Raw genomic sequence first — 57,671 nt, forward strand, 5'->3', positions numbered from 1 at the left:
ACCTATGTGACGACGAAAAATTTTCTCTCGCAGTTCGGGCTCGACACGCTGCGCCAACTGCCGGATTTCGAGGCGCTCGAGGACGCAGGGCTGCTGTCGAAGGAGAAACTCTTGGCCGGCGGTATTCCTGCCGACTTGCCTAGCGGCGAGGACGATGTCGTTGAGGACTAGGAGGTGTCATCAGCGGGGCTTGCCGCGCTGCGACCACAAAGACAGGCGATCACTCAGGGCCAGGACGACTGGTCGTGCGGTAGCCGGTGATCAGGATCGTGAACCGCGACACGATCGCCGTCGACAAGATTGGCCGGAAAGATCACCAGATTGGTACCGCCGGCGTGACACAGCGACGGGAACAAGATACCGCGCAGCCCGGCCGTGATGACCACGTCCGCGAGCTTCCACGATGGCGGGATTTTCTTGTCGATGCGCGCGATCTGGCGCCATGCACAATCCCATTCCTTCCACGCACTATCCCAGATGTCCGGGTCAAATCCTTGCGAAAGGTTGGCAGATAGCGATGGAAGATCTCGTCCGGCCCGACGCGGGTGACCTTCACCCGCGCGCCCCGTTCTCGAGATCCCGGATGAAGGCTAGGACTGCTTCAACTTGGCCGTCCGCGACGAGCTCGGCCGCCGTGCGATGGCCATAATCGGCAATCGGTTCGTTGCGATACCAGTAAATCGCTTTGTCGACGTCGCCGGTGAGTTCCGTCGCGGCCGAGATCACTTTCACCATCTCGCGCATCCGGCCCTGCAGGCGCTCCGATGCGGGATTGCGCAGCGTGTTGCGGTGGACACCAGTCAACTGGGCGAGGTTGGCCACCTTCACGCCGAGCGCCTGCGACAGGCGCTTCGGCGAGATATAAGGTGTGCGCGGCTCCTGCAGGCTGTCGACGAAGCCTGAGACCACTTTCGACGATGCCAGCTGTGCGTGAGTCATGACAAATCTCCGACCATACGCACAATATATGCACATTTGGGCGCATAGCAAGTGAACAGAGGCCTGACGCCTTCCAGCGCACTGCTTGTCCTTCCTCATCCGTAGCGGTTGTTAGCTGGCGGCGGCAATGCACCTTCGAGCCAGTCGTTCGACCTACATTACAAATGGCCCGATTGCGGACATCGGAAATTCACTTCACTGCACCGGCGCCGACCAGAACTGGCCGATCAGATCGGGTTGCAGGGATAGGCGTTTCTGATTTCAGCATTGAAGAATTGTCCGATAGAGGAGGCTTCCAACAGCCGATCGTACATGAACTGGGGGACATTGTAATATTCGTACAAGAGTTGGTGGTAGGCGATGTTCACCCTGGGGACATTCACCTCAGTCGTCCTGACGGCACAGTCGCCACTGCTAGACTGAGCGGCTTCTTAGACTGGGCGGCGCCTCTGGATGGGGCTGATCTTTTTCGAAAAGCGCGGCGGCGTGCAAAACCGCGACGTGATCGCAGCCATGATCGAAGCGTGGGGCATGCCGCAGTCGCTCTATTTCGACAACGGCAAAGAGTTCGGCTTCGCCGCCTGCGCGACCTGTATCTGGTGGCGTTCGATCTTCTGCACCTCAACGGGCACGATTTGCGCGACATGCCGGTGGAAGACCGCCGCGACATCCTCCAGGCACTGATCCCGACCGGTGGCCGCATCCAGTTCAGCGAAGCAATGCCGGGAACGGGCGATGCCGTCTATCATCTTGTCGACCAAGCCGGCTTGGAAGGCATGGTTTCAAAGCGCAAGGGCAGCAGCTATCGCAGTGGTCCGACGATGAACTGGCGAAAGATCAAGTGCTATACCGAAAAGGAAATGGACATCATCGGCGTGCAACGGGAGGCCGGTAAGCCTGCGATGGTGCTGATGGCCGACAACGGCCGTTATGCCGGCGGCGCGTTCGTGGCGTTCAAAGCAGACAAGCGGCAACGCCTCTGGGATCGGGTGCAAGGCAAGATTGGCGGCCCGACACCGACAGGTCTGAAAAAGGCCAAGGCTGAGTGGCTGAAGCCTGGGCTGGTCGGACGCGTTCGGTTCCTCAAGGGCGAGGAAAAGCTACGCACGCCACGCTGAAGGATTTCTGGGAGGGCTAGCCCTGATCTGATAGAGTTTCCCGGCGAGCGTGGACGGACGCCCCCACGTATTGCCCGGGCTGCATTGTCAAGTATTAGCGCAAGCTTAATTAGTCTCTTTCGACCGCGAACTTGAAAACTTCTCGCCGCCCCTCATCCGCCACCCGGAACCAATGAGCCTGCACAGTTCTGACGACGAACGGTCCGGTCGTAACTTTGCTTACAGCCTCCAAAGCTGTCGCGCCGTGGGCAATATGCAGGGCTACAACTTCGTCACCCTGCATTTCATCGATGTGGTACTTCGTCGTCATGGGCTCCTCGCGGATGAGCCGAAACGTCATTGGTCAGCGCAGGTTCCTCGTGGCTCAATCTGGCCTTCCGCATACGCGAGGGCAAAGGATTCCATATCGTAGGTAAGGGTCGGTTCCTTGTCGGCCTCGACCACGCGGACATGCCATTCGCCCCATGCTTCGACCACTTCAACGCAAGGGTGGACCTTGCCGTTTTCGTCTCGCTATGAAGGTCGCGACATCGCACACGTCAAGCAGTTAGGGCGTTGCTTGATGCTTGGCGAGTCCCTGCCAGACGGCGATCACCACCGCCTATCCTTTCGGGCGCGATGATGGGGTAACTTGGTGTTGCATGTGGCCTTGCAGTTTGACGTCGAGGCAGACATTCGCTCAACCGGTTCATGCCCGACACTGCAGGATTACCACCCGCCGGAAGGCCCGCTGTGGGCGCGTGCTGCGATTGCCGACTGGCTGAAATCCGTCGCCGGCGATGGCGAACCCGGCCGCGTTGTGCTGGCCGCCGGCGCGCAGCATGGCCTCGACTGCGTGCTCGGCGCAGTCGCCAGGCAAGGCGAGGTGGTGCTGGCCGACGAGGTGACCTATCAGGGCATTAATGCGCTGTGCCGCGTGCACGGGCTGGATCTGCGAGGCGTCGCCATGGACCGCGGCGGGATGCGGCCCGAGGCCTTCGACGCTGCCTGCGCGCAATTGCGTCCGCGCGCGGTCTTCCTCGTGCCGACGCTGCACAACCCGACGACCATTACGCTGAGCGATGAGCGCCGGCACGAGCTCGCCGCAGTCGCCCGCCGCCACAATGTGCTGATCATCGAGGACGACGTCTACCGGCAGCTGGCCGACGATCCTCCGCCATCTTTCGCCAGTCTCGAGCCGGAGCTGACGATCCATCTCGGCGCGCTGTCAAAATGCCTGGCGCCTGGCCTGCGTCTCGGCTTCGTCATCGCTCCGCGTCCCATTGCTGGCCAGGTCGCGGCGGCGCTGCGTATCAATTGCTGGAGCATCAGCCCGCTGACGGCGCTGATCGGCGCCAGATTGATCGAGGAAGGCGCGGCAGCGCGCATCATCGAAATCCAGAAGCAGGAATTGCGCCAGCGCCAGGCCGTCTTAAGCGAAATCCTCGGGGGCTTCGACATCCAGAGCCATCCGACCTCGACCCATGCCTGGCTGCGTCTGCCTGAGCCCTGGCGTGGGGCCGGTTTCGCCCGCACCTGTCTCGAGCGGGGCGTGGCCGTTCTACCCGGCGACGCCTTCGCGGTCGGGCGCGAACCGGTGCAGCACGGCGTGCGCATCAATGTCGGCGCGGCGCGATCGCAGGACGATTTGCGCACGGCGCTTACCACGATGGCCGAATTGCTGGCCGCTGGCCATCTGCAACTGCCCGGCTTCGTCTAGGAATATCAGGTGGCGACAACCAGCAGCGTTGAAATCGCCGTTGTCGGCGCCGGCGTCGTCGGCCTGGCGACGGCGTTGCGGCTCGCCGGCGAAGGCCGCGAAGTCGTGCTCATCGATCCCAACGAGCCAGGTTCCGGCGCTTCGTTCGGCAATGCCGGAACGATCGCCGAATATGCCTGCATGCCGGTCGGCAACCCGGGCGTGCTGCGCGCGCTGCCGAAGCTGCTTCTTGATCCCGACAGTCCATTCGCATTGCGCTGGGCAGCACTTTTCCAGCTTGCGCCTTGGCTGGTCCGTTTTGTCAGGCAGTCGTTCCCCGAGCCCACCCGCGCCAACGCGCTGGCGCTCGCCGGGCTGCTGGCAGAAGCCCTTGCCGGCTTGGGAGGAAATGGTGCAGGAGGCTGGCCTGCAGGACCTGATGCGCCGCAATGGCTGCCTGTACATCTATCGGCATGAGAGCGATTTTGCCGGCGCGGCCGCCGGTTGCGTGCGGAACTTGGCGTCCACCAGGAGGTCTTGACTGCCGAACAGGTGGCGGGCCTGGAGCCGCGGCTGGCGGACATCGAGGCCCGCGGTCTGTATTTCCCGGATTCGATCAATGTCAGCGATCCGAAAGCCATGCTGGCGCGGCTAGCCGCCGCCGCGACTGCCCGCGGCGTCCAATTGCTGCGAGCGAACGTGGCGAGCCTCTCGGCGGAGGCCAGCGGGGTTCGGCTGAGCGGCCCAGGGCTTGGCATCACCGCGCGGACGGTCGTGATCGCGGCTGGTGCCCGCTCGCGGGCACTTGCCACGCAGGCCGGCGATCGGATCCCGCTGGAAACCGAGCGCGGCTATCACCTGGAATTTCCCACCGACACGCCGCTCCTCAACCGACCCGTGTGTCCGATCGATCTGGGATTCTACATGACGCCGATGGACGGCAGGCTGCGCATTGCTGGTACGGTCGAGCTCGGGGGGCTAGTGGCGCCGCCAAATCCGCGCCGGCTGGCGCTGCTGGATCGCGGTGTGCGGCAATTCTTTCCCGAGCTTGGCCGGCCATCCTCCGAATGGCTGGGCTTCCGGCCGTCGCTGCCGGACTCGCGTCCGGTCATCGGCCGGTCCCGCCGTAGCCCAGGCGTCGTCCATGCGTTCGGCCACGGCCATCTAGGGCTGACGTTGGCGCCGATCACGGCGCGCCTTGTCGCCGACCTGATCGCCGGGCGAGGCGATCCCGTGTATTATCAAGCTTTTGCGCCAGACCGATTCAGCGTATGAAGTGAGGTTTACGCGCCCCCGTCTGCTCTTTGGCCTCGTAATCGCCCCGGCGCGGCACACTTAGGAAGCCGATCAACCCTATCGGGCTGATGCTTTTACTTGGGGTCAGTGGTTTTAGGAATCTTTTTCCAAAACCACTGCGCACTTTGAAGGATATGCATTAGGTCGCATGGCAGATGCCTGACAGGCTCGGGCCTGTCGCGGAACTGCGCGTTGCCACCAGCGAAGCATCCCCATCGCATACTTCCCAACGCGTGTGAGCGCCAGCGCGCCAAAACCGAAGGTGGAGAAGGTTCTTCCCCAGTCGCAGATCCCTTAAGGTCATCTCGGGCATCCAGTCGGGCAGTTTCGGGTCGATGTACAACCTCCCGTTCGCAGCGTCCGGTTGGATCCCGCCGATCGCCTGTAGAAAGGAGAAGCATGAGCCTGCAGCCCATGCCTGCGGAACGTTCGCCCTCTTGTACTGGACTGGAAACGTCGTAGGCGTCCGCGTCGCCCCGGCGTAAAGTTCGGGCATGCGATGCTGCATGAAGTAGCTCGCTGCACCGCTCACGTCTCCGGCGATACGAGCAGCTTCTTTGAAAAATCCATAGCGCCGAAAACCGAGCGCGATCAGCCCGTTGTCATGGGGCCAGACGGAGCCTCTTTGATAAGAATGCGGATTATAGGCTCGATGTTCGGCCGAAAGCGTCCGGATGCCCCAGCCGCTCCACATGTCGGGCATCATCAATCTCTGCACCACCCTGGCGGCCCGCTCGGGTGCGACAATACCGGACCAAAGACAATGACCGGGATTGGAGGTGACGCTCAGAACCGGTTTCTTCTTCCCATCCAACGCGAAGGCATAGAAACCCGACGCCTGATCCCAGAACACGTCGTTGAACCGTTCGAACAACGTTTTGGCCTTGGCCCTAAGCTGCCTGGCGCGATCATGGTCGCCTCTGGCATCGTAGATTTCAGCCATGCGCTGCCAGGCATCGTAGACATAGCCCTGCAACTCGCAAAGAGCCTTCGGTCCCTTGACCGGAGTGCCGTCGGGATAGACGACGGCATCGTCGGCGTCCTTCCAGCTTTGGTTCTCGTAGCCTGCGTTTGAGCGCGTTCCATATTCCTGGAACCCATCGCCGTCGCGATCGCCATAGCGATCGATCCAATCCAGGCACCTCTCGGCGGTTTCGATGTGCCGCTCTATCAAACTGTCATCCCCCGTACAGCGCCAAGCGTTGTGAAGCACAATCAGATAGAGGGGCGTTGCGTCGGCAGTGCCATAATAGGGTGTATGTGGAATGAGATTGAAATGTGCGAGTTCGCCGGTACGAAGCTCATGCATGATCTTGCCCGGCTCCGCATCCCGATAGTCGTCCAGTGAGGTGGCCTGGAAGCGAGCTAGAACATCCAGGGCACCTCGCGCGAAATCAGGATAAACAATGGCATTCTGAAGCGAGACGATCAGACTGTCGCGACCAAACAGCCCGATGAACCAAGGCAAACCGGCGGCCGGAACATACTCGAGCTGGTCCGTGCCTTCGATCGGCAGTCGAAGTGCCGCCATGTCTTCGATCGCCTGATTGTAGAGCTGCTGGAATTCGCCATTCGGGGTGCTCAGCTTGCATACCATGCTGCGCCAGGCGGAGACCCGTTTTGCGGCTTTCGAACCCAAGCAGTTGTCGACGCAAGCGCGTGGAGCACGAGACCTCTTCCTGCCTTGCCCAAAGTCGTAGAGCAGGCAAGCATGCCAGGTCGCGCCAGGGTCGAGCTTGACGTCGAAAGATACCCTCCCGTTGGCATAGACAGGCTTCGTTGGAGTTCTGTGTACCGTGATGGTGATAGCCCGTCTGAAATCCTGGTTGATGTAGGACGTGCGAAGGCGCGCGCTTCCGGGCGTCCATTTCGTGGCGATCCGACCACGGCGAACAACTGAGTCGGCCTCGACTTCGAAGAGATCGGCGAAGTCACAACGTATGCCGACCTCCAGATTGAATTGCACCGAATCTGTCCCGTGATTCACCAGGTCAAAGTCTTCATGCAACCCACCGTGACCCAGAGCCCGACCGAGGGTCAGCCCCAGATCACCGGCCTCTACTGGACCGGTTTCGGTCTTGAAGGGCCGATTTACGAGATAGATCTTGGCGGCGAAGTGGGTGATGTTCCCGGAGTTGAGCAGATCCCAAGGCTCTCCGTTGGCATAGAGCTGCCAACTGGAAACCAGGCGGGTATCCGAGGCATACAGACCTTGGTGTGTGGGCCAGGTGATCTGGCCATCCTGATCGGTGACCAAGAAGCCAAAGCCGTCGTTGAGTGCCAACCGCGGCGGTCCGATCGCAATTTCCAGGCTCATGTTCGAGGTGCCTCTTTCTCGGCCAGAACAGCGGTACTGGCAGGGTAGGTGGGCCAGGCAAAAAGCACTCCGCACTCAACGGTGAGGGTTGCTCACGGCCCTCCGCCCTCCAAGAAACCCACCCTTCCGGTGCGCCGGCTCCGAGGAACCGGCGCACCGGAAGGTCAAACTGTCTCCAAAACTGATCCCCAGTTGTGGAACCAGGGTCAGCCCTTGGCAACAGGCAGGGCGACAAAGCGGTTGCTATCGTTGCGGGTGATCTGCATCAGCACTGCCTTGCGCCCGGACTTCATCGCATCGGCCATCGCCTTGGTGACGTCGTCGGTGCTGTTCACCGCGGCCGAATTGATCGTGGTGATGACATCGCCGGGCTGGACGCCGCGGTCGGCAGCGGCCCCGTCGGGATCGACATCGGTGACCACCAAGCCCTTGCCATCATCCGACTTGGTGACGGTGAGGCCCAGATCGGTCAACGTCTCAGCCTTGGCGGCGGGGGCCACCTGCTTGCTGTTGTCGTCCGAGGCCTGCTTGTTGCTCGAAGGCAGCGTGCCGAGATCGACCTTGACCGTCTCGTTCTTGCCGTTGCGCCAGACGGTGACGTCGACCGACTTGCCGGGCGCATAGGCGCCGATCATGCGGGCGAGTTCCTTCGGCGACGCGACGTCCTTGCCGTCGACCTGGGTGATCACGTCGCCAGCCGTGATGCCGGCCTTCTTGCCAGGACCGGCGTCCTGGGCGCTGGATACCAGCGCACCCTTGCCAGATTTCAGACCGAGCGACTCGCCGATGTCCTTGGTGACCGGCTGGATCTCAACGCCGAGCCAGCCACGCTGGACGGAGCCGTTCTTCATCAGGTCCTGGACGACTTGCTTGGCGGTCGAGGCCGGGATGTCGAAGGCGATGCCGACACTGCCGCCCGAGGGCGAGAAGATGGCGGTGTTGATGCCGACCACCTGGCCGTTGAGGTCGAAGGTCGGGCCGCCCGAATTTCCGCGGTTGACCGGGGCGTCTATCTGGATGAAGTCGTCATAGGGACCGGCCCCAATGTCGCGGCCGCGAGCCGAGACGATGCCTGCGGTGACGGTGCCGCCTAGGCCGAACGGATTGCCTACGGCGACCACCCAGTCGCCGATGCGGATTTTGGAGTCGTCGGCGAAGTCGACATAGGTGAACTTGTTGCCGCCGCCGTCGACCTTCAGTACGGCCAGATCGGTGCGCGGGTCTGCGCCGATGAGCTTGGCGTCCAATTCTTTGCCATCGTCGGTGACTACGCTGAAGTCAGAGCCTTCCGACACGACGTGGTTGTTGGTGACCAGATAGCCATCCTCGGAGATGAAGAAGCCGGACCCCTGAGCGATCGGGCGCGGCTCGCCATGGTCGCGATGGTCGAAAGGCCGCATGCCGAATTGCTGGCCTCCCTGGCCGCCAAAGCCGCGGAACTCCTTGAAGAAGCGTCGCAGTTGCGGATTGTCGGGAAGATTGTCCATTCCCTCGGAACCCCAGTCGGAGCCATTGTCGGCCGTCGGCTGAATCTTGGCCTTGACCCTGACACTAACCACGGCAGGCGAAACGCGTTCCACGAGATCGGCGAAGCCGGGGACCTGCGCGGTCTGGACGTGTACGGCATCGGCCAGAACGGGTGCTGTACCCGTGGCAAGGGCGCCTAAGCCGATCGCCCCGGTAATAGCCAGGGAAGCAGCGGTAGCCATCAAGCGTTTGCGGGTGCTGGAAGATACACTGGAGAAGGTTTTCATGATTTCGCATCCTCTATCAATAACCTCGCCCTGAAAGGGCGTCGTGCTGAAAAGAATAGAGAGGCGCACATTACGACGTCATTGCCATTGCATGAATATTTCGTAACGTTGGCTGAATAATCTATCCAGGCGTTCCCTTGAGATGATCGCATGCTGACGACTGCCGCGACGGTCGGAATCTTCCATTGCTGAGTTGCTTCCCGTGCTCGAATGTGAATAGCAACAGAAGTGCTGCGATCATGCCGTGGCCGCGTTTGCCGCGTGGCTGCGTCGGACTCCAGCCCGGTGTGCTGTCGACGAGCGCTACATCCTGGCAGCGACCCTCCTGTTGAAACCAGCCAGGATCTGCTCGGCCAAACGGGCATAGTTGCCATCAAAGTGATAGTCGCCGCTTGTCTTGATCACCTCGACACCTCTCGAGGAGAGCGCGTCGCAGAATGATGCCAGCGGCCAAGCTCTCCTCTTCGAGAATATCGGCGACATCACCGACCCTGACCCCCGAGTTGGTGTGAGCCCTCGCCAGTTCCCGTGCCTTGGATCGCGTCTGCGATCTCGCCCGGGTGAGTGCCGGCAGAGAATTTCTCCCGAATACCGCAGCCTTTACCCCAAATTTGGCAGACATTCGGCCTACCTGTTATCTCGCAGCTTTGGCAGGTTCTAATTTGAAGCTCGCCCGTCATCAGCGCCAGCTGGTGAATCGTTTGCTGGCCGCTTCTGCTCAATCCAATCGCGCCAGTGGGTCGGGTGAATATCGACTGGAACCCCGATGATGGCATTCCTCCATCCCATTTCGGTTCGCTCACACGGAAACACAAGCGAGTGCGCGCCTTCTTCGTCCAGAACTGCCAGTTCCAGAATCCGTGAAAATGGTGCGGTGACGATTGGCTGCCACATGTTCGCAGAATGTGCCGAATTCTTGCGCCGGCTTTGATTCCGATCAATCGCGACAGACGTTCCGCGGGACATGGGCGATCTGCGGAACGCTTCCCTCACGGGTGAGTGCCGTCGTTGAGGCCTCGATTGGATGCCCTACCCGATGTCACCCTTAACGAGTCGGCCCAAGCCTTCCGGCAGTTGATCATTTCGGAAGACTACCGTCGAACCTTGCGCAAGCGGCTATCGGACCGTGGCCGATCCGTGGTCCGATTGGCGGTGTCGTCACACCGCATGCTTAAGCAATTCCGGGAAAAGTGTGAACCGGTCCTCCGTCCGGAATTGGGTCAAGACAAAGATAGAGCGGTTCGGCGATTCCGTGAGTTTCCGTGAAACGCCGAAAACCGCTCTTAGGCCCTGGCCACACGCTTTCTCTTTGCTTCGGCGCAGCGGGCCCGGAACTCGTCGACCTCGGCCTCCGTGAGGTGCTCGATACCGATAAAGTCGTTCTTGGCTCGGCCCGAACGGATCAGCTCGTCGAGCTTGGCCTGAATGGCCGCCCCGTCGCGGTTCTGGGTGTTCTGGATCAGGAACACCATCAGGAACGTGATGATCGTGGTGCCGGTGTTGATGACGAGCTGCCAGGTTTCGGAATAATGAAAAATCGGCCCGGTTGCTGCCCAGATCAGAACCGAGACCAGGCAAAGGGCGAAAGCCCAAGGCCTGCCGGTGGCGTGCGCGACGGCCTCCGCCATACGGTTGAATGCTTTTTCCATACCATGATCTCGATTGCAGGCGTGAGCTCCAAGGATGTGAATGTCGGGGCTCGGGGACGACAGAGTTGAGGGGAGACTCCGCCTCCGCCCTAGGCCGCTTCGGCGGCGACGTTGACGGCGGATTCGGCAAGCTGGGTGAGCACGGCGTCCGTCTCTTTCTCCTCGCCCAGCGTCTTGTCGAGAAGATTGACTGCCTCGGTAAGACCGAGCTCGGAGGCCCAGGTTCTGAGCGTGCCATAGCGCGAGATTTCATAGTGCTCGACCGCTTGCGCCGCCGCCAGCAAGCCGGCATCGAGCGACGGCGAGCCCTTGTATTCTTCCATGATCTCGGCGCCTTCCTCTGCAATGCCCACAATGGCGGCGCACGTCTTGCCGACCGGCTTCTTCTCGATCACCTCGAACACCTCCTCGAGGCGTGCGACATGCTCCTCGGTCTGGCCGCGATGCTTTTCGAAGGCAGCCTTTAGGTCATTGCTTTGCGCCGCCTTGGCCATCTTGGGAAGCATCGCCAGAATCTTCTTCTCAGCGAAATAGATGTCCTTCAACGTGTCGTGAAAAAGTTCATTCAGGCCCTTCTTCGAGGCCGTTTTCGTGGTCGCCATGTCTCGAATCTCCTGGTGGGTTGGTCAGCCTCAACTCGATGCGAGACGACTTGTTCCTAAAAGAATTCAGCCATGGGAAAGGCCGAAAACCATCATTTGTTATTGACTATGATCGACCGTCATTTCGGCTGAGGTCTGGCGCGGGGGAAGGAATACTGCTGGCGTTTGTCGAAGTGTTCATCCGGTTCCGAAAGCCGATTCATCTGAAGTGCGACGTCATTTTCCGACGGGCGACGCTCTCGGTCAGGGGCGGCGTTTGGTCGGATGCTTTTTCGTCCCCCCGGTCTCAATATCTGGCATACCTTAATAGGCTAGCGCCTTCGCGAGCGCGGCCTCGATGCGCACGGCGATGGCACCATCGGGAAGTCCCATTGGCGAGAAAATTTGACAGTGCCTATGTCGATTTCCCGCTGTCTTGATGCTTTGGATCATACCGTTCAACGAGTTACAGCGATGCTTGGACCAGGCTTACTGTTCCCGTCGGCATCGGGAGGAATATTGACGAGAGATAGGTGGCCGGTAAGGCAATCCTTTTGCCCGTTTGCCGTGCAGATCGACAGTTGAGGAGATGATTTGACAGAAGGTGACGAAATCCAGGTCCCATACACAACTGCGACGACGGCTCTTGGATATTGAGCTCGTAGGCAAGCCACTCGGCTTATGCTTACGAAAGCCCGATCAACAGACGGTTACCCACTTGGGCAGGCAGATTGGTGAATTGGTCGAACACCAGCCATTGATCAGTCGGATCTTAATGACGACGAACCTCATTCCCGTGCATCCTTATGTTAGTGAGTTCCTAACTTACGCCTGGGTCCGGAAGTTCCTGCAATCAAATTATTCGGAGGAGTGGCCCTAGGTGTGCTCGCTGTGCGGGAAAAGAGGTGCGCCTAGAGCAAAATCGGCAACCGACGGCTGCGGGCGGGGGGCACGGGGTGTGCCGTCGGTCACCAGGGAAAGGGGCCATCGAATCAATGAAATGCTTAGGCCCTGTCTTCCATTAGCATGAAACCTGCCGGCTCTAAATCTCAATTGATTATCGGGAACTGGCCCCCGCAACCAAGGTCGAGTGTTTCAACGGGTTCAAAAACGATCCAGACAAGCCAGTTCTCATTCCAAATATCTACCGATTTCTCAGCTGCCGGAAATCAGCCAAGCCTGGCTGAGCCGAACTTACCAATTGGCCAGGACACTTGTGGCATCAGACGTCCCGCGAGGCCGAGATGGGTGTTTTCGTGGATCTCATATTGCCGGGTGACTAGAAAGGCTCATCGAAGCAGCAGCGTTCTCACGGGTGTCACTTGTCACTCCTAAATCCCTGATCCGCGTGGACAGCCATTGCGGCCACGTGATCGAACATCTTTTTTCAGATGCTTGCTCATGAGCACTGTGTGGTCTTCGGAGCCTCCCTGGAATCGTAGACGAAGCCTTCGATGGCTCCCCGGAACTGCTTCACGGCGGCGCTTGGGGTAGTTCCAGCGAGATGGACATAGTTGCTAGCCAAGAACAGGCCAGCGCGTGAAAGGCGTGCTCAAGAGCCATCCGTCGCCAAGGCTATGAAGTACATATCACCGACTTTTCGCCGGGTCGCTGCCTGCCACATCGACCGACCACTGCCGATCAGTCGAGGCAATCGCCTCTCTGTCAATATCCGCCGACGACCGGCAGTATCTCGCCGGTGATGTAGCTCGAGCAATGTGGCGAGGCGAGAAACACATAGGCCGGTGCGAGTTCTTCCGGCTGCGCCGGCCGCTTCATCGGTGTGTCCGCGCCGAACTTTGAAACGTCACCGGCCTCCTTGTCCGAAGGGTTGAGCGGGGTCCATACCGGACCCGGTGCAACCGCGTTCACCCGGATGCCCTTGCCGAGAAGATTGCCGGAAAGGGCGCGGGTGAAGGCATGGATGCCGCCCTTGGTCATGGAGTAGTCGACCAGCGCCTTCGACCCGTCTATGCCGGTGACCGAACCGGTGTTGATGATGGCCGAGCCCGGCTTCATATGCGGCACGGCTTCCTGTGCCATATGGAAATAGCCGTAGAGGTTGGTCTTCAGCGTCGTGTCGAAATGCTCTTCGGTCAGTTCTGCGAACTCGCTTGAATGAATCTGGAATGCCGCATTGTTGACCAGCACGTCGATGCGGCCGAATGCCTTGACCGTTTGCGCCACCGCGTTGCGGCATTCGTCGCGTTCGCTGACGTCGGCCTTCACCAGGATACAGCGCCGTCCCTCCGCCTCGACGGCGGACTTTGTCGCCCTGGCGTCCCTGTCCTCGGCCAGATAGACGATCGCAATGTCGGCGCCCTCGCGGGCGAACAGAACCGACACCGAACGGCCGATGCCGGAATCGCCGCCGGTGATCAGGGCCACTTTGCCGTCGAGCTTTTTTGATCCGAGATAGTAAGGCGCGTCGTAAAGCGGGGCCGGCTCGATCGCCCACTCTTTCCCAGGCTTTGGCTGGTGCTGCTCCGGGAAGGGCGGCTCCGGATATCGTCTGGCACCCGCTTGCATGGCGCCTTGTTGTTTGGCTTTGGATTTCGATTTGTCCTTGGCATCGATGTTGCGCTGGATGTGACGCTGCTTGGCCGCCTTGCCGGCGATTTCCGATTTCATCTGCATGACTGTCTCCTGATCTGGAGAACGAACAACGCCCATCATACAAAAAGGTTTAAATCGTTTACGTTATTCCTTTGGAGTTCGCCGGGTCGTCAGCGCCCTGTTCCTATTACGAACAACAAGCAGTCGCGGGTCAGTTTCCCGGAGCGCTGCCTGGATTCGGGAACCCGACGGCGGGGCACAAGCGACCTTGTTTCCGCATTTTTCGGACCCAAGCGCGCCATTGCTCTCACATAGCTTCTGGCACCAACAGGACGCCTCGAAGCGTTTCTCCCGGGCAGCCGGTCGGGCTGTGCCGGAGGAATACATCATGGGTTTGGCCACGATCCTCATCATTATCTTGATCCTCGATGCCGGGCGCTCTCAGTGGTCTGGGAGGCGGTCCGTTCTACGGGACCGGCTAACTAGGTGTTTAGTCCCGGCATTTGCTGGAGCGGATTAAGCCTGAAGCGTTCGGGCTGTGTGGCCCACGCTTTGCAGATGAACTCGTAGGATGTGAGACCATTGAGGGTCTTGAGCCTACGAGCAAAGTTGTAGGCCGAGACGAAGTCGGCGAGGTGCTGACGGAGCTGATCGTGGCCCTCCTAGTAGAAGCGCTTGACGGTAGCGTCCTTGATGGTCCGGTTCATTCTCTCGACCTGGCCGTTGGTCCACGGGTGCTTGGCCTTGGTGGTGCGATGCTCGATGTCGTTCCTGGCGCAGGCGAGCTCGAAGGCATGGGCACGGAAGAGCTCGCCGTTTGCGATCGCCTCCTTGATCAGCGGGACAGGCTTCCGACCCCTTCGCACTGACCACACGCGGCCAGTACACAGACGTTACAGCCGGCAAAGGGTGGCGAGGTCCTCATCGCGACACAGTGGGATGGCCAATCGAAGGTCGCGGACAATTGTCGAAGGGCGCGCGTTTGCAGCTCTGCCTGGCACAACGCCTCTTGGCGCGCATCTATCGGCCCACCCGTTCGATCATGACTTCGGCGCGGGTTGCGTGCTGGCACTGGCGCAGAAGCGATGGTCTCGCCACGCTGACAGGTGTTGGTAGCACCAGAGCATTTTTCGACGCAGTCGGCGTCTGCCGCGGTGGTGCCGGATTGCATGCACTCTCCTTCCCGTGAAGGGAACCACAATGCATTCCGGTAGTTAAATAGGCGGATGAGCCGATTGGCAGCCTGTCGAGGCAAGGCATCATGCGCGAGAATCAATCAGACGTCTTCGATCTGTTTTCGGAGATTTATTCCAACGCGGCCCAGGAAGAGATCAGCCTCCAGCAATATCTGTTAGCCTGCCGCGAGGACAAATCCATGTATGCCTCGGCCCCGGAACGCATGGTCGAGGCAATCGGCGAGCCAAACCTGGTTGATACCAGCAAGGACGAGCGGCTCGGCCGCATTTTCTCCAACCGCACCGTCAAAGTGTATCCCTCCTTTTCCGACTTCTACGGAATGGAAGACACGATCGAGCGCATAGCCGGATATTTCCGCTACGCCTCGCAAGGCCTCGAGGAGCGCAAGCAAATCCTCTATCTCCTAGGCCCGGTCGGCGGCGGCAAATCCTCGCTCGCCGAACGGCTGAAGAAGCTGATGGAGCAGCGCCCGATCTACACGCTCAAGGTCGGCAACCAGATCAGCCCGGTCTTCGAATCGCCGCTCGGCCTTTTCCATCCCGACCGCATGGGCGATCTGCTGGAAGACAAATACGGCATAGCTCGCCGCCGCCTGAACGGACTGATCTCGCCCTGGGCGGCCAAGCGCCTGGACGAACTGTCCGGTGACATCTCGAAATTCAGCGTCGTCAAGCTGTTGCCGTCACGGCTCCGCCAAATTTCCATAGCCAAGACGGAGCCCGGCGACGAGAACAATCAGGACGTCTCGGCCCTGGTCGGCAAGGTCGACATCAGGCAGCTGGAGAACTTCAGCCAGTCCGATCCGGATGCCTATTCCTACAGCGGCGGCCTGAACCGGACGACGCAGGGCCTGCTCGAATTCGTCGAGATGTTCAAGGCGCCCATCAAGGTGCTGCACCCGCTGCTGACGGCGACCCAGGAAGGCAGCTACAACGGCACCGAGAATTTCGGCTCCTTCCCCTACCAAGGCATCGTCGTTGCCCATTCCAACGAATCGGAATGGCAGCAATTCAAGAACAACAAGAACAATGAGGCCTTCCTCGACCGCATTCTCGTGGTCAAGGTTCCCTATTGCCTTCGCGTCACCGAAGAAAGGCAGATCTACGAGAAGCTGCTGCGCGAAAGCGCACTGGCAAACAGCCCCTGCGCGCCCGAGGTGCTGGACATTCTCAGCCGCTTCACCGTCTCGACCCGGCTTGCCGAGCACGACAATTCGCCGCTCTACACCAAGATGCGCGCCTATGACGGCGAGAACCTCAAGGAGATCGACCCGAAGGCGAAGTCGGTCCAGGAATATCGTGATGCCGCGGGCGTCGACGAAGGCATGACCGGTGTCAGCACGCGCTTCGCCTTCAAGATCCTGTCGCAGACCTTCAACTACGACACCAAGGAGGTCGCCGCCGACCCCGTGCACCTGATGTACATCCTCGAGGAGGCGATCAAGCGCGAGCAATTCCCGAAGGACACGGAAACTGCCTATCTCGAGTTCATCAAGTCGGAACTCGCGACGCGCTATGCCGAGTTCATTGGTCATGAGATCCAGAAAGCCTATCTGGAATCCTATAGCGAATATGGTCAGAACCTTTTTGACCGCTACATCGCCTACGCCGATGCCTGGATCGAGGATCAGGACTACAAGGATCCCGATACGGGGCAGATCCTCAATCGCGAGGTCCTGGACAAGGAATTGTCGCAGGTCGAGAAACCCGCCGGCATCGCCAATCCCAAGGATTTCCGCAACGAAGTTGTCAAATTCACCTTGCGCGCCCGCGCGCGCAACGAAGGCCGCAACCCGTCCTGGACGAGTTATGAAAAGCTTCGCGAGGTCATCGAAAAGCGCATGTTCGGCCAAGTCGAGGACCTTCTGCCGGTGATCAGCTTCGGCTCCAAGCAGGACAGCGTCACGGAGAAGCGGCACAACGAATTCGTGCAGCGGATGGTGGAGCGCGGCTATACCCAGCGGCAGGTCCGCCGGCTGGTCGACTGGTACATGCGCGTGAACAAGGCGGGTTGAGCGACGCCCGAACGGTGCCATGCCGATCTTCATCGACCGCCGCCTGAATCCGAAGGACAAGAGCCTTGGCAATCGCCAGCGCTTTCTCAGACGCGCGCGCGAAGAGCTCAAGCGCAGCATCCGCGACAAGGTCCGCACCGGCGGCATCGCCGAACTGGGCCGCGAGCATGCGGTGCCGATCCCTCGCAAAGGCACCGGCGAACCGACCTTCGGCGACGACAAGGAAAGCGGCCGGCGTCAGCACATCCTGCCCGGCAACCGGACATTCAGCTCTGGTGATCTTATCGCCAGGCCGGGCGGCGGCGGCGGCTACGGATCGGCGCCGGGTACCGCCGAATCCGAAGACGACTTTCGTTTCGTGCTGTCGCGCGAGGAAGTGCTCGACCTTTTCTTCGAGGATCTCGAGCTTCCGGATCTGGTCAAGCTCAACCTCAAGCAGGTACTGAGCTTCAGGCCGAGACGGGCAGGTTTCACGGCAAGCGGGGCGCCGACCAACATAAATGTCGGACGCACAATGCGAAACAGCCACGGGCGGCGCATCGCGCTCAGACGCCCCAAACAGGCGGAGCTCGACGCGATCGTCCACCACATTGCCGAGCTGGAAGCCAAGCCGGCAAGCGCCCTGGTGCGCGAACGCATCGCCGCCCTGCGCGAGGCACTAGATCGGCTCGAGCGCCGGCGCAAGCGAATTGCCTATGTCGATCCGGTCGACATCCGTTTCAATCGCTTCGATCCCCAGCCTGTGCCCAATGCGAACGCGGTCATGTTCTGCCTGATGGACGTCTCGGGATCGATGGGAGAGCGCGAGAAGGATCTGGCCAAACGCTTCTTTGTGCTACTGCACCTTTTCCTGACCCGGCGCTATGAACGCACCGACATTGTCTTCATTCGCCACACCCACGAGGCCCAGGAGGTGGACGAACATACCTTCTTCTACCACACTGAAAGCGGCGGGACCGTCGTCTCCACCGCCCTTGAGGAAATGCACCGCATCATCGAGCAGCGATATCCGGTCGCCGAATGGAACATCTATGCCGCCCAGGCCTCCGACGGCGACAACTTCGCCGCCGATTCCGAGCGCTGCATAGAGCTGCTCGACCGCAAGCTCATGCGGCTTTGCCAATATTTCGCCTATGTGGAAATCATCGACGAGCGGGAAAGCCACATTTTCGGCGCGACCGAGAACGGGACATCGCTCTGGCGCGCCTATAACGCCGTCGACGGCAAATGGCCGAACTTCCAGATGAGGCGCATTGCCTCCCCGGCCGACATTTATCCGGTTTTCCGCCAACTCTTCGCCAAGCAGCCTGATCTACGCAAGAGCGCGTGAGGGACTTCGGCAATGGTCAGTCAGGCGCGTAAGTCCGAACTACTGTTTTCCGGGTCGGACTGGAATTTTGCGAAACTGGCGCGAGTCTACGACGAGATCGAGGCGCTCGGCCTCGAAGAGCTTGGACTCGACATCTATCCGGTACAGATGGAGGTCATCTCTTCCGAGCAGATGCTCGACGCCTATTCATCCGTCGGCATGCCGCTGATGTATCGGCATTGGTCGTTCGGCAAACGTTTCCTCCACGACGAACTTCTCTACCGCAAGGGCGCGCGCGGCTTGGCCTACGAACTGGTTATCAATTCTAATCCCTGCATCGTCTACCTGATGGAAGAGAACACCATGGCCCTGCAGGCCCTGGTGACCGCGCACGCAGCCCTGGGCCACAACCATTTCTTCAAGAACAATCATCTCTTCCGCCAATGGACGGATGCCGGTGGCATCCTGAGCTATCTCGATTTTGCCAAGAGCTACATAGCCCGATGTGAGGAACGGCATGGCCTGACCGCAGTGGAGGCCATCCTGGATTCCGCCCACGCGCTGATGGAGCAAGGCGTCTTCCGTTACCGGCGGCCGCCGAAGCTGTCATCGGAACAGCAGCGCGAAGGGCTGCGCGAGCGCCTCGAATATGAGGAGCGTTCCTTCAACGATCTCTGGCGAACACTGCCGCCCTCGCCGGGAAAGAGTAAGCCAGAAGCCACCGACGAAATCCTTGCAGAGCGGAAGAAATCACTCAAACTTCCGGAGGAAAACCTGCTCTATTTCCTGGAGAAGAACAGCCTCGTCCTTGAGCCCTGGCAGCGCGAGATCATCCGGATCGTGCGCATCATTGCGCAGTATTTTTATCCGCAGCGGCAAACCCAGGTGATGAACGAAGGCTGCGCCACCTTCGTGCATTACACGCTCATGAACACGCTTTTCGACCGTTGCCGCATCAGCGAAGGCGCCATGCTCGAGATCTTGCGCAATCACTCGAACGTCGTCTTCCAGCCGGCCTATGACGACCCTCGCTATTCCGGCATCAATCCCTATGCGCTGGGTCTGGACATGATGCAGGATATCCAGCGCATCTCCACCGCGCCGACTGCGGAGGACCGCGACTGGTTCCCCGACATCGCCGGCCGCGGCGACTGGCGTGACATCTTGCTCGATGCCTGGGCCAACCACCGCGACGAATCCTTCGTCCGCCAATATCTGAGCCCGACGCTGATCCGGAAATGGCGGCTATTCATGCTGGCCGACAGCGCCGACGAGCCGCACTACGAAGTCGCCTCGATCCACAACGAGCGTGGCTATGCCAAGATACGCTCAGCGCTCGCTCAAACCTACGACGTGGGCGCGAGCCGGCCCGACATCCAGGTGATTGACGTCGATCTGCTGGGCGACCGGCGCCTGAGGCTTCAGCACACGGTGAAGAATGGCATCATGCTCGAGGGCGGAAGCCGCGACGCGACCTTGCGCCATATCCGAAACCTTTGGGGCTACGAGGTCAGCATGGTGGCACTGGATGCTGAAACCGGTGCGACGCTCAGCGAACGCTCGACAAAGGAAACTTGAGATCGGAGGCCGCCACCCTCGCCGTGTTTGGCGTCGGCATAGGCGACGCAGCGTTGTCTCAGTGCGCTTGCCTTCTTCCGGCTTGGTCAGCATGTCTTGTAGCCAATGCAGAGCCTGGACGGCTAAGCATTCCTGGTCGGCTCCTTGGGGACATGCAATCAGACTCGTCGAGGGCACAAAGAGCAGCGAGCAACGGCTTTGCTATGCCCGGCAAGCTGTCGAACACAGCTGAAGCCGGAACGTCCTGGTCCACCAAATTGAAAGTGAGCTGTTTGGTCGGAAAGGTAAGACGCTCACCAACTTCACGCTCACGCTTTCCGCCCTCAGTCCGATCTCGTGGCTATTTGACCAGCTACGTCTGCCCGATCTGCCATCAGGTGGTCGATATCGAAGACATCCGGCAGATCATATGGCACCAGCAACCTAAACATGAACTGTTGCAGATGGACGAAAAGCCGTCCGACCGGTTGGCGACCAGGAGCTTCGCCCTATAGTTGTTGTCGCTGAGGTTCTCGATAGGCCGCTGCGCAGGAACTCCTCCCCTCTTGCGGACTGCGGCCTGTCGTTTCAGCGCGGGGCTGGTGGGATGACATAGTTCGTCCGCCAGCCCCATTTCTATCTGCTTGCAAAGCGCCGTTACTATCGCTGGATCGAGGCTGGCGTGTTCGACCGTTTGGTCAAAGCGATCAGCAGTGATCCAAATCTGGAATGGCTGATGAATTGACGCGACTCTTGTTCGCCCGGGCTGCGGGGGCCCGGCGTAAAGGAGAATTTGGAGCCCAGGCTCTCGGCCGCTCGCGAAGCGGATTCGGCACCGTCGTAGGCGCACTCGGCTTCCCGGTCACTTCGAGATCGGGCCCGGCAATCAAAACGACATGGCCTGCCTGTGGACTGGCCGAGGGGTTTGCTGCAGGCCAAATGATCGCCGACCGCTTATGATTTCGATCGACTGCATGATGTGATCCTCGAAGGTGGTGAACCTGTCATCCAGCCGCGGCGCCGTGGCAAGCACCAACACACCTACGACAAGATCGCCTACAAAAACCGCTGGGGCATCGAGGCGTTCTTCGCCCACGTCAAGACGGCGCATCGCAACGGGCTACGGCAAAATCGCTGCCAACGTCCTCCGCTTCCAGCGTAGGTCCGCCGGGAAATGAGAAATAAACGTCGAAATAGGGGATCTGCCGATGGGCAAAATAGTCGCAATCGTCCTCGGCTACCCGCGCCAACGTCAGGGGCGTTTCAATGTCGTAGAAGCAGAACTGTCCCGTGCTCAGCGAAGCAAGATCGTCGAAGATTGCTCAGCCTTAGCATCCGCACAATGGCGTTCCAATGGGAGGGGTGCGTCGTAGGCTGTGCTTTCCAACGCCACAGATGGCCAAACAAACTTCTCAAGCTTGGCATCGCAACAACCTTCTGCGTTATCAAGCCTGAAACGGAGAATGATGTTCCTTCCATTCCTAGCGGAGGGCTGCGGCGAACAGGAAGGCGAGCGCGGGCAGGACAACCAGCCCCAAGATGACCAGGACCGGCCCGTTCCTGCGCGGCTTGAGGTGGGGCGCGTTCTCCGGCGGTCGCATCGCGTTGGCAAAGCTCGCCTGGTTGGTGAAGTTCGGGTTGCGGGTCGCAGCCGGTGCAGCAGAGGTCGAGACACCGCCCGCCTCGGCGTCCGCTTCCTGCGGCACTGCCGCCGGATCGAACCCCGGGGTCTTGTCTTGCGTCCTGCCGGCCTGGATTTCGCCACGGGCCTCGGCGGGTGTACGTTCGTCAGGTGACATTCGGCGCCTCCTTTGCTACCTAAACCCGCATCCGGCCCCGCCGTTCCAACCGCCCTCCTTGAAACCCGGAGGGAACTTTCGGGACTAGGGCAGCTTCCATCCTCGACACCAAGAGAAGGAGGCGGGAATGCAAGTTCTCGACACAGCGATACATGCCAGCCCCGGAACTGTGAGGGTCGAATTTGTCGGCGAGGACGGTGAAAGGTCTCTGTCACGATGGCCGTGTCCGACCCGTTGCTTGACCACGGCGCCCTTGTTGATCGTGCCAAAGAGTTGATGGTTCAGTGCGCCGCGTTTGGCGGCCCGCCTGCACAAGACCTGCGGCGCGAAAACAGGATGGCGGCCGGCCCGGCATCGAGCCGCCAAGCGATACGGGCCAGGATCTCTATACATTCGAATATCGCGAGGGTGGCAGTTTGAGGCGTCTCGAAGGCGTGGAATTGCGCAACCTGGAAGCTGTTCATGATGAAGCGTTGCGGTCGGCGATCGACCTGCTCGACGATGCGGCTGCCGAACCTCTCCAGGACGGCTGGGCAGTTCGGGTTCGTGGCAGCGACGGCGAGATCGTGCTGTCCGTCGGTTTCGATGAGGCAAGGCGAGAAAAGGCAGGAGCCGCCGCAATGGATGGAGCCTAAGGCCATGGACCACCCGACGATGAATCCCTTTATGTCGCTGCACGCGATGTCCGCCGCAAAGGGCGACGGCCAGAGGCCCGAGTTCCTCATCTGCTTGATGCTCGGGCGGCTTTGTTCCACCTGTAATCGAACTTCACCAGGAGACGGGTTTGACCCAGGCCGGTCCAAATCCTGTTAGGGACTTGAAACAGCTCCGAAGCAAAGTGTGGTGCGTTTCCGTGCCGGCGGAGTACGATCAGCCGTGCGACGGAAGAGATGCGCCCGTCAGGGGTCGCCATGGCAGCGCCCTTGGCAATGATCATTGAAGACGTATCTGATTGCGTCGGACGTGGCGAACGGTCTGAAGGAGCGAGGCGATGTCGTCGTGTCCGCCGAGGAACACGAAGGGCACATCGCGCAGCATCAGATCGTCCGCAACGGGGAAAATTTTGCGGCCGTGCAGGTCGATGCTTTGGCATACCCTCGGGCCTGCTCCAGCGTGCCACCGGTCGTCCCAAGATGATCGCGCCCAAGTCGGCGAAGACCGTCGCCAGATTGCTGGCGAGCAGCCACTCGTCCTGCGCGCTCAAAGCTGAAGTCCCCTCAGCGTCTCACACCCGAGCCCTTCAGTTCGCATTCCGACATGGCGAAGCCGTAGCCATAACGCGCCAAAACCGAGGCGCATGACGATGAGGTCATAGGGAAGCACATGCTAGAACGCAGCGACCGGTGAACCGTTCCGGCCGTTCGCTGCATGCACTTCCATCTGGTCGCGGAGGCATGGAACCATTTCGCCGGCGTGCGGTTCGATGGATGGAGGCAAATAGGAGCCGCGTCGTGCTTACCGATCCGATGGTTCTCATCCTGATGTATTTCGTCTTGCCGGTCTGGCTGATCGCTGGCTTTGCCGATTGGCTCTGCCACCGTGCGACCCACATTGAATCCACGACTGGTGCGAAGGAATCGCTCATCCATCTGCTGATGTTCGCCGAGGTCGGGATCCCGCTGCTTGCCGCAATGTTCCTCGAGGTGAACGCCTTCGTGATCGCCGTGATGATCGTCTCCTTCTTCATCCATGAAGGGACGGCGATATGGGACGTGCGTTACGCGACCACCGCGCGCACGGTGAGCCCGATCGAGCAGCATGTGCACAGCTTCCTGGAGATGATCCCGCTGATGGGGCTGGTCAGCGTGGTGGCGCTTCATTGGGGCCAGTTCCTGGCGCTGTTTGGCGCCGGAACGGAAAAAGCTCGCTTCGACCTGATTTGGAAACATCAGCAACTGCCGGTGACATATATTGCCGCCGTGATGATCATTATCGTGCTGTTCGAACTGCTGCCCTATTTGGAGGAGTTCTTCAGAGGCCTGCGCGCCAACTCGGGCGGATTGGTTCCAGCCAAGGCAAAGCGGCACAAGGCCGGCGACACGGCCGCGCGATGAAGCGTCTGATCCTCTCAGCCATTCTGGTCGATAGCGTGCGGCGAAGGCTGCTGGGAACCGCCAGCCGGACGCCCGCTATTCTGGCCAGCCCAAATCCAGAGGGCGATCAGAACGACCACCAGAATGCCGAGCGCAATTGTGATAAGACGCATGAGCGGCTTCCGCCGCCTGGCCTGTTGGCGGCCGAGTCCGAGCCGACGCCAACCGCCGGATCGGGCGCCACTGGACCGCGCTCGGCTTCCGGACTTTCCGGCTCGATCTCCTGGACAGCCGGTCCCAGTGTTTCTGCTGGCGTCGCCCGTTTGGCGTCATCGTCCGGTTATCTCGCGTCGAGGAGGTGATCGATGAACGCGACGAAGGAATTCCTGCGCAGCTGGCTGGAGGAGAATGTCGGCAACTTGCCTGCCGAAACCGAGGTCAGTGTTTCGATGCTGGCGCAGCAATTTGAGCAAGACGCCGATGCCGCCGGCTACGGTCGCGAGGTGCGAGAGCAGGAGGTCGGCAACATTGAAGACGCCATTCAACGTGCGCTGGACAAAATCGGCGAAGATAACAGAGGAGCGGAATCCGGTCCCGAGAAAGAGAATTCATTGGCGCCTGTCGTTGATGCCTTGGAAGCTGTCGATCCCGAACAGGATAATGTCGAGGGCTCGGGGAAGCCGGCTGGCTAGCGGGTCTCCTTGCTCTGCGTCGAGACCACCGCGTCAATAGGTGTCTCCTTCGCGCAAGGCTTCGGACAAAGAGACCACCAACCTCTCCCAGCGTTCCGCCATGATCCTTCGACAGTTTCGAAACTGCCTGGGTGAGCGCTTCGAACTCCAAAAGGCTGAGTGGAGAGTTGCTTCATAGTTCCTTTGTCGCGAGGCGGACGCAACAGGCAATCGGACGCTTCCCACGCTCTTCTGTTCGGTGAGCGCGATAGTCCAGCTTCTGGCGCGCTCAAGTCTTGGCAAGGTCGCGGCTCATGATTGTCCCGATGAGTTGAAAACATTTGCGAAGCTAGGTCGGGCATGGAAACCGGCCCGCCTCGATTGCGCAAATCCCGAGCGCGGAGGCACTTTCCCACGGCTGCGGCTTTCTTCGTGATTTCAACGAGGGGAAGATGTTGCGCACCGTTGCCCGGCCGAGCCGGGCCTTCCTGCCCTCTGCTGGTGATACCGTCGACCATCATTCGAAACTTGCAACCTCGACGGCGAGGCGGCGGTGCTGCTGAGTGATGCCTGGCTGTCCGGCGCCGCTCCGTCCCGCTACGCATCCTCTGTCTTGAAATTTTTTGCCAAGACACTCGCCGACCCCGGCCGGCAAGTGGAATCAGCATTTCAGTCCGACCGGGCAAAGCGCGATGGGCTGGCAGAGGCTCTCACCCAGTGTCGAACGCGGCAAAGCGGGCCAAGGACGGGGTCGAGGCCGAACAGCACGCCGAGGCCGGACAGCCGCAACAGGAGCTTCGCGCCGCGCAAGGCGACTTGGCTACTGCCTATCGACAATATTCCTCGCCGAGCCGATGAAGAAGCTGCTCGAGATCTCGCTCGGTGTCGTCACCAGCGTCGGCGGCTTCTGGACGTCGGGTCGATGGCGGCGGCGGCACAGGCCGGCGCGCTGTTCGGCTTCCAGCTCATCTGGGCGGTCGTGCTCGGCACGATCTGTATGATCTTCCTGGTCGAGATGGCCGGCCGCTTCGCCGCGATCATTCATCACACCATCGCTGACGGCATCCGTGAACGGTTCGGCTTCAATGCGTTTATCTGGCCGCTGATTGCAACCTTGCTGGTTAACTTCCTCGTGCTTTCCGCAGAAATCGGCGGTGTTGCATTGCTGTCGAGCTGGGTAGTGCATCAGTTTGAAATTCTGAAGCGCGGGTCTACTTCCGCACAATCCAGTCCAGCACGCCGGACTGAACGCGTTCGCACCCGGTAAAATCGTAAACCAGGGTCTGGGCGAGATCGCGCCATTGACACTCCGGTGTCTTCATTTCCAAGACCAACTTCTGAAAGACGTTGCGGAGAATGTCGGCATCGAACGCGGACACCGGGTGCTGCTCAACGTTTCTGGTCGCCTCGTCTATCTTGCGCTGGCGCAGCCGCTTTAGAAGGTCGCGTGATGCAGCGACTGCCCGCCGGGACTGGTCCAGATCGCGACGAATTTCGGCGATGTCACTTATAGAGCGATGGCGCGAGACAAAGGTGGCGTCGATCATCGCCCGCGCGATGTCTGTACGGCTTTCGATCATAGCTACCTCCCAATAGCTAGGATTTTAAGTACCTCTATTTAAAGCGGGTCTCCAAGGGATTCAACGTCGGTTTGATACCAAGTAGGCCGGGAGAAGGCGACATTGCTCCAGCAATTTGTCCGTCAAAGCCGGAACCGGATGGTAACGAACGTCGCCGATTTGCAGCAAGGCATCCAGGTCGGGAGCTTCTTCATCCAGGCGCCGTTGCATCATCCTCGTGGCAGGTCGCTGCTCTCGTGTGATCAGCGAACGCCTCTCGATAGATCTGAGCTATGAAGTCGATAATATCACTGGGGCTGGCGCTTGCCGGCGGCAGCATTCGGGCAAGGTCATCGCCTGGATCGGCACCGCGATGTTCACCGCGCTGGCCCTCGGCGCGCCCGACGGATCAGCGCTGTGTACCGCCGGAGGCTTCGCCGCGATTGCTTTTCGCCACCATCGTTCTGCCACTTGCAACGTCTCGCCACGCTTCCGATGCGCGGTATCAGGCCGGCCGGCGCGATGAAAGCGGGGCATCAGAAGTGGGATTTGAACGGCCTCGTAGGCGAGTCGGGTTCACTTTCGGTTTTTGGAGTTGATCAGAATCGCAGCCTCGGGCCGACTAAGCCCGATAGGGGAGCGAGGATAATTTGGCTGAGGAGCAGGTGTCGTGAGCGGGCGTTGTTGCGTTGTGACCACAGAAACAGGCGGGAGCCGGTCAGCCTCGGCTTCCGGCTCCAGCGGCTCATGCCGCCCCTCTATACTACTGCCGAGCACCGTCGATTTAGCGTGTTGCGGTCGATAACCCAGACACCACGCGCTCGCTTGCGCTTGAGAAAACAACAAAGGCGAATACCAGCACGGCGGCAGCCACGATCAGTGAACCTACGGCGACGACGGGTTCAATCGCCGTATAGCCTTGGTGCAGCATCAGATACAGAGCTGGCAGCATTACCACCAATCCGACGTTGTAAAGGCCGTAGTGGACCATTGCGGTTCTCCGCGCTGCCTTTACCGGATTAAGAGCGTAGTAGCCGCCAAAGATAGCGCTTGTGACCCACCCGAGCAGATTGATGTGTGCATGTGCAGGAAATGCACCGTGGTCGCCCGAGATCGCCATCTGCAAGCCGGCGCCGATCCCCAGAATAAGCCATACGATAGCTGTTTTAAAGAAAAGGTCTGAAACCCTAGGCATGACACTTCCTCCCCAGAATGCCGATTTTAACAGGCTGATATTAGAGGTTGCTGAAAAAGCAATGCAATCAAAATCCAAGGACCGTTCCACAAAACCACAAAGGACGGAAACTGGCATAAGTTGCATCCGAGATTGTCGAATTTTACCTGAGCGACCGAGTCTCAACGGCGACGCAGTCTTTCGGGTGACCTATAGGTCACCGGGCGTTGCCGGCACGTAATAAAGCAGAACCAACCTACGGGGTCTTCGTGGCCGGGTCGATTTAGACCGCCGTACCGCGGATTTAGTCCTACGCGGGTCCGACCGGACTGGCCAGGAGACCGCCAGCAAACTCGTGATAAAGCGCCAGGACGACCTCGTGCTGTTTCCAGATCATCAGCGCGCCGCTTACGACCATCAGCGCCACGACGGCCGCGCGGAATTGGCGGCACAACTCATCCGCTCGAGCCATGGACTTGCCGCAAGCGTCGAGAGTGCCGCGCCAAGGCCGGTCGCCAGGCCGAAGAGACCAAGGCCGATCTTCATGGACACTACCTCACGCCAATGCCGGCGGTCAGGCCGCCGTCGATCCTGTAATCGGCGCCGGTGCAGAAGCCGGCTTTTGACGAGCACAGGAAAGCGATGAGCTCCGCCACTTCCTCCGGCTCGCCGATGCGGCCAAGCGGATGGGCAGCGCCGAAGCGCTTGTAAGCTTCCTCGACATCGGCGTCGCTGCCGTGGTCGCCACGCGCGGCCTTTTCCAGGATCGGCGTGCGGATCGAGCCCGGGCTGACCGAATTCACCCTTATGCCTGCTGCCGCGTAATCGAGTGCGAGCGAGCGCGTCAACGTGTGGATGGCGCCCTTGGTCGTGGCATAGGCGGCAACGTTCTGCTGACAGGCGAAGCCTTGCACCGAGGCGACGTTGACGATAGCGCCGCCGCCGCGCTTGATCATTTCCGGAATGCCGAAATGGGCGGTCAGGTAGATCGAGCCGACATTGACCGTCATTGCCCGGTTCCAGGTTTCCCAATCGGTCGTCGTCGCGGTCCCGTAGGGATGGACCGCAGCGGAATTGACGATGATGTCGATGCCGCCGAATCTCACGACGCCGGCGACTACCGCGTCGCGAACCTGATCGGAAACGGACACGTCGACCGTTTGCACCAGCGCATCCGCTCCGGCCTTGGCAAGGCTTTCCTGCATGGCTGCATTGGCGGCCCTGTCGATGCCGCAGGCGACGATCGCCGCACCTCCCTGCGCCAGCCGCCTCGCGGTGGCGAGCGCGATGCCGGTCGTCCCCGTCACCAATGCCACCTTGTTTTCAAAGTCAGACATTGTGCAAATCCTTGGAAGAAGTCGGGCCTGGCATTGCCGGCGAGGTCCGTGCGTTTTGGAGGTCGTCGGGAACGAAGCGCAGCCCGAAGTCGAGATGCCGGCTCATCAAATAGCTATAGGCAATGCGGTCGCGCGCGTGAAGCGCGGCAATGATCTCGGCATGGGCGTGGCGCGTTTCTTTCAGCACCGGCCGGATCGATTTGCCGGTTGTCATGATGTGCAGGATGACCGGCGACAGAAAATGGTAGGTCTGCACCAGCATGCGGTTGCCGGCGAGCTTCATCAGCGCCAGGTGGAAGTCGAAATCGCGCTGCGCGGCTTTCTGGACATCCTTGCTGGTTTCGATCAGGCCGTTGACCTCGTCCAGGGCGTCGAGTTCAGCGGCGCTGGCATTGAGGATGATGTGGTCGTCAATGCTCACCTCGATGATGCGGCGGGACCCCTGTATGTCGTGAAACGAGGTCCTCGAAATATCCATCTGCGCGGGGAAGAAATTCTGGGTCGCGACATTCTGGCGGTCCGCCAGCACCGCGCCGACACGCGGCTTGGGATCGATAAGGCAATAGGTGCGGATGGAGCGCAGCGCTTCGCGTATCGTGTTGCGGCTCGCGCCGAACAGTTCGCCAAGTTCCCGTTCGGTGGGCAGGACGTCGCCCACCGACATGGCGCGGGTGCTAATAGGGTCGAGGATCTGCCGGACAGTCTGGTCGACAGCCGAACTGTTGCTCCCGGGATCTTCCGCCGCTTTTTGCTCCTTGCCGCATAAACGTCAAGGAGGCTTCATGTCAGGCAGGCTGGTGCCACCGGCGCGCCAAGGCAGGTGGGAATTTGCAACCAAGTGGTCGATCCCGCCTGACGCCCGAGACTACGGAAGGAACAATTTTCGCGAGCGATGATTGCATAGGTCAGTTAGCCATGGGAGGCGCTCTTGACCCGACGACTGATGGACAAAGAGCGCTTCGAGCGCGCTGATCGAGAGGCTAAGCTATTCGTCGAAGCAGAGACGAGAGCATGCAATGCAAAGACGGCACGGTTAACGGGAACTCCGCCTTTCGGCACAGCCGACGGAGGTCAGCTCCGGTTCAAAGGCGCCGGCCGCCCGCCAAAAAGCCGTAGGGGAAGCTACGGATGGTCAAGCCGGGCCTGATGAGCAGGCCGATTTTTTTGGAGGTGGAGTTTAGCCAGATCACCGAAGCGCCGGACGAGAGATTTGCGGCATGCTTCCCTCCAGGACTGTGGGGAGGAATATCATGCCAATCCGGCGAAAGGCGCCTGACGCCGGTAGATTCGACGAAACCGAATTGGCACTTCTCGGCAGGGTTTTCGACAAGCTGAAACTTGAGCAACGGTCACCGGACACCCTCGATTCGATCGCATCGCGGATTATCGCAAACTATATGGCCTGCATCAAAGACGAGGCTGAACTCGTCTCGCTTTCGCTCCGTCGCTAGGATTGTCAAGACGGCCCGGCCAGCCTTCAGGTTGACACAGGGCGACTAGCCGGGCCGTGCCGGCCATTTGAGGAAGCCGGGCGAAGAGTAATTCTACTCTCCCGTCATCTCATTTCAATTGAAAATGAATGTACGATTTTTACCGAGTTGTGATTACCTAAGACGGCTTACCCGCGCGCATCATGGCCCTGGCAATGGCAAGCTGTGTTCCGTCCTAGCATTCTCTTTCTGGGTCATGTTGTCCCCCGCGATCAGCCGCTTCAATGACCGCAGCGTTTCGCCCCGCGACCACCCCGCCTCCAGCATGCAGTCGACGATGGCTTGGAAGCCGGGCTCCATCGCATCCTGGCAGTCGATGACGCGGTTTCGATAATCGTTCTCTTCCCTTGGTCGACTTATCATCTCGCCCCCGCCAAATAGCTGTCGCCGTGTTCGCGATGATCGAAACAGAACCAGTGCAACGACCCCGATAGCAATTCAAATGGATGTTAGGACGGCCCGGCGGCCATGGCTTTGACGGGGACACAGTGCACAACCGGGCCTGGGCGAGGAAGCAGCCCGCCTTACCCCTAAATACCACCTCTCACGAACAATTGCATCTGGAAACACTTCGCGAACCGTGGGGCGCTTGGAAGATCGGTTGTGGGGAGGGAATCCTTGGCTGGCCGACTTTCAAGTCAAAAATCTAGCGCCAAACTCTCCTCGCCAAGCTGGAGTCTCAAGTTTCTGTCGCCTGTTGAGCGATCGCCAAGCGCCGAGCCAACCAGGGCATCGTCAATCCCTGGACAAAAATCGAGAAGGCGACGACGGCGAACGCCACTACAATGATTTCGCCCCGCTCGCGAATATCGGACGGGAGCGCTAGCGCCAAGGCGAGTGCGAGAGCCCCACGTAGCCCGCCCCATACCAGTAGGTGCTGATATCTCAGGTCCACTCTCAGCCGCGTCGGAGCCACTAGCCCACAAAGCGGATAGATCGCGGCAGCCCGGCCGATCAGCACGACGACAATAGCGAGCGCTGAGCTGCCAACGAATATCCCAAGAGGCTGTTGCGCTTCGTGTCCACCGATCAAGATGAATATGATCGAATTCGCTAGAAAAGCCGCATATTCCCAGAAGGCTAAAACATGCGGTCGTCCGGCGGTGGAAATTGCGCCTCTCCAGCCGACATTCCCGACAAGAAGGCCAGCTGTAAGCGTGGCGAGGACGCCCGACATGCTAAAATTCTCCGCGACCAAAAAGGAGCCGTAGGCAGCAATCGTCGTGAGCGTGATCTCGACCAGGTGGTCTTCGGTCCGGCCAGCGATGAGAAGCAAGAGGGCTGATGTCAGAGTCCCAACGACGACACCACCCGCAACGGTCCATGCGAAGGACCCGACGACGGCTAAGGGCGTCGCGCCCGCGCCCGTTGCGGCTGCCAGCAGGATAGTGAAGCCGACTGCTGCGGCTCCGTCGTTCAGTAGGCTTTCCGATTCGACAAGCAGCCCCAGACGTGGCTGGACCTTCATCTCTTTGAAGGCCGCCAGAACGGATACTGGATCCGTGGCGGCTATCAGAACTCCGAACAATCCGGCTCCGATCCAACTCCAACCCAGCGCCAGATGCATGGCGACGGTAACCACCACTGCCGCAATCGCCACCCCGGGGAACGCAAGCAACGCACTCACGGGCAGGTTAACACGAAAATGGCGCCACTCGATCTCGAGCGCCGCTTGGAAAATGAGGGGCGGCAGGAACACGGTGAAGATCAGATCTCGGCTTAGCGGGAATTCAGCGACGCCAGGAAAAAACCCGAGCGCTATACCTGCAGAAACAAGACCAACGCTATAAGGCAGACGGAGGCGCCGCGAGATTATCGCCACCATTGAAGCGGTAAGCAGGATTATACCCACCGCAAGAACTGAACGCTCACTCATGAAAGGCTGGTCTAGCACCAGCGCGATATGCTCGCGTCAGATTGGACATGCTTGTCCCCGTCGATGGTATCAAAGGTAACTATGAAGGTCCGCGAGTATCAACGGGCTTTCAAGATTGCCCGACGGATTGGCGGCCGGAAGAGCACCCGTGATTACATCGCGTCCTATCGAATGTATCCTCTATAACAGAGGATTGCTGCATGGCAACATGCGGCCGCGCGCCATCCGCGCAACAATCGAGCGCAGGGAAATCTTCCGAGCCCATTCCTTCGACGTGGCCTGCGCCCGCAACGATATGGAGCACCGTCTGCGGAGCCGAACCATCCGTGGACGAATGGTCAGGTCGAAAGGATGAACCGCACGATCAAGGAAGCCACCGTGCGACGCTACTACTATGAAAACCATGATCAGCTGCGTGCCCCCCCCGGGCAACATTCCTCGACGCCTACAATTTCGCCAAACGCCTGAAGATCCTTAGCTGCCTAACCCCCTTCGAGCATATTTGCAAAATCTGGACTGAGCAGCCGCAAAGGTTCAGGCTAAATCCAATCCATCGCATGGCGGGTCCGAACATCTAGCCAAAATCGAGCCGTTCAAGGAACAATCGTCTGGCCGGTTCAGGGTTGGCGACAAGTTACTGACGTTTGGCGACGAGCTTCGATCGATGCAGAAGTAATTACGTCTCGTTGAAAGCCGCGATGTCATGACATGCCACCTCCTATATACCAAGGCCAGTGCCAGGTGGGCCCGCGCGCCACAACTTTGCCCCAACAATCACTGTATCCCAGCGAGACCCTATTGGGGAATGTCGATATGGAGCAATAGAATGGATAAGTGTTCGTACCTCGTGGCGTTTTCGATCGCGGTACTCACCTCAAGTGGCTCTATTGCGAAGGCCGACGGGTTTGCTGAGAAGGCGCAGGCTTCATTCGAACCCGTGGTAAAGGAATACGATATTCCCGGACTCGTCGTTGGAGTTACCAGGAACGGCAAACATGAGTTTTTTGCGGTCGGGTTGGCATCGCGGGCCGACAACCGTCCGGCCACCCCTGATACGCTGTTTGAGCTTGGCTCGATAAGCAAAATTTTCAACGCCACGCTTGCGGCGTTGGCCGAAGAACGCGGAAAGCTAAGCCTCAGTGATACGGTGGCACATTCGTCTGTGTCGACGGATGTTCAATTGGCGACAAGCTTACACTCATGGATTTGGCAACACACCATTCGGGCGGACTACCATTGCAGGTGCCGGACAACGTTTCGAATGTAGATGGGTTGGTGAGCTGGCTGATGGATTGGCAGCCGCCGCAACCGGGAACTCGAAGCTACTCTAACGTTAGCATTGGGATGCTCGGCTACATATCTGGCAAAGCCATGGGCTCAAACTACAAGCAAGCCGTGGAGGGCGTGCTCTTCCCTGCGTTCGGGCTCCGCCATACGTGGATAGACGTTCCTAAGAGTGACATGAGCCAGTACGCTTTCGGCTATGACCGAAAGACCAATGCGCCAATTCGGGTGAGCCCTGGGGTTTTGGACTCGGAGGCCTATGGCGTGAAGTCGAGCGTCCGAGACATGCTAACAGTTCTTGATGTGGAGCTGGGTCACGGGAAGGCCCCCGACGAATTGCGCAAGGCGGTCGCGAGAACCCATGAAGGTCAGTACAAAACTGCTTTTTTCACCCAGGATATGGTTTGGGAGCAGTACCCATGGCCCATCGACCTGCAGACAATGAAGTCTGGCAATGGCTATGATTTCATCATGAAGCCACAGCCAGCCGAAAGAATCAGCCCATCGCTTCCTCCCCAGAAGAATGTGATCCTGAATAAGACCGGCTCGACGAACGGGTTTGGCGGTTACATCGCTATGGTGCCAAGCGAGGACATCGGCGTGGTTGTGCTCGCTAACAAGAACTACCCAAACGAAGCCCGCGTGAAGGCGACCTACTCCCTGATCGAAGCGCTACTCTCCAAAAAGTAGATGTCATTTTTGACCAACAGGACTCGACCTAAAGGTCCGCTTCGGCCGAATTGCATCTTCCCTGCGCGCCATTATGCCGAGCTTTCATTCCTGGATTGCCGTTAGGGAATCGGCGTAGTTTCAGGCCCGGATACATCCCCTTATGCCGAGTGCGGCATAAGGAAAGGTAGATGTCCCGGGTGCGAAGCCCCTTGGGTGGCAGCTCGCGCGGATCGGGTCCCGAGCCGCCATTGCGCACCTGGTCGCCGCAGGCATGCGGCACCCGGAAGCTCCTCTCGCGCTCGCCGACGCTTGCCAGTTCATGCGAGAGATCGGCAATCTGCCGTGCCACGAGGTGGACGACGTCGTCCTCGCAGGACGTTGAGTTGGCTTTGGGGCGTCCCAGAAGTGCAACTACGAAGTGTTTCGTTTCTCATTCTGTATGGGCTACGGTCGGCCCAACTGTCGGAGAGCTAATGCCTGATGCCGGACATGTTGTATGGTTTCGAAAGTAAAGTTGAGACATAACGTTTGAATTAGCTACCAGGAGAGAATCAGATGGTGAGGATCAACTTCGAGGCGCCTCCGGTGGATGGTTCCTCCCTCGACGTCCCGGCCTGCACGCGCGGCTGCTTGGCAAGCTGAAGGCTTCGCCGAAACCGTTTGCCGATGAGACGACGGCGCCCGTGCTCGATCCCGGCCGCGGCAAAACGAAGACCGGCCAGCTCTGGGCCTATGCCCAAGACGATCGGCCATGCGACGGAGCCGATCCGCCCGGCGTCGCCTATGTCTACGCGCCCGACCGCAAGGCGGAGCGTCCGATCGCCCATCTGGCAGGCTTCACGGCATCCTGCAGGTTGATGGATATGGCGGCTATCGCGTGCTCGCCGACAAGAGCGGGGTAACGCTCGCATTCTGCTGGACGCATGTGCGCCGGCGCTTCTATGAACCGGCCGCCGCAGGGTCCGCGCCGTTGGGGAGGCCTCTCGCGCTTCCTTGACGATGGCCGCACTGAGATCGACAGCAACGTGGTCGAGCGCTCCATCCGTCCGATTGCTCTCAATCGCAAAAACGCCCTCTTTGCAGGCTCGGACGGGGGCGCCAAGCACTGGGCAGTCAACGCCTCCCTGGTCGAAACCTGCAAACTAGCTGTGTCGAGCCGCTCGGCTATCTCGCCGACGTACTCACCAGGATCGTCAACGGCCACCCCAACAGCCAGATCGACGCCCTGCTGCCTTGGGCCTATATCCGGGTGGCCGAGCTAAAAAGCCCTGGCTTGAGAACATCGCTTACACAAGCCTGCGCCGCAGAGCAGTCCAAGTTGCAGCCAGTCCATCGGGCAGGAAACGCGCCCCGCGCTCGGCCGCGTGACAACTGACGCCAGGGCGGTACAGTCTTGCTTAGCTCCATTTATCCGCCTTCTTGGGAGACACCCATGATGATCTATGGGTGCCGCCCAGAGAGCGCTCGGGAGGTGCAGCGAATGTCAGTGGGCGTTGGCAGACGGCGCAGTCTTGCCCGTGGTCGCCGCCGACGGCATTGTCCTGAGCGAAGCACCTGTCTGCGTGTCGGTGGCCGACACGGTATGTTGCTCGGCACCGGACAGCGGACTACCCTGGCCGGGCACCGTATCGGCGGTCGGAGCGCTGTTGTTTTTGCCGTTATGGAAGGGTTGGCTTGAGGTCGTCAAACCGCCTGCCGATGTGGCGGTGAAGAGGTGGTCGGCTGCTGATGCGGGGCCAGCAAGCAGCGAAAACGCTGCAAAAATAATTTTAGTTCGCATAAGGGTTCTCCAATCGTTGCAAGGAGTTCAACATCCCGTCCGATGCGCGACCTTAAGGTGCTCGGGAGGTCAATAGCGGCGGGGACGGCTGTCCCTTCAATGTCTTCAGGATCGATAATCGAATGGGGGAAATTGTAGCTCGGGATCGAGACGCTTACGCGGTCTTCGGTGACGCGCTTAAGCACCGTCGCCATTATTGCCACCTCGTCGCCGACCTTGATGCTGAATGCAAGGATTCTGGTGCGGCATCCGAAAGCGGCAAGGATTAGCGGATGCTAAATTAATCTCGTTCGACCGAGAATTTGAAAACCGCCCGCCGTCCCTGATCCACCACCCGGAACCAATGAGCCTGCACGGTTCGAATTACGAACGGCCCGGCGGTGACCTTGTTAATGGCCTCCAAGGCAGTCGATCCGTGCGCAATGTGCAGGGCCAGCAACTTTTCGCCCTGCATTTCGTCGATATGGTATTTCGTGGTCATGGGCTTCACCGTAGCGCTTGAACCCCAACTTCATTGACCAGCAGAGGTTCCTCGCGGCTCAATTGCCCTGCAAGCGCGGCTCCTATCTTGGCTGGGCGCATCTGGCCTTTAGGTTCGCGGGCAATTGTCACTGTCCGTTCGCTGTCGCATATGACGCAGCGTCCACGATATCGCGCAAAATCCGAAGTGGTCCCCAACGCCTCAGTGGTTTGCGCGGCGTGCGCGTGAGAACTGAGGCGCAAGGCTTCGGCAATACACCTATCGCAAACGGCACCGGGATGCAGCAGCGTCACGAAATCGTTTATCATCTGCGCGACGATCATGGTGGCAGCACCCCTCACAGTTTGAAAACTGAACTATGCGCTCTTGGCGACGCGGCGCTTTGAAAGGCCCGCCACAAGCCCACCACTTCCTGCGTCCCATCATCAAAAATTTGGAAGACTTCGGCAGCCAGGTCTTCGCGTTGTTCCCAGTCTTTGCTAGCCGGCGTTCCTCGCACAGCCGGTCAAACACGCGCTGGAGCATGTCCAGGTCAGCGGGGCAATAGACTTCACAGCAAAGCGGTAACGACATGGCCGTCGCCTTAAAGCGAGCATTATTAGGATTATCTCATATAACCGGTTTAGATGCGAAGAGAATCCGTGTGCCATTGTCGAACGAATTTCACGTCCGGGAATTTTTAACCAAGTGGTCGATCCTCCTGGGGTGCACCCGCTCCGATGAGAAAGCCCTTCGCTTTAGCCGCGACGGGCTTTCTATTGACACGCTCGCGAGGCCAGCGAAGCGCGCCCAATGGGCGTCGTCCCTGGTCCTTGTGCTTGAAGACGAAGAGTTGATCAGGCGGGACCTGGATGTCTCGCTGGCGGAAGATGGGTAAGTCAAGCCTGCTGGAGCGCTCGACATCGTCGCGGCGGTCACGAAATTGGCTGCGGGAAGGCCAGCGAAAGGAACAATTCTAACGAGCGATAATTTCATAGGTCAGTTAGCCAAGGGAGGCTCTCGTGACCCGAAGACTGGTAGACAAAGAGCGCTTTGAGCGCGCTGATCGAGAGGCTAAACTATTAGTCGAAGCCGAAACGAAAGCACGAAATGCAAAGACGGCGCGGTTGCGGGAGCTCCGTCTTTCGGCGGAGAAGTCAGCTCCGGTTAAAAGGCGCCGGCCGCCCGCCAAAAAGCCGTCGCCTCCCTAGAAGACTTTCCGGACCGCATCATGGCCCGAGCAATGGCAAGCTGTGTTTCCGTCCTAGCGTTCTCTTTCTGGGTCATGTTGTCCGCCGCGATCAGCCGCTTCAATGACCGCAGAGTTTCGCCGCGCGACCATCCGGCCTCCAGCATGCAATCAACGATGGCTTGGAAGCCGGGCTCCATTGCCTCCTGGCAGTCGATGACTCGGTCATCGTCCGCTTCTCTTGGTCGACTAATCATCTCGCCCCCGCCAAATATCTGTCGCCGTGTTCGCGATGCCCGTGGCAGAACCACGCTACATCGTCTTCGGCTGGGCGCGATGGTTGTCTGGGGTTTGCAAATCCGAACGGTGCGGGCTTCCCGCACTCGTCAAACTCGCAGACGTGATTTCGATCCGTCCAGCTCGCCGATGCACTGCCGTATGTCACGCGATCCGATCTAAAGCCATCGCTTAACTCGACTGCATCTGTCGCCAATCGCTTTAGCCTCTTACGCGATTGTCATTGCAAGCCTTCTGCTACGTCCTGTCTATCCCAAAAGCATACTTGTGGGGCTCTTTGTAGGGTGCGTTTTGATCGCGACATACGGGACTTGGATATGCTTCGAGGGCTGGCAGCGATCGACTTCCATCCGCCAAAAGGGCGCCATTGTAGCGCTGCTTTCAATGTTCCTCGGGCTAAGCGCATGGGGCGGATACATGTCGTTGAGGGACATTCTCAGGTGAACCTGGAAGTTTTCGGCCGGGGGCTCAAGGCCCCTTTCCCTCGCCGTGAACGGTAGCGTCTGCGGCGAGCCTGATCGGTTCGTCACTCATAGCGGATTGATCGGTCCGACTGGGGCGGGGTGGTCGTTCGGTTGCTTGTTGATGACGGTCGAATTGACGTCGCGCCCGACACGGTTGAATTGCAACTGACTGCCGATATCGTGGCTGAGAATGTCTTTCAGGTATTCCTTCGGCGTCGACGGGTCGAGCCATGCGTCGTAATAGGCCTGGTCGAGAATGACCGGCTGCCGGTCGTGCAGATTCTTCATCGGCTCGCCGGCCGGCTGGGTGATGATTGTGCAGCTGGTGACATCGAGATTGGTGTTGTACGCCCAGAGCCCGGCGAACGAAAAAGGCGCGTGGCCCGGCAGGTAGATGTGCCAAGGATCCTTCTTGCCGTCGGCCGGCGAGATCGTCCATTCGTAGAAGCCATCGGCCGGGATCAGGCAGCGTTTCGACTTGAAGGCGTCCCGGAAGGCCGGTGCGGTATCGATGCCTTCAATCCTGGCGTTGAACATGGCCGCCCTGGGCATCTCCTTTGCCCAGAACGGGACGAGCCACCAGCGCCCCTCGCGCAATCGGTGACTGCCGTTATCACCGGCGGTGACGAAAGGAACGTCCTCTGTCGGCGCGATGTTGTAGCGCGGCTGATCATTGCGGCCGATTTCCGCCGGCGCCGTCAGGCGGTAGAGCCGGTGGATTTCCGACCATGTTAGATATCGGGTGTAACGTCCGCACATGCTTTCATCTCAGTTGAGGGGCGCCGCGCCTTGCTTATCACGATACGCCCTCTTGCGCGTTGGAAGTTGAGAATGGCGGCTTCTACGCTGCGTGGTTATTAGGTTGTTGTGTTGCGCAGATATTAGGGTTTTGTGTTGGATAGAGTCGTAATCCAAGGCTTACGTAGCCCTTTTTTGAAGTCTTGCCTTTTCAGCGCTGCCGAAACCGCTCCTGCTCTGGTAGTTGGGAAACCTGCCAATCCATACGCTCTGATGATAGAGCCAAATCGCTCTACGAAATCACGATACATAGGGAGCTCTGGATCAGCATTGATTAGGGCGATTGTGACGTGCCCGAACGTGGCATGCAGCCTACGAATGCCGTCTAGGAGCTCGTCATCGGAGTATTTACGACGAGCAGGGAACGTATCGGCAATTGTCGATGATCGCTGAAGACAGCTTTTTCTTTCCCTTAAGAGCCGTCTAAGTCCCGCAATCATGTCACGCTTCGCAAGAGCGTAGGTGCGTGTGTCGCCCCGGCATTGCTTCGCTGAACTGGATGCGGCCACCGGTCGGGATCAGCGCCTGGAGGATGTCACGGCGGTCTTCCACCGGCATGTCGCGCAAATCGTGCCCGTTGAGGTGTAGAAGATCGAACGCCGCCAGATACAGGTCGCTGGATGGCTTGCGGCTGGTGACGGCTGATTGCAGTGCGTGGAAGTCGGACAGGCCCGCCTCATTGATGGTGATCGTCTCGCCGTCGATGATGAAGTCTTTCGCTTCGATCGCCTCTGCCTCGCCAGCAAGCTGGATATAGCGGCCCGTCCAGTCGTAGCCATTCTTCGTGATCAGCCGGATCCCATCATCATCCTTGATGATCTGGGTCCTGTACCCGTCGTATTGATCTCGTGGATCCAGTCCGCGCTTTGCGGCGGGGTATCGACCAGTTCAGGCTCCATCGGCTTGATGAATTTCAGACGCATACCCAGGACTCGCAAACACGCGATTCAATTAGCTTGCGCTAAAATAGTTCCAGAACATTTTAGGTAAGTTGAATGTTTCACTCGCCGCAACATGAGGCACCGTATGTCGCGAGCGCCGAAAGTTGGAGACGAGATCACGTTGACAGCCACCATCCTGAAAGTGATGGAGAGCGGCGTGTCGAGCGTAAGCCTTCCGAGTTACAACTTCCCACTTGCGGTCGACTCGCCGGCAAAGGCCACGGCAGGTCAGAAAATAGAAGTCAGGGGATTTGTCACCCGGGTCGACAAGGAGGATGGTAAAGTTACCGTCCGCATCGATGGCGGCGGCCTCGTCACGGGGGATGCCGATTCAATCACGAACGTGTCGGCGACATCGCGGGTCAGCGTGCGCCAATAGCTATGGAGATGCTCGAACGCCCGCCCTAGGACTTCGGTTGAAATCCAAATGAAGGAAGTCGGTTCTGCGCGCGCTCGGGACGTCTCTTAAGGTTCCCTTCTGCGAACAGCCCGTCTCGCACCCAACCACCCGAGACGGGCTTGGAAGCTTCGGGGACAGGGTCACAACCCTTGACTTCCGGCGCCATAACTCAGGAAAGCAGAAAATGTTCCCTGCTGAGCCCAGGAACTTTCACCCAGGCGGATCGTTCGAACCGGCATGCACGAACCTTCCCGATCTTGGACCGCCTATTCCCGGCAAGCGACATGGCGCCGAGCCGGCACGGGTGGAGGACAATTTCTACGCCTGCTCCTACTGTGGGCAGTTGGTCGACCAGCGACTTGCGCCAGGTGTTCTGGCACGAGGAGCCGGGGCACCAGGCGCTGCGCCGGGTCCGCGAATAGACGAAGGCCGTCTTCACCCCGTTGGCGTAGTTGATCTCCTTGGTCTGGCCGTCAGCCTCATAGAGCGTCGAGGTGATGAAGGCGGGGGCGGAGATCTTGGTGCAGCCCGCGCGTATCAACGCGTCGCGGTGCAGATCGAGGTTCTGGTCATCCGTCGAAACGCGCGCGTGATGGTGCTGGCGGGCCTTCGCCCCTCGGACGCGCAAGGGGCTGCCGCGCCGAACCCGGCCAACTTTGTCCGCACCCTGCTTGATGCGCCCGCAGCCGGGATGGACTTTGGCCGGGCAAAGCTGGCGATCGACAAGTTCGTCGATCCCTCGACCGATGGTTGCCGCCTTGCCGAGATCGACAGCATGCTCGTTACGGTCAAAAAATGATCGCGACACTTCGGCCCGAAGCTGCCTCGACCAGCATGGAGAAGATGAAGGCTCTGCGCACCTTCCTCTACGAGGGCGGCTGGTGGAACAATAGCCGGCCGTTCGAATACGACCTGTCCGATTCCTATGGCCAAAAGCCCGGCTCTCAGTCGCTGGTCAACTACCTCGCGACCCGGAAAGGCAATTGTGTCTCGATGCCGGCGCTGTTCGTCACTCTCGGGTAGCGGCTCGGCCTCAATGTCACGCTGTCGACGGCGCCGCTGCATGTGTTCGTCAAGTTCACCGACGATGCCACGGCAAGACCTGGAACCTCGAGACGACCAGCGGCGCGGGATTCACGCGTGACGCGTGGTGTCGGCAAAAGCTCGAGATGACCGACGAGGCGATAGCCAATGGCGTCTATCTCAAGACGCTGTCCTGGCTGCATCCGGAACTCAAGAAACTCGGCCTTCCGGCCGTCTGCCTGGAGACGCGGCACGTGCGCGCCGCAATGTCGGCGCAGCGCAACAAAACCGACAAGGCCGATGCGCTCGGAATCGCCCACATCATGCGCACCGGCTGGTTCCGGCAGGCCCATATCAAGTCGGAAAGCTGCTACCGCACGAAGCTTCTGCAGACGCACCGGCGCAATCTGAAAGCCAAGTTCCGCGACCTGGAGAACGCCATCCGCCATCCACTGAAGGCATTCGGCATCCGACTGGGCAGGTCGGGCGAGGGGGCTTTCGAGCAGGCGGTGCGCACCGCGGTGGCGGACGATCCGCTGTCGTCCGAGCTGATGGACGCCATGCTGGCGGCGCGCGCAGCGACGTGGAGACAGTATTGCCGGCTGCACGATCTGGTCGTGAAAATGGTGGCACGCAGCGAACTGTGCCGACGCTTCATGGCAATCCCCGGTGTCGGCCCCATCACAGCACTTTCGTTCATGACGGCGATCGACGATCCGTCGCGCTTCCGTCGCTCACGCGACGTCGCGGCCTACTTCGGACTGACCTCGCGGCGCTGGCAGTCGGGCACCTCGATCGACGTTCAGGGCCGAATATCGGAGGCTGGCGATGCTGATGTGCGACGCTCGCTTTACGAGGCGGCATCGGGGCTGATGACGCGCTTCGAGGGCTCGGACAAGGTCAAGAGCTGGGGCCGGGCGATCGCCAAACGATCATGCCACCGCAAGGCCTGTGTCGCCGTGGCGCGCAAGCTGACCGACGGAGCGTTCTATGTCGGCGATTCCGCGGCGACCCGGAGAGATGTCGCCCGGCGCGCTCATCGCAAGGATCGCAGGCCGCTGGGGCGCATCGATGAGCGGTGCAACGGAAATTGAAACGCATGACGCCGACACGCTGACGGGCGCCACCTGACACAAGAGATCCGCTCCAGCGGATGAGGACCGATGCAGACCAGGAACGACGGAACGCACGCTATCTTTCCTGCGGCCGCGCCGATCGCGAGACGGCCGGACCGCGCCGGATTGCCTGTGACGCTGCCCCCCAGTCCGATGGAAAAGTACGCCACGACGGTTCCAGTGCTGCTTTCATGCAACTGGCAGACCCCGTCGCAGATCGCGGAAGACTGCACGGCGCATCGGGGGTCGACGCCAGAATACGGATCGTGACATAGAGCATAGAATAGTGTATTATCGTAGCATAGAGGAGGAACGACGATAGATAGCAAGTCTCGCAAAGTACGACCGATTTAGATGGCAAGATAAAAGACCGCACATACGGCGGTCGGTCGGTTGTATTCTCTGGGTTTTTCGCCCCTTGCTGCACATTGCGCGCTTTTGCTACAATGTGCGATTTGATATTAAGATATCGATTTCATGTTGGAATCTACAAGGTGCGCAGTGCATCCGCTGGCAAACACTGGGCTCGCAGCGTGCTCTTCAACGTCTGGCCTTGGCCAAAAGCGACCTGTCAGCTTGTTGCCGGACAGTTGAAATTCCGACACGTTTCCTCGACACGCCAACGACAGAATATGCGGCTCGGAGTTGGTGTTGGGCGATGTTTAGCAAACGGTCGTTTGGCGGACATCGCGGTGTGCATATTGGCCATCACGGCGACGTCGCCCTCGTGCTTCGAGTGCAGGCTTTGTGCCTCATGGGGTTGGGACCGGCTTTGCCAACTCCTGCAAGCAGGCATTGCTGGCGGTGAACGCTAGGGTGAATGGATGGGCCAGGGCCACGCATCGCACGAGACCAGCTTCTAAGTCTCTGCTGAAAAGCAATGTGCGGAGTCGTGACACCAACGTGTCAATTGAGTGCTGCCCATCCAGTCACAAGTAGGAGAAGAAGGGTGACGAGTGCGCCAGAGACGTACAGGATCGTCCTGATGCTGCCTCCCTTAGCGGCATTTCCGCCACGCAAGTAGACTCCCAGATGGAGCAGGCGTATCCCCAGGTGGGCGCCCACAAGCGCCGCCAAAATGGTCGGTTTGACGCCAACCATCATCGCTAGCACCGCGGGCACGACAAAGGGCGCCAGTGCCTCGACCGAATTCATGTGGACGCGATCGATCCTATAGAGCAGATTTTCGTCGTCTGCCGGGATCACCGGCCCGGAAAGTGCCCCCGCAAATCCCTTTGACGAACCAGAATAGATTGCCAACACCACCGACAGCAAACAGAGGGTGAGCACGCCGAGGATGCTTAACCAATAGACTTCCATTTTGTCTCCACTCCCAAGAATCGCGGTGGGTCCAACCGAGCTTCCGGGTCACGCCCCTTAACCGGCTGCGTTGTCAGGCCGCTCGACGGTGAAAAGGTCTTGGAACCGCTGCAGGTACAGCGGCCAGCCCTGATCGCTATCAACTCCACCGCGCACACCTTCCCAGCCTTCGCCGTGGCGTTCGAAATTCCGATGTTCGATCTCAACCAGGGTTCTTTTTTCTGTCTCGGCCGTGAACCGGACTTCCCATTCGCTGGTCTTGTTCAGGTTGGTCTCGATCTGCCATCGAGGGCTGATGTCCCAGCTCAGAACCAGCCGGTGAGGTGGATCGTAGGCCAGTACGCGGGCCCAGCGGCACTCGCTGCCGTCCACGCCGCGATCGTAGACGTGACCGCCGACCCGACGCTCGAAGATCGTCTCGGCGATAGGTACCGCGAGCAGATTGTGCTCGCGCGGTTTGAAGCTGCCGAAATCCTCGGTGAACACTTTGAAGGCGCGCGCGATTGTCGCTTCGACGACCACGGAATGCCTAACGGGAGCGGGCCCTGGTTGCTTGATCATGTCTCGTCCTTAGTCGGTTCCTCGACGGCCAGCTTGTAGCCCGCGAGCGTCTTCACCCAGAACTGGTCGATCTCTGCCCGAAAGGCCGCGAGGCCATCCGGATCAATCCGGTAGATGCGTTCCTTGCCGGAGCGCGTGTCGGCGACCAGCCCGGCATCCTTGAGGACCCTCAGGTGTTGCGAGACCGCCGGCCTTGTCACGGGCAGCGCATTGGCCAGCCCGCTGACCGAACTGGGCTGGTCGACCAGCAGTTCGAAGATCGTGCGCCGTGTGGGGTCACCGAGCGCTGCCCAATATTTCGCGTTAGTAGCCACTAACGCGAACTTAGATCGACGGGGTCCCTTTTGTCAACCTGAGCAGTCGACGCTATGGAACCTTCCCTGACGCCGGGTGCCAGCATCACGCCCAAAAAGCGGTGAAACGCGCTCTCGAACTCGATGCCGACGCCACTCTCGAAAAATGGACCGATCCGATGCTCGCGCCCTATGGTGATGCCACTTACCTTGCGCGTTTTTCGCAAAAATCTGCGCAGGGTGGCCTGCCAGGGCTCACCTTTAAGGCCAAATCAGTAACCGAGCGCCGACACCGTGCACTGGAACAGGGCCAGCGAAGCTGTCGCGCCGTCAGCTTCGCCCTTCACAAAATCCCCGTCGATCCGCGTGTTCCATGCGCCATGAGATACCACAACTGTCTGCGCCGACGTCAGCCGTGCCTGTTGAGGGCAGGGGGGTCTGCAACTCGAATTAAACGAGAGCCGCCCGGGTACGACTTTCGAGCGCGGGCAGCCCGGCAGCTCGGCCATCCCGTTGGCAATGCATTCAACCTTTCTCGGATGGATCTCAAATCCCGCCACCTAGCAACGGCCGTCAAATACGGCTGCTCAGTGCGCAAAGCCGCCGCTCGTTCGCTACGGCGCCTGTTTTGAGGCGCGCTCGCGAGCGGCTATGCGCGGCCCCTAATCTTAATGACCGCTCTGCGATTTACGAATGAGAGCTTCGAGCCCCATTCCGAGCGCATCGGCGATGCGTCCGAGAACCGTGACACTGGCCGAAACGTCAAAATCGGCCGTCGGACACGATAGTGGGTTTGAAGTGGTAGCGGGAGAGCGCTACACAGCGAGACCCACTATCGAGGAAGCACTCTTCTCCTATCGGCGACGCTCAGCGAGGCGTGGCGCGCATGCGCCATTTTGCGAAACGTCGGCATTCCCCGCTGCTGTCTAGACTAGCCCGACTGTTTAACGAGGTTTACTCATCGGGGTCGGCTATGGAGCCTAACGAGCCTCAAATCGGGGCGCGGCATGATTCCGGTTATCTCGGCAATATCGAACAGGGAGGCCGATGCTCTCGGGCAGGTGCTGCGCGCAGCGATCCTTCTGGGAGATATGGCCGGCCCCTATTGGCTGTGATGCCATATAAATACTTGGCATGGTTGGAGAATTCTGGCTCCAGGACGGCGAACTGAGTCGTACTCATACATGTGCAATACATAAAAGTGTAAATTAGAGAAATTGCATGTATTGACCAAATTTTCTTTGATCTATTTCTTTCTCGAGCTCTTAACAGGCTTTCACGGATATGCTACCGGTTCAACTGCAGGGGCAATGTGGCGATCCTTGCTCCGGGGAGCTCGTGAAGGTGGCGCGGGATTTTCATCGTGTAGGGCGGCGTGTTTGGTGCTGCTTGACTTGAAGGCAGGGGCTTGATGGTATGGCTGTTGGTACAAATGAGTACCCTGCAAGCATTCGCGATGGTGGAAGATGCGTTTGGCTTATATCAATGTTTAACGTTTTATTTGTCACTGAAATAGTTTAAGTTATTTTGTATCGTGGTTTATTCCACATGCTTGGCAAACTGTGCCTTGAAAAATAGTTTATTTGCTGGCGAAATCCGCATTCATTTTTCTTGTTGGGCGGTGATGCGTCGCAGTTGTTTAGCTGTGCCGAGTTTTCTTTAATGTCTGTATTGACAAAAGCATTTTTGGCAAGTGTATTCAAAAATATGCGCGGCGGAGGAGATGTGTGATGGCTTTTTGTCAGTCACATGAGCTCGGTTTTGTATCATTTTCTAAATTATTCTTTTCTAAATCAATAATTGCTATCTCTAGGCTGACGGGGAGCTATTTCGTCGCTGGGCTCGGCCGGGGCTCGAGGGTCCGCGCCAGACTCCTAGCGGCGTTGTTCGTGGCCATCGCTCTTGGTTTTGCGACCGCTCCGGCCGCTCAGGCGACCCCGCATGGCGGATGGAATGGGACGTACCCCACTGCCAGGGACGCCTGCTATTCGATCTGGGCTTACTGGCATCTGCCGCTTCCCCATCCGGGCTACAGCCATTTCACAGGGGCGTTCCCCACGGAAGATCCCAATGTGCAGCGTTGCCATTGGACACACTATCAGGACGGCACCTGCCCCTATGGTCCATTTGGCTGCACGACCATTCTGCCCGGGACTGTTTCCTTCGCTTGTGACAGTGGCTACGAGCGTACGATCGATGATCGGTGTGTCCAAAATGTTCCGCCGGAAGTCCCTCCTGTGTGCTCAAACCCCACTGAAGGCAATCCGATCGTTCTGGGTTCAGGCGCCAAATATTATCAGGCTGAGGATTTTGCGACGCAGGACGGACTGTTCCGGATCGGGCGACAATATCGCAGTTTCGCCGGTGGCAGGGTCAGCAGCTACAATCAGCCTGCTTTGACACCGTCTGTCGGCTGGCAATTCAATTTTGACTATGAGCTGCATCTGGGCGCGTTTTCGGGGTCGCCAAGTGCGCCGACCGGCAAGGTCACTCTGCTGACGCCGGATGGGTCCGGATATAATTTTGAACTGCAGGCGAACGGTACATGGCAAGCCCAGGCTGCGATGGGGGCCGTCCCGGACGACTACCGGCTAGAATTCATGGGAAGCTTGCCGAGCAACCTTGCCGACATGAAGGCTGTGCCGAGGCAATGGAAGCTGACCGGTCCCGACGACCGCGTTTGGACCCTGACAACGATGTCGCCCGTCAATTTCAGCCCTGCGAGCTACAGAGTTGGCCGCCCCATAACCATGCGCGAGCGTGACGGTTATGGCTGGGAATTCAATTATTCCACGGATGGGGCGCTCACCTCGATCGTCGACAGCTTCGGCCGTACGGCGTCGTTCACCTGGCACATCTACTATCCGATGGTCGATCCAAATGCTACCTGGCCGCAGCGGATGCCCGAAGCGATCAAGGACATCACCTTCCCGGACGGTACAAAGGCGACCTATCTCTACGACCCGGCCCCAACGGATACGGCTCCGTCGCCTGATGTAATCCGACGCCTTGTCGGCGTGGAGTGGCGCGATGCATCCGGCACGGTGGTCGATTCCAATGCCTATCACTATGAGGACACGACCTATCCGAGATTCCTGACCGGCGTCAGCGACCATCGCGGCGTGCGCGTTGCGACTTATACCTACGATGCCGATGGCCGGGCGACCTCAACCGAAGGCGCCGGTGGCGCCAATCGGGTAACGGTTGTCTACGGCACGTCCGGCTCCCAACTCACCCGAACCGCCACCACGGCGCTCGGGCGTGTAAAGGTCTACAAATTCGACTACGTGCCCGGCAGCAGCTGGGACATCCGCTTTGCCGGCGTCGATGGCGCGGCCTCGACCAATTGTCCGGCATCCGCCAGCGCGCTGACCTACGACGGCGCGGGTTTCATCGCGTCGTGGACCGACGAGGAGGGCCGCGTCACCAGCTATGTCAGGGACAGCCGCGGCCGGCCGACACAGATCACGCAGGCCTATGGTCTGCCGGAGGCGCGCCAGACCACCATCACCTGGCACGCGACCGTGAATGCCCCGCAGCAGATCGTCGCGCCGGGCCTTACGGTTGACTACACCTACAACACGGCGGGCCAACTGACCGGCGTGACACAGACCGATACCAGCGCGCAGACGGTTCCCTATTCGACGAACGGCCAGACACGCAGTTGGGCCTACACCTATACGACGTCCGGCCTGTTGTCTTCGGCCGATGGGCCGCTGCCGGGAACCGGCGACACGGTCTCCTACACCTATGATACATCAGGCTATCTCGCCACCACCACCGACGAGGTCGGCAATGTGACGACAGTCAATGCCGTCGACGGCCGTGGCCAGCCGACGGAGATTCAGGACGCCAATGGGCTGGTGACCAAACTCACCTACGATGCCAGGGGCCGCTTGACCTCCAGGCTGGACGACCCTTCCGGCATCGCCAGCCGGACGGAATACGCATACGACAATGCCGGCAACGTCACCACGATCACCAATCCCGATGGATCGGTGCTGGCGATGGAATATGATGGCGCCAACCGTGTGACCTCAGTGACGAATGGCCTTGGCGACAAGGTGACCTACACCTATGACGCGATGGGCAACCGCACGGGCGAACAGGCTTCGGACGTCAATTCGCAGGTGTTTTTCGAGCGTAACACGACCTTCGACGAACTTGGCCGGTTGCGGCAGGTCATCGGCGTCGGCCCAGCGACGTGGACCTATGGCTACGATAAGGTCGGCAACCCGACCTCGATCACCGATCCCAACAGCAATGCTGCGACATCAGCCTATGACGGGCTCGACCGACTGATCAGCCTTGCCGATGAGCGCAACAGCACGACGACACAAGGTTTCGGCGCAACCGACGACCCGACCTCCACTACGGATCCACGCAATGTCGCCACCATTTATGTCCGCAACGGCTGGGGCGAGGTGATCCAGGAGAGCAGCCCCGATATCGGCACGACGGTTTATGTTCGCAATCGCGACGGCGAGGTCACCCAGAAGACCGACGCGCGCGGCGTCATTACGATCTACACCTACGACTATGCCGGACGGATCACGACGCGGAGCTATCCGTCGGAGACCGCTTCTAGTGTTGCCTACACCTATGACAGCGTGACCGGTGGCAATCCCGGCAAGGGCCGCCTGACGAGCGTCACCGATGCCGCCGGCACGGTTTCCTACCGATACGACCTGCTCGGCCGTGTCATTCAGGAAGTGCGCACGATCGGGGTGAAATCCTACACGATCGCCTACAGTTGGGACGATGCCGGCAACCTGTTGAGCATGACCTATCCGTCCGGCCGTGTCGTCGAATATGGCCGCGGAGCGGCAGGCGAGGTGCAACAGGTCCGCACCAGCCCGGATGCTATCTCGTCGCCGACGGAACTGGTATTGTGGGGCACGTACGCGCCCTTCGGCCCACGTTCTATCACGGCCTTTGCCAACGATCTGAGGGAAAGTCGCGACTATGATACCGATGGCCGCATCGTGAGCTACGGCGTCGAGGACCAGTCGCTCGGCCAGGATCTCATCCGGCGCGCGCTGCAATACCAGGACAAGCGCAACCTGACCTTCATCGAGGATCAGCTCAACGCCGCCAACAACGAGACCTACACCTATACTGCCAACGGCTTCATCGAGAAGGCCGACGGCCCGTGGGGCAGCCTCACCTATACGATCGACGGCGTCGGCAACATCACCCAGCGCATAATCACCCTGGGGGGCGTGACCTCGACGGATGTCTATACGCAACAGCCCGGCTCGAACCGGCTGACCGGCATTGTCACCAACGGCGCGCCGAGCCGCGGCTTCCAGTCCGACCTTGCCGGCAACATCACGCAGGACGCGACTGTGTCGCCGGCATTGACCAAGGCCTACACCTACAATGCCGCCGGCCAGTTGGCGGGCGCCACCACCAACGGCGCGGCGAGCGGCGCCTATGTCTATGACTATCAGTCGCGACTGGTCTCGCGCACCATCAGCGCCTCCTCGACCACACTGCATATGGTGCACGACCTCGATGGCAATGTGATCGCCGAATACGACGCCTCGGGCACCCTCGTCACCGAATATGTCTCGGTCAACGGTCGGCCACTGGCCATGATCGACAACACCGGTGCGACGCCGGCGCTGTACTATGTGCTGACCGATCATCTCGAACGGCCGATCATGATGACAGACGAGAGCCGCAACATCGTCTGGCAGGCGAGATACCTGCCCTATGGCGAGGTGGGCACGATCATCGGTAGCGCTACGCTCAACCAACGTTTCCCCGGCCAGTGGTTCCAGGTGGAGACGGGGCTTTCGTACAATTGGCATAGGCACTATGATCCGAGCACTGGGCGCTATCTACAGCCGGACCCGCTCGGTATGCCCGATGGCCCGTCAAGGTGGGCGTATGCGAAGAACAGTCCGTTTATGAATGTTGATCCGGAGGGGTTGCAGAATGCGATCCCAGTGCCTTTTCCCGCGCCGCTGGGGCCGTTCAGCCCAAAGCCGTTTCCACTGAAAGATGCGCAGCAGTGGTGTTATGACCATCCTATGCTCTGTAGTTGTGTGCCGGGGTTGCCTGGTCTTCTGGGCTCGCCTTGGCCGGATCCCGTGCTTAACAATGAAGGGGCGGGGCCGCCGGACTATACGCCGCCATTTGACGGCCCGGGTGATTGGGATCCAGGAACTCCTCCGCCGGGAGAAGGCTGGCAGTGGAAAGGAAAACCTGGGGCGCCGGTGGGCGGTAGAGAAGGGGGCTGGACACGCCCGGCTCCTGGCACGCCCAAGGGTAAGGAAAGCGCTCACGATGATCGCGATCATCCCGAAGGCAAACCACCGCATGTGGGCTGGGTGGATCCATCGGGCAAGCATTGGGAGAACTATGGAAACGGTTGGGTGCCAAAAGAATAAGGGATTTACAAATGACCGTTCAGGCTGACACGGAAAGAACACTGAGTAGGGACGAGATTGAACGTTTCATTGACGACCTTGGCGGCTGGGCTCCGTCATACACAATATTGACTTCAGTCCTAAAAAATAAAAATATTGAAGCGAGAGTTCTTCTTCGCGCAGACTATCAAATTAATATAATAAATGATTTTACATCGTGCCCCGTGTATCCAATCATTTTGGAAAAATATTATGATGTAAGAAGGAAGTATTTTAAACGTTTAATTGAAACAGATAACGCTAAGTCTATTATCTTTCTTGACTACACCGCCGATGTCGGCGTAGAGTCAAGGCATAGTATCGAAATTTCCGGCGGACACGTAATATCAGTCGGAGGTTTTCCGACTTATTTATTTCCAGTGGAGGCAGCAAAGTTTGAAACAATCGACGCCAATAGGGAGAATTTCTTTTCACCGGTGTTGGTAACATCGGACGGTGTTGAATCCCTTCTTTCGGATAGATATGTTTTACCATTTGAGAACATATTAGCAATGTATTGCAATGTGATGGACGATGAAACAATACTCTACATTGAAACGAAGGCGTGATATTGCGAATGGGTTCCCCCGGAGGCCTCACAAGCGGTGGGGCGATCCATTGCGAAGGTTTAGTTCCGCAACCCGCAGGCTTCGCCCTCGTCGCAGTCCTCGTCTTCCTCCTCATCGTCTCCGCCATCACCTCGACCTTCGCCCTGACCGCCTGGACCCGGCTCAAGATTGCTTCGAACGAGACCGAAAGCCAGCGCCTTGGCCTGCTTGCCGAAGGGCTGACCAATGTGCTGGCGGCGCGGTTGTCGGGAGACGGCGCCGATCTCGGGCTGCCGCTGAATTTCGAACCGATCTCCTGCGCGGTCGGCGACCTGGCTGTCGTAACGCGGCTGCAGGGGCATTCGGGGCTGATCGATCTCAACGCCGCCGATCACAATCTGCTCGCCCAAGGTTTCGCCTCGCTCGGCGTCGACTCTGAGATGTCGAACCGGCTTGCGATCGCGGTCGAATATTCCCGCAGCGGCGCCAGCATCTTCGCGGCGGCTGCCCAGGAGAAAATCGAGGTCGCGGGCGGCTTCAAGCATGCACCCTTCGAATCCGTGGCCGAGTTGCAGGATTTTTCAGGGCTGCGTACGATTCCCTTGCCGGACCTCTATGGAACATTCACGGTCAATTCGCGGCGCGGCGATCTGGTCATAGGCCGGGCCAACCCGGTTCTCACCAACTTCGCCAAGGTCGGCACGCCTTCGAGCGCGAAGACGCCCGAGCAGGCCTTCACGATCGAGGTTTCCGTCAGTCGGCGTGGGTCGCCGATCGCCGGTTCCGCGGGTTATGTCTTCGAAAGCCGCGCGGGCGAGCATGCTGGGCTGCAGCGCATTGCGGCCTATCCCGAAATCGCGGCCGATGAAGCGGGCGCGAAGCGTGATGCGGTCGGCGGGTGCGTCGAGATTTTCGGTGCGTCGGTCACCGATATGCTTGCGACCCTGCACTGAACCATTGCGGGCATCGAAGCGGCCCGCTCTCGTTCTCGGAGAGGGTAGAGACGTAGCCAAATCCTATGCCAGCTAGTGCCAGTAAACAATTCGGTAAGTATTTTTCCTGCTGAATCTTGTATGAGAAATAAATTTGTAATGCAGAGGCTTGGATTCCCAAAAAATTCGGTAATACTCACCTTAGTAAGAGTTTTATCGATCCAATACATTAAGTATATCTAATGTTTCTGGGCGGAAGGGGGATAGCCGATGTCAAGCGGGAACGACACCATCACCGGCACGAGCGGGGCCGACATCATTGATGCGGGCGAGGGCGATGATATCGTCAACACGCTTGCGGGCAACGACACCATCACCGGCGGCAAGGGCGACGATATCCTCAATGGCGGCACAGGCAACGACACCTATAATTATGCCCGGGGCGACGGCAACGACACCATCACCGAGCTGAGCCTGGGCGGTTCCAGCGACCGCCTGGTCTTCACCGGCATCAACCAGGCCGACGTCACGCTGGTGCGCAACGGCGCCGACGTTACGCTGGTCATCGCCGAAAGCGCGCCCAGCGCCGGCGATGGCGGTTCGATCCTGCTCAAGGACAATTTCGAGGACGTCACCGATCGCGGGATCGACAGGATCGTCTTCGCCGACAATTCGGCCTGGACACGCGCCTCCTTGCGGGCTGCCTGGCTCGCTCAGGTCTCGACCTCGGGCAACGACACCATCACCGGCTTCAATGCCGCCGACACCATCACCGGCGGCGCCGGCAACGACGTCATCGACGGCGGCAAGGGCAACGACATCTACAACTACGCGCGCGGCCACGGCAACGACACCATCATCGAGGCGGCTTCCGGCGGGACCGATGACCGCCTGGTACTGCAGGGGATCAACCCGTCGGCGGTAAGCCTTGTGCGCAACGGCAACGATGTCACGCTCGTCATTGCCGAAAGCACGCCGGGCGCCGGAGACGGCGGATCTGTCCTGCTCAAGGACAATTTCGAGGAATATTATGATCAGGGCATCGACAAGATCGTCTTCGGCGACGGCACGATCTGGACCCGGGCCGCACTGCGCACGGCATTCCTCGCCCAGTCCTCGACTTCGGGCAATGACGTCATCACCGGTTTTGCCGTCAACGACACGATCAACGCAGGCGACGGCAACGACCAGGTCTTCGCCGGCGATGGCGCCGACACGCTCACCGGCGGCAAGGGTGCCGACAGTCTTTACGGCGGCGCCGGCAACGACACCTACATCTATGCCCGCGGCGACGGCAACGACACTATCCAGGAAGACAGCGGCGGCGGTGCCGGTGACCAGCTGACCCTGACCGGGATCAATCCATCGGATGTGACGCTGGTCCGCGACGGCGCCAATGCGTCGCTGGTGATCGCCGAAAGTGCGCCGGGTGCCGGCGACGGCGGCTCGATCCTGCTCAAGGCCAATTTCGACGAAGACAATGGCCAAGGTGTCGACAAGATTGTCTTCGCCGACGGTACCATCTGGACGCGGGCGGAGTTGCGGGCGATGTACCTCGCCCAGGTATCCACGGCGGGCAACGACACGATCACTGGCTTCGGCAGCGCTGAGACCATCAATGCCGGCGCCGGCAACGACGTTGTCGATGCCGGCGCCGGCAATGACGATCTGCGCGGCGGCACCGGCAATGACACGCTCTCCGGCGGCGATGGCAGCGACACCTATCACTATGCCCGCGGCGACGGTGACGACATCATCATCGAAGGACCTTCCGGCGGTGGGCAAGACAGCCTCGTTCTCGAGGGGATCAGCCGCTCGGATGTGACGGTGGTGCGCAACGGCAATGACGTGACGATCTTTATCGCCGAAAGCGCGCCGGGCGCCGGCGACGGCGGATCCGTCCAGTTGAAGAACAATGCGGACCAGTATCCCAACAGCGGTGTCGACGGGGTTGTTTTCGCCGGGGGCACGGCATGGTCGAAAAGCGATCTGTTCGCCAACATCGATTTCGTCGGCGGCACTGCAGGAAACGACACGATAACGGGAACAACCGGCAACGATCTGGTTCGTGCCGGTAAGGGCAACGACACTCTTCTCGGTGGTGGCGGCAACGACGAGTATCACTATCAACGCGGCGACGGCAACGACACCATCGTCGAAGACATCAATGGCGGCACCGATGATCGGCTGGTGCTGGAAGGCATCAACCCGGCCAATGTCAGTCTGGTGCGCAACGGCAATGACCTGACGGTGATGATCACCGAAAGTGCGCCTGGCGCCGGCGATGGCGGTTCGGTCCTTGTCAAGGAAACGTTGGAAGACACTTCCAATCGCGGCATCGAGAAGATCGTCTTCGCCGACGGCACGACCTGGACCCAGGCGGACCTCCGGGTGATGGTGCTCGATCGGGCAGGCACGAGCGGCAATGACACGATTGTCGGTTTCAACGGCGCCGACACGATCCAGGGTCGCGCCGGCAATGACGCGTTGAGTGGTGGGGCCAGTGACGACCTCTACCTCTACGCCCGTGGCGATGGCAATGACACCATCACCGAAGACACCAACAATGGCAGCAATGACCGGTTGGGGTTCAGCAACATCGATGTGGGCGCCGTGAGCCTGGCGCGCAACGGAAACGACGTGACGGTTGTGATCGCCGAAAGCACGCCAGGCGCCGGCGACGGCGGCTCGGTGCTGCTTAAGAACAGCCTCGACGACAACTACGGCCAGGGCGTCGACAAGGTGGTCTTCGCCGACGGCACGACATGGACCAGGGCCGATATCAGGGTCAAGCTGCTGGATCAGGCCGGAACAGCCGGCAACGATGCCATTGCCGGCTTCAACACCGCCGATACGATCCAGGGCCGCGCGGGCAACGACGCACTCAATGGCGCCGGTGGCGACGACACGTACCTCTACGCCCGCGGCGACGGCAACGACACCATCACCGAGGACACCAATAACGGCGGCAACGACCGGTTGGTGTTTACAGACATCAATCCTTCGGCCGTGAGCCTGGTGCGCAACGGCAACGACGTCACGGTGGTTATCGCCGAGAGCACGCCGGGCGCCGGCGACGGCGGGTCGGTGCTGCTCAAGAACAGCCTCGACGACTATTACGGCCAGGGTGTCGACAAGGTCGTCTTCGCCAACGGCACGATCTGGACCCGGGCCGACATCAGGGCCATGCTGGTTTCGGCGTCCGGCACAAGCGGCGATGACACGATCAATGGAACGGGTTCATCCGATATCATCGCCGGCCACGCAGGCAACGACACGCTCAATGGCGGCGGTGGCGACGACACCTATCTCTACGCCCGTGGCGACGGCAACGACACAATCAACGAAGGGACCAACGGCGGCGGCAACGATCAACTGGTGTTCAGCGACATCAACCCTGCCGCCGTGAGCCTGGTGCGCAACGGCAATGACGTAACGGTTGTGATTGCCGAAAGCGCGCCGGGCGCCGGCGACGGCGGCTCGGTGCTGCTCAAGGATACGCTCAACGACAATTACGGCCAGGGCGTCGACAAGGTCGTCTTCGCCGACGGCACGATCTGGACCCGGGCCCAGCTGCGCGACATGCTGCTGACCGGCACTGCTGCCAATGAGACGTTTGCCGGGTTTTGGGGCAATGACACCTTCCGCTACGCCCGCGGCGGTGGCAACGACACGATTTTTGAAGACACGAACAGCGGCAGCGCCGACCGGTTGCTGCTGACCGACATCAATCCTTCCGCCGTCAGCCTGGTGCGCAACGGTAATGACGTGACGGTGGTGATTGCCGAAAGCACGCCGGGCGCCGGCGACGGCGGATCTGTCCTGCTCAAGAACAGCCTCGACGAGAACTACGGCCAGGGCGTCGACAAGGTCGTCTTCGCTGACGGCACGACATGGACCCGGGCCGACATCAGGGTCAAACTGCTGGATCAGGCCGGAACCACCGGCAACGACTCCATCACCGGCTTCAACTCCGCCGATACGATCCGGGGCCATGCCGGCAACGACACGCTCAATGGCGCTGGTGGCGATGACACCTACCTCTACGCCCGTGGCGATGGCAACGACACCATTTTCGAAGGGACCAACGGCGGCTCCAACGACCAGCTGGTGTTCAGCGACATCAACCCTTCCGCCGTCAGCCTGGTGCGCAACGGCAATGACGTAACGGTGGTGATCGCCGAAAGCGCGCCGGGCGCCGGCGACGGCGGCTCGGTGCTGCTCAAGGATACGCTCAACGACTATTACGGCCAGGGCGTCGACAAGGTCGTCTTCGCCGACGGCACGATCTGGACCCGGGCCCAGCTGCGCGACATGCTGCTGACCGGCACTGCTGCCAATGAGACGTTTGCCGGGTTTTGGGGCAATGACACCTTCCGCTACGCCCGCGGCGGTGGCAACGACACGATTTTTGAAGACACGAACAGCGGCAGCGCCGACCGGTTGCTGCTGACCGACATCAATCCTTCGGCCGTGAGCCTGGTGCGCACCGGTAATGACGTGACGGTGGTGATCGCCGAAAGCACGCCGGGCGCCGGTGATGGCGGATCTGTCCTGCTCAAGAACAGCCTCGACGAGAACTACGGCCAGGGCGTCGACAAGGTCGTCTTCGCTGACGGCACGACATGGACCCGGGCCGACATCAGGGTCAAACTGCTGGATCAGGCCGGAACCACCGGCAACGACTCCATCACCGGCTTCAACTCCGCCGATACGATCCGGGGCCATGCCGGCAACGACACGCTCAATGGCGCTGGTGGCGATGACACGTACCTCTACGCCCGTGGCGACGGCAACGACACCATTTTCGAAGGGACCAACGGCGGCTCCAACGACCAGCTGGTGTTCAGCGACATCAACCCTTCCGCCGTGAGCCTGGTGCGCAACGGCAATGACGTAACGGTTGTGATTGCCGAAAGCGCGCCGGGCGCCGGCGACGGCGGCTCGGTGCTGCTCAAGGATACGCTCAACGACTATTACGGCCAAGGCGTCGACAAGGTCGTCTTCGCCGACGGCACGACGTGGAGCAGGGCGGATCTGGTTGAACGGGCCAACGCGACGGTCAGTTATGCGTCGAATTCTGATGCGGTAACGGTCGATCTGGCGCTTGGAACTACGGTCGTGAACCATGCGGCCCTGGTCGGGCAATTCGTCCGCGTCTACCAGACCAATGGCAACTACCTTTCTCTTGCCGAAGTGCAGGTCTTCGAAAACGGGCAGAATGTCGCACTGACTGGCATAGCGAGCCAGAAGACGACCGGATGGGGAGGCGAT

General features: G+C 59.8%; 43 protein-coding genes, 8 pseudogenes and 1 other annotated feature (1 of these 52 running past the window's edge). Of the genes and pseudogenes, 23 read left to right on the forward strand and 28 right to left on the reverse strand.

The features are described from left to right. Positions 1–171, forward strand: a pseudogene (locus tag FJV83_RS37120) (segregation and condensation protein B); the annotation flags it as partial. A gap of 53 nt (positions 172–224) precedes the next feature. Here FJV83_RS37120 and FJV83_RS37765 read toward each other — a convergent pair. Together FJV83_RS37765 and FJV83_RS28365 are read right to left on the reverse strand one after the other, a co-directional pair. Continuing rightward, the gene (locus FJV83_RS37765) at positions 225–578 is read right to left on the reverse strand and encodes an RES family NAD+ phosphorylase (RefSeq protein WP_348645160.1); all 354 of its coding nucleotides are present in this window, start codon (positions 576–578) and stop codon (positions 225–227) included. Further along, positions 553–939: a hypothetical protein gene (locus FJV83_RS28365; protein ID WP_095789990.1), complete on the reverse strand. Its 387-nt coding sequence runs from the start codon at positions 937–939 to the stop codon at positions 553–555. The genes FJV83_RS37765 and FJV83_RS28365 overlap by 26 nt, the downstream gene beginning before the upstream one ends. A 524-nt stretch (positions 940–1,463) precedes the next feature. Here FJV83_RS28365 and FJV83_RS28375 point away from each other — a divergent pair. Beyond that, a complete protein-coding gene (locus tag FJV83_RS28375) occupies positions 1,464–2,057 on the forward strand; it encodes a hypothetical protein (protein ID WP_246689021.1) in 594 nt (197 codons plus the stop codon). 109 nt (positions 2,058–2,166) lie between these two features. Here the strand turns inward: FJV83_RS28375 and FJV83_RS28380 are convergent, their stop codons facing one another. Beyond that, a complete protein-coding gene (locus FJV83_RS28380) occupies positions 2,167–2,367 on the reverse strand; it encodes a hypothetical protein (protein WP_095789988.1) in 201 nt (66 codons plus the stop codon). Between the two features lie 333 nt (positions 2,368–2,700). Between FJV83_RS28380 and FJV83_RS28385 the strand changes: the two genes are divergently transcribed. Both FJV83_RS28385 and FJV83_RS28390 read left to right on the forward strand, forming a co-directional pair. Continuing rightward, positions 2,701–3,756 (forward strand): PLP-dependent aminotransferase family protein, encoded by a 1,056-nt coding sequence (locus FJV83_RS28385; protein WP_246689020.1) that lies wholly within the window; start codon positions 2,701–2,703, stop codon positions 3,754–3,756. 9 nt (positions 3,757–3,765) lie between these two features. Beyond that, positions 3,766–5,010, forward strand: a pseudogene (locus FJV83_RS28390) (FAD-dependent oxidoreductase). A gap of 160 nt (positions 5,011–5,170) precedes the next feature. Here FJV83_RS28390 and FJV83_RS28395 read toward each other — a convergent pair. The 6 genes and pseudogenes from FJV83_RS28395 to FJV83_RS28435 form a co-directional block, all read right to left on the reverse strand. Beyond that, positions 5,171–7,348 (reverse strand): glycogen debranching N-terminal domain-containing protein, encoded by a 2,178-nt coding sequence (locus FJV83_RS28395; RefSeq protein ID WP_095794085.1) that lies wholly within the window; start codon positions 7,346–7,348, stop codon positions 5,171–5,173. Positions 7,349–7,554: 206 nt separating this feature from the next. Further along, positions 7,555–9,102, reverse strand: coding sequence for a Do family serine endopeptidase (locus FJV83_RS28400; protein ID WP_095789972.1), 1,548 nt, complete (start codon positions 9,100–9,102; stop codon positions 7,555–7,557). Positions 9,103–10,385: 1,283 nt separating this feature from the next. Continuing rightward, entirely contained in the window at positions 10,386–10,751 is a 366-nt protein-coding gene (locus tag FJV83_RS28415; protein WP_142877467.1) for a low affinity iron permease family protein, read from the reverse strand. Positions 10,752–10,840: 89 nt separating this feature from the next. Further along, positions 10,841–11,353 (reverse strand): ferritin-like domain-containing protein, encoded by a 513-nt coding sequence (locus FJV83_RS28420; protein ID WP_142877466.1) that lies wholly within the window; start codon positions 11,351–11,353, stop codon positions 10,841–10,843. 1,644 nt (positions 11,354–12,997) lie between these two features. Beyond that, positions 12,998–13,969, reverse strand: a complete 972-nt coding sequence (locus FJV83_RS28425) for an SDR family oxidoreductase (RefSeq protein WP_142885354.1) — start codon at positions 13,967–13,969, stop codon at positions 12,998–13,000. Positions 13,970–14,370: 401 nt separating this feature from the next. Then, positions 14,371–14,685, reverse strand: a pseudogene (locus FJV83_RS28435) (integrase core domain-containing protein); the annotation flags it as partial. Positions 14,686–15,149: 464 nt separating this feature from the next. Between FJV83_RS28435 and FJV83_RS28440 the strand changes: the two are divergent. From FJV83_RS28440 to FJV83_RS28450, 3 genes are read left to right on the forward strand one after another with little or no spacing between them, the layout of a single operon-like run. Further along, a complete protein-coding gene (locus FJV83_RS28440) occupies positions 15,150–17,099 on the forward strand; it encodes a PrkA family serine protein kinase (RefSeq protein ID WP_095789967.1) in 1,950 nt (649 codons plus the stop codon). A 19-nt stretch (positions 17,100–17,118) separates the two neighbouring features. Then, entirely contained in the window at positions 17,119–18,429 is a 1,311-nt protein-coding gene (locus FJV83_RS28445; RefSeq protein WP_095789966.1) for a YeaH/YhbH family protein, read from the forward strand. Between the two features lie 12 nt (positions 18,430–18,441). Further along, positions 18,442–19,986, forward strand: coding sequence for a SpoVR family protein (locus FJV83_RS28450; RefSeq protein WP_142877465.1), 1,545 nt, complete (start codon positions 18,442–18,444; stop codon positions 19,984–19,986). A 1,460-nt stretch (positions 19,987–21,446) separates the two neighbouring features. Here the strand turns inward: FJV83_RS28450 and FJV83_RS28465 are convergent. Together FJV83_RS28465 and FJV83_RS28470 are read right to left on the reverse strand one after the other, a co-directional pair. Continuing rightward, entirely contained in the window at positions 21,447–21,764 is a 318-nt protein-coding gene (locus tag FJV83_RS28465; protein ID WP_095789964.1) for a hypothetical protein, read from the reverse strand. 281 nt (positions 21,765–22,045) lie between these two features. Continuing rightward, entirely contained in the window at positions 22,046–22,519 is a 474-nt protein-coding gene (locus FJV83_RS28470; protein ID WP_142885355.1) for a hypothetical protein, read from the reverse strand. A 181-nt stretch (positions 22,520–22,700) separates the two neighbouring features. Here FJV83_RS28470 and FJV83_RS28475 point away from each other — a divergent pair, with 181 nt between their 5' ends. The 4 genes from FJV83_RS28475 to FJV83_RS37135 all read left to right on the forward strand — a co-directional run bounded on the left by FJV83_RS28475 (position 22,701) and on the right by FJV83_RS37135 (position 25,735). Then, positions 22,701–22,901: a hypothetical protein gene (locus FJV83_RS28475; protein ID WP_095789961.1), complete on the forward strand. Its 201-nt coding sequence runs from the start codon at positions 22,701–22,703 to the stop codon at positions 22,899–22,901. 314 nt (positions 22,902–23,215) lie between these two features. After that, positions 23,216–23,818: a diguanylate cyclase gene (locus tag FJV83_RS28480; RefSeq protein ID WP_095790034.1), complete on the forward strand. Its 603-nt coding sequence runs from the start codon at positions 23,216–23,218 to the stop codon at positions 23,816–23,818. Between the two features lie 344 nt (positions 23,819–24,162). Next, positions 24,163–24,489, forward strand: coding sequence for a DUF768 domain-containing protein (locus FJV83_RS28490; protein WP_095789958.1), 327 nt, complete (start codon positions 24,163–24,165; stop codon positions 24,487–24,489). A 532-nt stretch (positions 24,490–25,021) separates the two neighbouring features. After that, positions 25,022–25,735 (forward strand): divalent metal cation transporter, encoded by a 714-nt coding sequence (locus FJV83_RS37135; RefSeq protein ID WP_246689019.1) that lies wholly within the window; start codon positions 25,022–25,024, stop codon positions 25,733–25,735. On the opposite strand, the gene FJV83_RS28500 is transcribed toward FJV83_RS37135, so the two are convergent. The 8 genes and pseudogenes from FJV83_RS28500 to FJV83_RS28535 all read right to left on the reverse strand — a co-directional run bounded on the left by FJV83_RS28500 (position 25,680) and on the right by FJV83_RS28535 (position 31,904). Next, positions 25,680–26,048, reverse strand: a complete 369-nt coding sequence (locus FJV83_RS28500) for a hypothetical protein (protein ID WP_095789957.1) — start codon at positions 26,046–26,048, stop codon at positions 25,680–25,682. The two genes, FJV83_RS37135 and FJV83_RS28500, sit on opposite strands and share 56 nt — an antisense overlap. Before the next feature lie 763 nt (positions 26,049–26,811). Beyond that, positions 26,812–27,222 (reverse strand): hypothetical protein, encoded by a 411-nt coding sequence (locus FJV83_RS28510; RefSeq protein ID WP_095789956.1) that lies wholly within the window; start codon positions 27,220–27,222, stop codon positions 26,812–26,814. Between the two features lie 396 nt (positions 27,223–27,618). Beyond that, positions 27,619–27,747, reverse strand: a complete 129-nt coding sequence (locus FJV83_RS37580) for a hypothetical protein (RefSeq protein ID WP_280951048.1) — start codon at positions 27,745–27,747, stop codon at positions 27,619–27,621. 5 nt (positions 27,748–27,752) lie between these two features. Beyond that, on the reverse strand, positions 27,753–28,538 hold the full coding sequence (locus FJV83_RS28515; protein WP_142885356.1) for an SDR family oxidoreductase: 786 nt from the start codon (positions 28,536–28,538) through the stop codon (positions 27,753–27,755). Next, complete coding sequence (locus tag FJV83_RS28520; RefSeq protein WP_280951045.1) at positions 28,531–29,016, reverse strand: FCD domain-containing protein; 486 nt, start codon at positions 29,014–29,016, stop codon at positions 28,531–28,533. The genes FJV83_RS28515 and FJV83_RS28520 overlap by 8 nt, the downstream gene beginning before the upstream one ends. A 63-nt stretch (positions 29,017–29,079) precedes the next feature. After that, positions 29,080–29,235: pseudogene (locus tag FJV83_RS37585) on the reverse strand (GntR family transcriptional regulator); the annotation flags it as partial. 911 nt (positions 29,236–30,146) lie between these two features. Beyond that, positions 30,147–30,391 (reverse strand): annotated as a pseudogene (locus FJV83_RS37770) (hypothetical protein). A gap of 316 nt (positions 30,392–30,707) precedes the next feature. Next, positions 30,708–31,904, reverse strand: a complete 1,197-nt coding sequence (locus FJV83_RS28535) for a cation:proton antiporter (RefSeq protein ID WP_095789646.1) — start codon at positions 31,902–31,904, stop codon at positions 30,708–30,710. A gap of 113 nt (positions 31,905–32,017) precedes the next feature. Next, positions 32,018–32,072: a sequence feature (sul1 is cis-regulatory element that is thought to sense ions involved in sulfur or methionine metabolism; They are found in Alphaproteobacteria), on the reverse strand. A gap of 130 nt (positions 32,073–32,202) precedes the next feature. On the opposite strand from FJV83_RS28535, the pseudogene FJV83_RS37145 reads away from it, so the two are divergent. From FJV83_RS37145 to FJV83_RS28550, 4 genes and pseudogenes are all read left to right on the forward strand, one after another. Continuing rightward, positions 32,203–32,482: pseudogene (locus tag FJV83_RS37145) on the forward strand (integrase core domain-containing protein); the annotation flags it as partial. Between the two features lie 248 nt (positions 32,483–32,730). Continuing rightward, on the forward strand, positions 32,731–33,171 hold the full coding sequence (locus FJV83_RS37590) for a serine hydrolase (protein WP_280951491.1): 441 nt from the start codon (positions 32,731–32,733) through the stop codon (positions 33,169–33,171). After that, positions 33,105–33,878 carry a beta-lactamase gene (locus FJV83_RS28540; RefSeq protein WP_281408808.1) on the forward strand — a complete coding sequence of 258 codons (774 nt, stop codon included), beginning with the start codon at positions 33,105–33,107 and terminating at the stop codon, positions 33,876–33,878. Before FJV83_RS37590 ends, FJV83_RS28540 begins: the two co-directional genes overlap by 67 nt. 596 nt (positions 33,879–34,474) lie before the next feature. Continuing rightward, a pseudogene (locus FJV83_RS28550) lies at positions 34,475–35,235 on the forward strand (transposase); the annotation flags it as partial. A 108-nt stretch (positions 35,236–35,343) separates the two neighbouring features. Here the strand turns inward: FJV83_RS28550 and FJV83_RS36560 are convergent. The 6 genes from FJV83_RS36560 to FJV83_RS37150 all read right to left on the reverse strand — a co-directional run bounded on the left by FJV83_RS36560 (position 35,344) and on the right by FJV83_RS37150 (position 39,706). Next, positions 35,344–35,640, reverse strand: coding sequence for a hypothetical protein (locus FJV83_RS36560; RefSeq protein ID WP_179296052.1), 297 nt, complete (start codon positions 35,638–35,640; stop codon positions 35,344–35,346). A 280-nt stretch (positions 35,641–35,920) separates the two neighbouring features. After that, positions 35,921–36,121 carry a hypothetical protein gene (locus FJV83_RS28560; RefSeq protein ID WP_095789644.1) on the reverse strand — a complete coding sequence of 67 codons (201 nt, stop codon included), beginning with the start codon at positions 36,119–36,121 and terminating at the stop codon, positions 35,921–35,923. A 5-nt stretch (positions 36,122–36,126) separates the two neighbouring features. Next, complete coding sequence (locus tag FJV83_RS28565) at positions 36,127–36,444, reverse strand: hypothetical protein (protein WP_095794077.1); 318 nt, start codon at positions 36,442–36,444, stop codon at positions 36,127–36,129. Positions 36,445–37,267: 823 nt separating this feature from the next. Beyond that, positions 37,268–37,546 (reverse strand): hypothetical protein, encoded by a 279-nt coding sequence (locus tag FJV83_RS28575; protein ID WP_095794079.1) that lies wholly within the window; start codon positions 37,544–37,546, stop codon positions 37,268–37,270. A 570-nt stretch (positions 37,547–38,116) separates the two neighbouring features. Further along, positions 38,117–38,809: an SOS response-associated peptidase gene (locus FJV83_RS28580; protein ID WP_142885357.1), complete on the reverse strand. Its 693-nt coding sequence runs from the start codon at positions 38,807–38,809 to the stop codon at positions 38,117–38,119. Positions 38,810–39,289: 480 nt separating this feature from the next. Further along, on the reverse strand, positions 39,290–39,706 hold the full coding sequence (locus FJV83_RS37150; RefSeq protein WP_348629108.1) for a hypothetical protein: 417 nt from the start codon (positions 39,704–39,706) through the stop codon (positions 39,290–39,292). A 204-nt stretch (positions 39,707–39,910) separates the two neighbouring features. On the opposite strand from FJV83_RS37150, the gene FJV83_RS28590 reads away from it, so the two are divergent. From FJV83_RS28590 to FJV83_RS28600, 4 genes and pseudogenes are all read left to right on the forward strand, one after another. Then, on the forward strand, positions 39,911–40,168 hold the full coding sequence (locus FJV83_RS28590) for a hypothetical protein (RefSeq protein ID WP_245437928.1): 258 nt from the start codon (positions 39,911–39,913) through the stop codon (positions 40,166–40,168). 205 nt (positions 40,169–40,373) lie between these two features. Then, complete coding sequence (locus FJV83_RS37155) at positions 40,374–40,988, forward strand: hypothetical protein (RefSeq protein ID WP_246689090.1); 615 nt, start codon at positions 40,374–40,376, stop codon at positions 40,986–40,988. After that, the gene (locus FJV83_RS36570; RefSeq protein WP_179301184.1) at positions 40,985–41,212 is read left to right on the forward strand and encodes a hypothetical protein; all 228 of its coding nucleotides are present in this window, start codon (positions 40,985–40,987) and stop codon (positions 41,210–41,212) included. The genes FJV83_RS37155 and FJV83_RS36570 overlap by 4 nt, the downstream gene beginning before the upstream one ends. 185 nt (positions 41,213–41,397) lie before the next feature. Further along, positions 41,398–42,306, forward strand: a pseudogene (locus FJV83_RS28600) (IS110 family transposase); the annotation flags it as partial. Between the two features lie 927 nt (positions 42,307–43,233). Here the strand turns inward: FJV83_RS28600 and FJV83_RS28605 are convergent. The 3 genes from FJV83_RS28605 to FJV83_RS28615 are packed head-to-tail and all read right to left on the reverse strand — an operon-like array spanning position 43,234 to position 44,522. Beyond that, entirely contained in the window at positions 43,234–43,647 is a 414-nt protein-coding gene (locus FJV83_RS28605; RefSeq protein ID WP_095789638.1) for an MAPEG family protein, read from the reverse strand. Between the two features lie 57 nt (positions 43,648–43,704). After that, complete coding sequence (locus FJV83_RS28610; RefSeq protein ID WP_095789637.1) at positions 43,705–44,208, reverse strand: SRPBCC family protein; 504 nt, start codon at positions 44,206–44,208, stop codon at positions 43,705–43,707. Next, positions 44,205–44,522, reverse strand: coding sequence for a metalloregulator ArsR/SmtB family transcription factor (locus FJV83_RS28615; protein ID WP_095789636.1), 318 nt, complete (start codon positions 44,520–44,522; stop codon positions 44,205–44,207). The genes FJV83_RS28610 and FJV83_RS28615 overlap by 4 nt, the downstream gene beginning before the upstream one ends. Before the next feature lie 2,216 nt (positions 44,523–46,738). On the opposite strand from FJV83_RS28615, the gene FJV83_RS28620 reads away from it, so the two are divergent. The 4 genes from FJV83_RS28620 to FJV83_RS37595 form a co-directional block, all read left to right on the forward strand. Beyond that, positions 46,739–50,899 (forward strand): RHS repeat-associated core domain-containing protein, encoded by a 4,161-nt coding sequence (locus FJV83_RS28620; RefSeq protein WP_185973339.1) that lies wholly within the window; start codon positions 46,739–46,741, stop codon positions 50,897–50,899. Positions 50,900–50,910: 11 nt separating this feature from the next. Then, entirely contained in the window at positions 50,911–51,486 is a 576-nt protein-coding gene (locus tag FJV83_RS28625; protein WP_142878209.1) for a hypothetical protein, read from the forward strand. Positions 51,487–51,494: 8 nt separating this feature from the next. Continuing rightward, positions 51,495–52,418 carry a hypothetical protein gene (locus FJV83_RS28630; protein WP_095794083.1) on the forward strand — a complete coding sequence of 308 codons (924 nt, stop codon included), beginning with the start codon at positions 51,495–51,497 and terminating at the stop codon, positions 52,416–52,418. Positions 52,419–52,667: 249 nt separating this feature from the next. Then, on the forward strand, positions 52,668–57,671 hold the 5' portion of the coding sequence (locus FJV83_RS37595) for a calcium-binding protein (RefSeq protein ID WP_281408800.1). Its footprint extends 708 nt past the window's final position; only the first 5,004 of its 5,712 coding nucleotides appear in the window; it begins with the start codon at positions 52,668–52,670; its stop codon lies beyond the right edge, outside the window.

The sequence above is a fragment of the Mesorhizobium sp. WSM4307 genome, assembly GCF_007003945.1.
Taxonomy (GTDB): domain Bacteria; phylum Pseudomonadota; class Alphaproteobacteria; order Rhizobiales; family Rhizobiaceae; genus Mesorhizobium.

What these genes read in the sequence shown, in the direction of transcription:
- FJV83_RS28365 (WP_095789990.1), bottom strand. Translation starts at nt 939, where the DNA reads ATGACTCACGCACAGCTGGCATCGTCGAAAGTGGTCTCAGGCTTCGTC.
- FJV83_RS28380 (WP_095789988.1), bottom strand. Translation starts at nt 2,367, where the DNA reads ATGACGACGAAGTACCACATCGATGAAATGCAGGGTGACGAAGTTGTA.
- FJV83_RS28395 (WP_095794085.1), bottom strand. Translation starts at nt 7,348, where the DNA reads ATGAGCCTGGAAATTGCGATCGGACCGCCGCGGTTGGCACTCAACGAC.
- FJV83_RS28400 (WP_095789972.1), bottom strand. Translation starts at nt 9,102, where the DNA reads ATGAAAACCTTCTCCAGTGTATCTTCCAGCACCCGCAAACGCTTGATG.
- FJV83_RS28415 (WP_142877467.1), bottom strand. Translation starts at nt 10,751, where the DNA reads ATGGAAAAAGCATTCAACCGTATGGCGGAGGCCGTCGCGCACGCCACC.
- FJV83_RS28420 (WP_142877466.1), bottom strand. Translation starts at nt 11,353, where the DNA reads ATGGCGACCACGAAAACGGCCTCGAAGAAGGGCCTGAATGAACTTTTT.
- FJV83_RS28425 (WP_142885354.1), bottom strand. Translation starts at nt 13,969, where the DNA reads ATGCAGATGAAATCGGAAATCGCCGGCAAGGCGGCCAAGCAGCGTCAC.
- FJV83_RS28440 (WP_095789967.1), top strand. Translation starts at nt 15,150, where the DNA reads ATGCGCGAGAATCAATCAGACGTCTTCGATCTGTTTTCGGAGATTTAT.
- FJV83_RS28445 (WP_095789966.1), top strand. Translation starts at nt 17,119, where the DNA reads ATGCCGATCTTCATCGACCGCCGCCTGAATCCGAAGGACAAGAGCCTT.
- FJV83_RS28450 (WP_142877465.1), top strand. Translation starts at nt 18,442, where the DNA reads ATGGTCAGTCAGGCGCGTAAGTCCGAACTACTGTTTTCCGGGTCGGAC.
- FJV83_RS28465 (WP_095789964.1), bottom strand. Translation starts at nt 21,764, where the DNA reads ATGTCACCTGACGAACGTACACCCGCCGAGGCCCGTGGCGAAATCCAG.
- FJV83_RS28490 (WP_095789958.1), top strand. Translation starts at nt 24,163, where the DNA reads ATGAACGCGACGAAGGAATTCCTGCGCAGCTGGCTGGAGGAGAATGTC.
- FJV83_RS28500 (WP_095789957.1), bottom strand. Translation starts at nt 26,048, where the DNA reads ATGATCGAAAGCCGTACAGACATCGCGCGGGCGATGATCGACGCCACC.
- FJV83_RS28510 (WP_095789956.1), bottom strand. Translation starts at nt 27,222, where the DNA reads ATGCCTAGGGTTTCAGACCTTTTCTTTAAAACAGCTATCGTATGGCTT.
- FJV83_RS37580 (WP_280951048.1), bottom strand. Translation starts at nt 27,747, where the DNA reads ATGAAGATCGGCCTTGGTCTCTTCGGCCTGGCGACCGGCCTTGGCGCG.
- FJV83_RS28515 (WP_142885356.1), bottom strand. Translation starts at nt 28,538, where the DNA reads ATGTCTGACTTTGAAAACAAGGTGGCATTGGTGACGGGGACGACCGGC.
- FJV83_RS28520 (WP_280951045.1), bottom strand. Translation starts at nt 29,016, where the DNA reads ATGGATATTTCGAGGACCTCGTTTCACGACATACAGGGGTCCCGCCGC.
- FJV83_RS28535 (WP_095789646.1), bottom strand. Translation starts at nt 31,904, where the DNA reads ATGAGTGAGCGTTCAGTTCTTGCGGTGGGTATAATCCTGCTTACCGCT.
- FJV83_RS37590 (WP_280951491.1), top strand. Translation starts at nt 32,731, where the DNA reads ATGGATAAGTGTTCGTACCTCGTGGCGTTTTCGATCGCGGTACTCACC.
- FJV83_RS28540 (WP_281408808.1), top strand. Translation starts at nt 33,105, where the DNA reads ATGGATTTGGCAACACACCATTCGGGCGGACTACCATTGCAGGTGCCG.
- FJV83_RS36560 (WP_179296052.1), bottom strand. Translation starts at nt 35,640, where the DNA reads ATGCGAACTAAAATTATTTTTGCAGCGTTTTCGCTGCTTGCTGGCCCC.
- FJV83_RS28560 (WP_095789644.1), bottom strand. Translation starts at nt 36,121, where the DNA reads ATGACCACGAAATACCATATCGACGAAATGCAGGGCGAAAAGTTGCTG.
- FJV83_RS28565 (WP_095794077.1), bottom strand. Translation starts at nt 36,444, where the DNA reads ATGATCGTCGCGCAGATGATAAACGATTTCGTGACGCTGCTGCATCCC.
- FJV83_RS28575 (WP_095794079.1), bottom strand. Translation starts at nt 37,546, where the DNA reads ATGATTAGTCGACCAAGAGAAGCGGACGATGACCGAGTCATCGACTGC.
- FJV83_RS28580 (WP_142885357.1), bottom strand. Translation starts at nt 38,809, where the DNA reads ATGTGCGGACGTTACACCCGATATCTAACATGGTCGGAAATCCACCGG.
- FJV83_RS37155 (WP_246689090.1), top strand. Translation starts at nt 40,374, where the DNA reads ATGTTCCCTGCTGAGCCCAGGAACTTTCACCCAGGCGGATCGTTCGAA.
- FJV83_RS36570 (WP_179301184.1), top strand. Translation starts at nt 40,985, where the DNA reads ATGATCGCGACACTTCGGCCCGAAGCTGCCTCGACCAGCATGGAGAAG.
- FJV83_RS28605 (WP_095789638.1), bottom strand. Translation starts at nt 43,647, where the DNA reads ATGGAAGTCTATTGGTTAAGCATCCTCGGCGTGCTCACCCTCTGTTTG.
- FJV83_RS28610 (WP_095789637.1), bottom strand. Translation starts at nt 44,208, where the DNA reads ATGATCAAGCAACCAGGGCCCGCTCCCGTTAGGCATTCCGTGGTCGTC.
- FJV83_RS28625 (WP_142878209.1), top strand. Translation starts at nt 50,911, where the DNA reads ATGACCGTTCAGGCTGACACGGAAAGAACACTGAGTAGGGACGAGATT.
- FJV83_RS28630 (WP_095794083.1), top strand. Translation starts at nt 51,495, where the DNA reads ATGGGTTCCCCCGGAGGCCTCACAAGCGGTGGGGCGATCCATTGCGAA.